This is a genomic window from Oceanobacillus saliphilus, from assembly GCF_023522835.1.
GTDB lineage: Bacteria > Bacillota > Bacilli > Bacillales > Amphibacillaceae > Oceanobacillus > Oceanobacillus saliphilus.
In genome coordinates this window covers 1-55,041 of sequence record NZ_JALCZU010000016.1, presented here as the reverse complement: position 1 = coordinate 55,041, position 55,041 = coordinate 1, and the positions used below count along the sequence as shown (strand labels likewise).

54 protein-coding genes, 11 tRNA genes and 1 pseudogene are annotated in these 55,041 nt (G+C 38.6%); 15 read left to right on the top strand and 51 right to left on the bottom strand.

Going from position 1 to position 55,041, the window contains the following annotated elements:
* Positions 1–239: 239 nt before the first annotated feature.
* From MN204_RS19415 to MN204_RS19360, 12 genes are all read right to left on the bottom strand, one after another.
* Positions 240–313, bottom strand: a tRNA-Ile gene (locus MN204_RS19415).
* Between the two features lie 10 nt (positions 314–323).
* Positions 324–397 (bottom strand) — tRNA-Gly (locus MN204_RS19410).
* A gap of 46 nt (positions 398–443) precedes the next feature.
* Positions 444–520, bottom strand: a tRNA-Pro gene (locus tag MN204_RS19405).
* Positions 521–526: 6 nt separating this feature from the next.
* Positions 527–603: transfer RNA gene (locus MN204_RS19400), tRNA-Arg, on the bottom strand.
* A gap of 65 nt (positions 604–668) precedes the next feature.
* Positions 669–752 (bottom strand) — tRNA-Leu (locus MN204_RS19395).
* A gap of 41 nt (positions 753–793) precedes the next feature.
* Positions 794–869, bottom strand: a tRNA-Lys gene (locus tag MN204_RS19390).
* A gap of 368 nt (positions 870–1,237) precedes the next feature.
* Positions 1,238–1,312: transfer RNA gene (locus tag MN204_RS19385), tRNA-Gln, on the bottom strand.
* Between the two features lie 5 nt (positions 1,313–1,317).
* Positions 1,318–1,394, bottom strand: a tRNA-Asp gene (locus MN204_RS19380).
* Between the two features lie 25 nt (positions 1,395–1,419).
* Positions 1,420–1,491, bottom strand: a tRNA-Glu gene (locus tag MN204_RS19375).
* Between the two features lie 10 nt (positions 1,492–1,501).
* Positions 1,502–1,592 (bottom strand) — tRNA-Ser (locus MN204_RS19370).
* A gap of 3 nt (positions 1,593–1,595) precedes the next feature.
* A tRNA-Asn gene (locus MN204_RS19365) sits at positions 1,596–1,670 on the bottom strand.
* Between the two features lie 218 nt (positions 1,671–1,888).
* Positions 1,889–2,347: a SprT family protein gene (locus MN204_RS19360; RefSeq protein WP_249872731.1), complete on the bottom strand. Its 459-nt coding sequence runs from the start codon at positions 2,345–2,347 to the stop codon at positions 1,889–1,891.
* Between the two features lie 472 nt (positions 2,348–2,819).
* Between MN204_RS19360 and MN204_RS19355 the strand changes: the two genes are divergently transcribed.
* On the top strand, positions 2,820–4,313 hold the full coding sequence (locus MN204_RS19355) for a catalase (RefSeq protein WP_249872730.1): 1,494 nt from the start codon (positions 2,820–2,822) through the stop codon (positions 4,311–4,313).
* A gap of 169 nt (positions 4,314–4,482) precedes the next feature.
* Here MN204_RS19355 and MN204_RS19350 read toward each other — a convergent pair whose 3' ends face one another.
* The 16 genes and pseudogenes from MN204_RS19350 to acpS form a co-directional block, all read right to left on the bottom strand.
* Positions 4,483–6,651: a Tex family protein gene (locus MN204_RS19350; protein WP_249872729.1), complete on the bottom strand. Its 2,169-nt coding sequence runs from the start codon at positions 6,649–6,651 to the stop codon at positions 4,483–4,485.
* 143 nt (positions 6,652–6,794) lie between these two features.
* Complete coding sequence (locus MN204_RS19345; protein ID WP_249872728.1) at positions 6,795–7,388, bottom strand: SpoIIE family protein phosphatase; 594 nt, start codon at positions 7,386–7,388, stop codon at positions 6,795–6,797.
* Positions 7,385–8,176 (bottom strand): RNA polymerase sigma factor SigB, encoded by a 792-nt coding sequence (gene sigB / locus MN204_RS19340; RefSeq protein ID WP_249872727.1) that lies wholly within the window; start codon positions 8,174–8,176, stop codon positions 7,385–7,387. The genes MN204_RS19345 and sigB overlap by 4 nt, the downstream gene beginning before the upstream one ends.
* Positions 8,148–8,624, bottom strand: coding sequence for an anti-sigma B factor RsbW (gene rsbW, locus MN204_RS19335; protein WP_249872726.1), 477 nt, complete (start codon positions 8,622–8,624; stop codon positions 8,148–8,150). The genes sigB and rsbW overlap by 29 nt, the downstream gene beginning before the upstream one ends.
* A complete protein-coding gene (locus tag MN204_RS19330; protein ID WP_249872725.1) occupies positions 8,624–8,956 on the bottom strand; it encodes an STAS domain-containing protein in 333 nt (110 codons plus the stop codon). The genes rsbW and MN204_RS19330 overlap by 1 nt, the downstream gene beginning before the upstream one ends.
* Before the next feature lie 132 nt (positions 8,957–9,088).
* A complete protein-coding gene (locus tag MN204_RS19325) occupies positions 9,089–10,102 on the bottom strand; it encodes a PP2C family protein-serine/threonine phosphatase (protein ID WP_249872724.1) in 1,014 nt (337 codons plus the stop codon).
* A gap of 79 nt (positions 10,103–10,181) precedes the next feature.
* A complete protein-coding gene (locus MN204_RS19320; RefSeq protein ID WP_249872723.1) occupies positions 10,182–10,583 on the bottom strand; it encodes an anti-sigma regulatory factor in 402 nt (133 codons plus the stop codon).
* A gap of 2 nt (positions 10,584–10,585) precedes the next feature.
* A complete protein-coding gene (locus MN204_RS19315) occupies positions 10,586–10,942 on the bottom strand; it encodes an STAS domain-containing protein (protein ID WP_067730256.1) in 357 nt (118 codons plus the stop codon).
* Between the two features lie 5 nt (positions 10,943–10,947).
* The gene (gene rsbRA, locus MN204_RS19310) at positions 10,948–11,817 is read right to left on the bottom strand and encodes an RsbT co-antagonist protein RsbRA (protein ID WP_249872721.1); all 870 of its coding nucleotides are present in this window, start codon (positions 11,815–11,817) and stop codon (positions 10,948–10,950) included.
* Between the two features lie 230 nt (positions 11,818–12,047).
* Entirely contained in the window at positions 12,048–12,410 is a 363-nt protein-coding gene (locus MN204_RS19305) for a type II toxin-antitoxin system PemK/MazF family toxin (RefSeq protein ID WP_067730258.1), read from the bottom strand.
* 4 nt (positions 12,411–12,414) lie between these two features.
* Positions 12,415–12,699, bottom strand: a complete 285-nt coding sequence (locus MN204_RS19300) for a CopG family ribbon-helix-helix protein (RefSeq protein WP_249872720.1) — start codon at positions 12,697–12,699, stop codon at positions 12,415–12,417.
* A gap of 433 nt (positions 12,700–13,132) precedes the next feature.
* Positions 13,133–14,164, bottom strand: a complete 1,032-nt coding sequence (locus MN204_RS19295) for a LolA family protein (protein WP_249872719.1) — start codon at positions 14,162–14,164, stop codon at positions 13,133–13,135.
* 131 nt (positions 14,165–14,295) lie between these two features.
* Positions 14,296–14,907, bottom strand: a pseudogene (locus MN204_RS19290) (ADP-dependent NAD(P)H-hydrate dehydratase).
* 272 nt (positions 14,908–15,179) lie between these two features.
* Positions 15,180–15,488 (bottom strand): NAD(P)H-hydrate epimerase, encoded by a 309-nt coding sequence (locus MN204_RS19285; protein ID WP_249872736.1) that lies wholly within the window; start codon positions 15,486–15,488, stop codon positions 15,180–15,182.
* Positions 15,489–15,551: 63 nt separating this feature from the next.
* Complete coding sequence (locus MN204_RS19280; protein ID WP_249872718.1) at positions 15,552–15,689, bottom strand: hypothetical protein; 138 nt, start codon at positions 15,687–15,689, stop codon at positions 15,552–15,554.
* A gap of 69 nt (positions 15,690–15,758) precedes the next feature.
* On the bottom strand, positions 15,759–16,115 hold the full coding sequence (gene acpS, locus MN204_RS19275) for a holo-ACP synthase (protein WP_249872717.1): 357 nt from the start codon (positions 16,113–16,115) through the stop codon (positions 15,759–15,761).
* 281 nt (positions 16,116–16,396) lie between these two features.
* On the opposite strand from acpS, the gene MN204_RS19270 reads away from it, so the two are divergent.
* Positions 16,397–17,158: a rhomboid family intramembrane serine protease gene (locus MN204_RS19270; protein WP_249872716.1), complete on the top strand. Its 762-nt coding sequence runs from the start codon at positions 16,397–16,399 to the stop codon at positions 17,156–17,158.
* A gap of 56 nt (positions 17,159–17,214) precedes the next feature.
* Here the strand turns inward: MN204_RS19270 and cshA are convergent, their stop codons facing one another.
* The gene (gene cshA, locus MN204_RS19265; RefSeq protein ID WP_249872715.1) at positions 17,215–18,678 is read right to left on the bottom strand and encodes a degradosome RNA helicase CshA; all 1,464 of its coding nucleotides are present in this window, start codon (positions 18,676–18,678) and stop codon (positions 17,215–17,217) included.
* A gap of 586 nt (positions 18,679–19,264) precedes the next feature.
* Between cshA and MN204_RS19260 the strand changes: the two genes are divergently transcribed.
* Together MN204_RS19260 and MN204_RS19255 are read left to right on the top strand one after the other, a co-directional pair.
* Positions 19,265–20,176 (top strand): DMT family transporter, encoded by a 912-nt coding sequence (locus MN204_RS19260; RefSeq protein WP_249872714.1) that lies wholly within the window; start codon positions 19,265–19,267, stop codon positions 20,174–20,176.
* A 73-nt stretch (positions 20,177–20,249) separates the two neighbouring features.
* Positions 20,250–21,104, top strand: coding sequence for a DegV family protein (locus tag MN204_RS19255; protein ID WP_249872713.1), 855 nt, complete (start codon positions 20,250–20,252; stop codon positions 21,102–21,104).
* A gap of 41 nt (positions 21,105–21,145) precedes the next feature.
* On the opposite strand, the gene MN204_RS19250 is transcribed toward MN204_RS19255, so the two are convergent.
* From MN204_RS19250 to MN204_RS19235, 4 genes are all read right to left on the bottom strand, one after another.
* On the bottom strand, positions 21,146–21,841 hold the full coding sequence (locus tag MN204_RS19250; RefSeq protein WP_249872712.1) for an alpha/beta hydrolase: 696 nt from the start codon (positions 21,839–21,841) through the stop codon (positions 21,146–21,148).
* 144 nt (positions 21,842–21,985) lie between these two features.
* Positions 21,986–22,429 carry a YppG family protein gene (locus tag MN204_RS19245; RefSeq protein WP_249872711.1) on the bottom strand — a complete coding sequence of 148 codons (444 nt, stop codon included), beginning with the start codon at positions 22,427–22,429 and terminating at the stop codon, positions 21,986–21,988.
* A gap of 77 nt (positions 22,430–22,506) precedes the next feature.
* On the bottom strand, positions 22,507–22,797 hold the full coding sequence (locus MN204_RS19240; protein ID WP_249872710.1) for a glutaredoxin domain-containing protein: 291 nt from the start codon (positions 22,795–22,797) through the stop codon (positions 22,507–22,509).
* A 376-nt stretch (positions 22,798–23,173) separates the two neighbouring features.
* Positions 23,174–24,085 (bottom strand): YegS/Rv2252/BmrU family lipid kinase, encoded by a 912-nt coding sequence (locus tag MN204_RS19235; protein WP_249872709.1) that lies wholly within the window; start codon positions 24,083–24,085, stop codon positions 23,174–23,176.
* 965 nt (positions 24,086–25,050) lie between these two features.
* Between MN204_RS19235 and MN204_RS19230 the strand changes: the two genes are divergently transcribed.
* From MN204_RS19230 to MN204_RS19210, 5 genes are all read left to right on the top strand, one after another.
* Positions 25,051–26,043 carry a phosphate/phosphite/phosphonate ABC transporter substrate-binding protein gene (locus MN204_RS19230; protein ID WP_249872708.1) on the top strand — a complete coding sequence of 331 codons (993 nt, stop codon included), beginning with the start codon at positions 25,051–25,053 and terminating at the stop codon, positions 26,041–26,043.
* Positions 26,044–26,160: 117 nt separating this feature from the next.
* A complete protein-coding gene (phnC, locus tag MN204_RS19225) occupies positions 26,161–26,937 on the top strand; it encodes a phosphonate ABC transporter ATP-binding protein (RefSeq protein ID WP_249872707.1) in 777 nt (258 codons plus the stop codon).
* On the top strand, positions 26,934–27,749 hold the full coding sequence (gene phnE / locus MN204_RS19220) for a phosphonate ABC transporter, permease protein PhnE (protein ID WP_249872706.1): 816 nt from the start codon (positions 26,934–26,936) through the stop codon (positions 27,747–27,749). Before phnC ends, phnE (MN204_RS19220) begins: the two co-directional genes overlap by 4 nt.
* Positions 27,749–28,549 (top strand): phosphonate ABC transporter, permease protein PhnE, encoded by an 801-nt coding sequence (gene phnE, locus MN204_RS19215; protein WP_249872705.1) that lies wholly within the window; start codon positions 27,749–27,751, stop codon positions 28,547–28,549. The genes phnE (MN204_RS19220) and phnE (MN204_RS19215) overlap by 1 nt, the downstream gene beginning before the upstream one ends.
* Positions 28,550–28,739: 190 nt before the next feature.
* Positions 28,740–30,254, top strand: a complete 1,515-nt coding sequence (locus MN204_RS19210) for a bifunctional metallophosphatase/5'-nucleotidase (RefSeq protein WP_249872735.1) — start codon at positions 28,740–28,742, stop codon at positions 30,252–30,254.
* Between the two features lie 65 nt (positions 30,255–30,319).
* Here MN204_RS19210 and MN204_RS19205 read toward each other — a convergent pair whose 3' ends face one another.
* The 4 genes from MN204_RS19205 to MN204_RS19190 all read right to left on the bottom strand — a co-directional run bounded on the left by MN204_RS19205 (position 30,320) and on the right by MN204_RS19190 (position 33,015).
* A complete protein-coding gene (locus MN204_RS19205) occupies positions 30,320–30,421 on the bottom strand; it encodes a PepSY domain-containing protein (protein WP_368858685.1) in 102 nt (33 codons plus the stop codon).
* Positions 30,422–30,527: 106 nt separating this feature from the next.
* A complete protein-coding gene (locus MN204_RS19200; RefSeq protein ID WP_249872704.1) occupies positions 30,528–30,848 on the bottom strand; it encodes a thioredoxin family protein in 321 nt (106 codons plus the stop codon).
* Between the two features lie 59 nt (positions 30,849–30,907).
* Positions 30,908–31,720: a DUF368 domain-containing protein gene (locus tag MN204_RS19195; RefSeq protein WP_249872703.1), complete on the bottom strand. Its 813-nt coding sequence runs from the start codon at positions 31,718–31,720 to the stop codon at positions 30,908–30,910.
* Between the two features lie 128 nt (positions 31,721–31,848).
* Positions 31,849–33,015: a CapA family protein gene (locus MN204_RS19190; protein WP_249872702.1), complete on the bottom strand. Its 1,167-nt coding sequence runs from the start codon at positions 33,013–33,015 to the stop codon at positions 31,849–31,851.
* Positions 33,016–33,282: 267 nt separating this feature from the next.
* On the opposite strand from MN204_RS19190, the gene MN204_RS19185 reads away from it, so the two are divergent.
* On the top strand, positions 33,283–33,459 hold the full coding sequence (locus MN204_RS19185; RefSeq protein ID WP_249872701.1) for a hypothetical protein: 177 nt from the start codon (positions 33,283–33,285) through the stop codon (positions 33,457–33,459).
* 52 nt (positions 33,460–33,511) lie between these two features.
* On the opposite strand, the gene MN204_RS19180 is transcribed toward MN204_RS19185, so the two are convergent.
* Entirely contained in the window at positions 33,512–34,243 is a 732-nt protein-coding gene (locus tag MN204_RS19180; RefSeq protein WP_249872700.1) for a YqcI/YcgG family protein, read from the bottom strand.
* 148 nt (positions 34,244–34,391) lie between these two features.
* On the opposite strand from MN204_RS19180, the gene MN204_RS19175 reads away from it, so the two are divergent.
* Positions 34,392–35,264, top strand: a complete 873-nt coding sequence (locus tag MN204_RS19175) for a dimethylarginine dimethylaminohydrolase family protein (RefSeq protein WP_249872699.1) — start codon at positions 34,392–34,394, stop codon at positions 35,262–35,264.
* Between the two features lie 95 nt (positions 35,265–35,359).
* On the opposite strand, the gene MN204_RS19170 is transcribed toward MN204_RS19175, so the two are convergent.
* From MN204_RS19170 to MN204_RS19135, 8 genes are all read right to left on the bottom strand, one after another.
* Positions 35,360–37,042 (bottom strand): glycoside hydrolase family 13 protein, encoded by a 1,683-nt coding sequence (locus tag MN204_RS19170; protein WP_249872698.1) that lies wholly within the window; start codon positions 37,040–37,042, stop codon positions 35,360–35,362.
* Between the two features lie 49 nt (positions 37,043–37,091).
* Positions 37,092–37,808 carry a trehalose operon repressor gene (treR, locus tag MN204_RS19165; protein WP_249872697.1) on the bottom strand — a complete coding sequence of 239 codons (717 nt, stop codon included), beginning with the start codon at positions 37,806–37,808 and terminating at the stop codon, positions 37,092–37,094.
* 9 nt (positions 37,809–37,817) lie between these two features.
* On the bottom strand, positions 37,818–39,482 hold the full coding sequence (gene treC / locus MN204_RS19160) for an alpha,alpha-phosphotrehalase (RefSeq protein WP_249872696.1): 1,665 nt from the start codon (positions 39,480–39,482) through the stop codon (positions 37,818–37,820).
* 30 nt (positions 39,483–39,512) lie between these two features.
* Positions 39,513–41,456 carry a PTS system trehalose-specific EIIBC component gene (gene treP, locus MN204_RS19155; protein ID WP_249872695.1) on the bottom strand — a complete coding sequence of 648 codons (1,944 nt, stop codon included), beginning with the start codon at positions 41,454–41,456 and terminating at the stop codon, positions 39,513–39,515.
* Positions 41,457–41,799: 343 nt separating this feature from the next.
* The gene (locus tag MN204_RS19150; RefSeq protein ID WP_249872694.1) at positions 41,800–42,945 is read right to left on the bottom strand and encodes a PQQ-dependent sugar dehydrogenase; all 1,146 of its coding nucleotides are present in this window, start codon (positions 42,943–42,945) and stop codon (positions 41,800–41,802) included.
* A gap of 144 nt (positions 42,946–43,089) precedes the next feature.
* Complete coding sequence (gene typA / locus MN204_RS19145) at positions 43,090–44,913, bottom strand: translational GTPase TypA (protein ID WP_249872693.1); 1,824 nt, start codon at positions 44,911–44,913, stop codon at positions 43,090–43,092.
* A 139-nt stretch (positions 44,914–45,052) separates the two neighbouring features.
* Entirely contained in the window at positions 45,053–46,387 is a 1,335-nt protein-coding gene (locus MN204_RS19140; RefSeq protein ID WP_249872692.1) for a sensor histidine kinase, read from the bottom strand.
* A gap of 2 nt (positions 46,388–46,389) precedes the next feature.
* Positions 46,390–47,076 (bottom strand): response regulator transcription factor, encoded by a 687-nt coding sequence (locus MN204_RS19135; protein WP_249872691.1) that lies wholly within the window; start codon positions 47,074–47,076, stop codon positions 46,390–46,392.
* Positions 47,077–47,280: 204 nt separating this feature from the next.
* Between MN204_RS19135 and MN204_RS19130 the strand changes: the two genes are divergently transcribed.
* On the top strand, positions 47,281–48,576 hold the full coding sequence (locus tag MN204_RS19130) for a S1C family serine protease (protein ID WP_306798792.1): 1,296 nt from the start codon (positions 47,281–47,283) through the stop codon (positions 48,574–48,576).
* A gap of 224 nt (positions 48,577–48,800) precedes the next feature.
* Here MN204_RS19130 and MN204_RS19125 read toward each other — a convergent pair whose 3' ends face one another.
* Positions 48,801–49,469 carry a TraR/DksA C4-type zinc finger protein gene (locus MN204_RS19125; protein ID WP_249872690.1) on the bottom strand — a complete coding sequence of 223 codons (669 nt, stop codon included), beginning with the start codon at positions 49,467–49,469 and terminating at the stop codon, positions 48,801–48,803.
* Between the two features lie 376 nt (positions 49,470–49,845).
* Between MN204_RS19125 and MN204_RS19120 the strand changes: the two genes are divergently transcribed.
* Positions 49,846–50,724, top strand: a complete 879-nt coding sequence (locus MN204_RS19120; protein WP_249872689.1) for an NAD(P)-dependent oxidoreductase — start codon at positions 49,846–49,848, stop codon at positions 50,722–50,724.
* Between the two features lie 18 nt (positions 50,725–50,742).
* Here the strand turns inward: MN204_RS19120 and yxiS are convergent, their stop codons facing one another.
* From yxiS to cspD, 3 genes are all read right to left on the bottom strand, one after another.
* A complete protein-coding gene (gene yxiS / locus MN204_RS19115) occupies positions 50,743–51,042 on the bottom strand; it encodes a protein YxiS (RefSeq protein ID WP_249872732.1) in 300 nt (99 codons plus the stop codon).
* 1 nt (position 51,043) lies between these two features.
* Positions 51,044–51,730, bottom strand: a complete 687-nt coding sequence (locus tag MN204_RS19110; protein WP_249872688.1) for a class I SAM-dependent methyltransferase — start codon at positions 51,728–51,730, stop codon at positions 51,044–51,046.
* Positions 51,731–52,066: 336 nt separating this feature from the next.
* Positions 52,067–52,264, bottom strand: coding sequence for a cold-shock protein CspD (cspD, locus tag MN204_RS19105; RefSeq protein ID WP_010651786.1), 198 nt, complete (start codon positions 52,262–52,264; stop codon positions 52,067–52,069).
* Between the two features lie 281 nt (positions 52,265–52,545).
* On the opposite strand from cspD, the gene dcuS reads away from it, so the two are divergent.
* Together dcuS and MN204_RS19095 are read left to right on the top strand one after the other, a co-directional pair.
* Positions 52,546–54,165 carry a DcuS/MalK family sensor histidine kinase gene (dcuS, locus tag MN204_RS19100; RefSeq protein ID WP_249872687.1) on the top strand — a complete coding sequence of 540 codons (1,620 nt, stop codon included), beginning with the start codon at positions 52,546–52,548 and terminating at the stop codon, positions 54,163–54,165.
* Complete coding sequence (locus tag MN204_RS19095; protein WP_249872686.1) at positions 54,158–54,868, top strand: response regulator; 711 nt, start codon at positions 54,158–54,160, stop codon at positions 54,866–54,868. The genes dcuS and MN204_RS19095 overlap by 8 nt, the downstream gene beginning before the upstream one ends.
* 49 nt (positions 54,869–54,917) lie before the next feature.
* Here MN204_RS19095 and MN204_RS19090 read toward each other — a convergent pair.
* Positions 54,918–55,041 (bottom strand): 2-oxo acid dehydrogenase subunit E2 (locus MN204_RS19090; protein WP_249870257.1); only part of this gene is annotated, 124 nt, incomplete at its 5' end.

Genomic DNA, 55,041 nt, shown 5'->3' with positions numbered 1-55,041 from the left:
AGCGTTCGTCCTGAGCCAAGATCAAACTCTCCATAAAAGTGTTTGAATTAGCTTAGTCAGAAGACTAGCTTCTATTTGTTACTTGTTTCGAAAGAAAACAGTGTTTTCTTTCTTGACATATTGGTTGTTTTGTTCAGTTTTCAAAGAGCAAAATTTCTTTATTGCTTTTTTATCAGCAACTTTTATAGTATAGCATTTCTTTAAAAGTAAGTCAACACTTTTTTAAAAAAGAAATGTGATGGGCCTGAGTGGACTCGAACCACCGACCTCACGCTTATCAGGCGTGCGCTCTAACCAGCTGAGCTACAGGCCCATTATTATAATGGAGCGGGTGAAGGGAATCGAACCCTCATCATCAGCTTGGAAGGCTGAGGTTTTACCACTAAACTACACCCGCATATTCAGTTAAATATATAATAGAAGAATTAATCCCTATTACATTCTGGTCGGGAAGACAGGATTCGAACCTGCGACCCCTTGGTCCCAAACCAAGTGCTCTACCAAGCTGAGCTACTTCCCGTTATAATGGTGCGCCCGAGAGGACTTGAACCTCTAACCGCTTGATTCGTAGTCAAGTACTCTATCCAATTGAGCTACGAGCGCCTAAAAGCCAACCTGTTAAGTGTAACACTTCCTAAAGAAAATCGCAAGCACTATTTAATTAACAATGCGGCCGAGAGGATTTGAACCTCCACGGGTTATTCACCCACTAGGCCCTCAACCTAGCGCGTCTGCCATTCCGCCACGACCGCGTATAATATATATCCCGTCATTTTATGACAGTTTTTTATAATGGTGAGCCATGAAGGATTCGAACCTTCGACCCTTTGATTAAAAGTCAAATGCTCTACCGACTGAGCTAATGGCTCATGTAAAATGAGATTTCCTTACTTTAACAACTGCGTACATTTTGTGCTCGTCGTGTTGTAAGATTTTTTCGGTGATGATGCACTCCTCGCAGGCCTACACATAGTAGTTTTTTACTGATGTCGGCGGCCAGCTAATGGCTCATGTAAAATGAGATTTCCTTACTTTAACAACTGCGTACATTTTGTGCTCGTCGTGTTGTAAGATTTTTCGGTGATGATGCACTTCTTATAGGTCTTCGCATAGAAGATGTTTCACTGACGTCACATACTAATGAATCATATATAACGAGTGTTTTATTTCGCAACTGAGAAAACAAGAATAAAAAAATACTATTCATTAAATAGTATCAATTTCTTTTATAAATAAATGGCTGGGCCACCAGGATTCGAACCTGGGGTACACGGGATCAAAACCCGATGCCTTACCGCTTGGCTATGGCCCAACTAATGGCGGTCCGGACGGGACTCGAACCCGCGACCTCCTGCGTGACAGGCAGGCATTCTAACCAACTGAACTACCGGACCTAACTATTTATATTTAAAAGAAAGATGACCCGTACGGGATTCGAACCCGTGTTACCGCCGTGAAAGGGCGGTGTCTTAACCGCTTGACCAACGGGCCATAATTAGAATGGCGGAGAAGGAGGGATTTGAACCCTCGCGCCGCTTACACGACCTACACCCTTAGCAGGGGCGCCTCTTCAGCCACTTGAGTACTTCTCCATATGGCTCCACAGGTAGGATTCGAACCTACGACCGATCGGTTAACAGCCGATTGCTCTACCACTGAGCTACTGTGGAATAATATAATATTAACCTATATTCCGATGTGAAAATCTATTATAGAATAATTATGGCAACGAAAAATATAATACAATATTTTAATACAGTTGTCAAATGTTTTTATTAAAAGTAAATCAACTGCGTATAACAGATATTTTGTCAGCTTATTTAATTTACCACGGATGACATTTTTCGTCAATGTATTATTATAATTATTTACTCTTTCATCTTTTTCATCATGATGAGTTGTAACCTAATTCGCCATGACATCTTCCACATCTATATTTTTTAACATCGATACGCCGCTTTCTTTTATAGATATGTTGACATTTTTCACAGGTATACACATGGTTATAACCTTTCTTTTCTGAAGGAAGCGGGCTGCAATGTCTTGGTGACCCGGTCTCTTTCAGCAGTTTTCTGAAGTCTTTATCGCGGTGTTTGTACCCTTTTCCTTCTATATGAAGATGATAATGACATAGTTCATGTTTGATAATACCGATAAACTCACTTCCATCCATTTCTGTTGCATATTTTGGATTCAGTTCAATTAACCTCTTAGCTGGAATATACCTTCCTCCAGTTGTTCTGAGTCGATGATTAAAACGCACGTCATGCTGAAAGGATTTATTAAAACATGTTTCCGAAAGATCATTTACTAACTGATACAATTCCTCGTCATCTAATAGTGTCATTTTTATAAAACTTCCTTATATATATTCATTTTTATCCATTTTATCATATTATGAATAGTACCTTCAATTAGTAATAGCGCATCATATCACACATACATAAACAGCTCTTTTCGATTCAATATTTATAAGACCTGCGAACCAATATAATCAAATAACCGCCCTCCCAACCTCCTTAAACCCTTACAATTACTGTATTTCATTCTTCCAAAGGCCCTCTTTATTCGAAGGTTTTTTCTCAATTAAATATCTCAATTGATAATGATTTTTGCTATTCATCTAGCAGACGAGACTTTCCTAACGAAGAAGAAAAACTATATGGTAATAGTCAATGATAAAATAGATATGCATTGTAAAAGGATTTTTACCTTTTTTGAGAGAAAATTATCATTATTAAGCAACTACATTTATAGTAATCTGGTAATGATTGTGTTATTATAATAATTGTATTTAATAACCAGGAGGGATACTATTTATGAGTGAAGAATTTAAAAATAAAAAGAAAATGACCACTGCATTTGGTGCTCCAGTACCGAACGATGATGACTCAAAAACTGCCGGTGCCAGAGGCCCATTATTAATGGAGGATTTCTGGTTTCTTGAAAAACTTGCGCACTTTGATAGAGAAGTAATTCCTGAACGCCGTATGCATGCAAAAGGTTCTGGTGCTTATGGTACGTTAACGGTAACAAATGACATTACTAAATATACAAAAGCAAAAATTTTCTCAGAAGTTGGAAAGAAAACGGATATGTTCCTTCGTTTCTCAACTGTTGCCGGTGAGCGTGGTGCAGCGGATGCAGAACGTGATATTCGCGGAGTTGCAATGAAATACTATACAGAAGAAGGTAACTGGGATCTTGTAGGTAACAATACTCCTGTATTCTTCTTCAGAGATCCTAAACGTTTCCCGGATCTTAACCACGTTGTTAAACGTGATCCAAAAACAAATATGCATAACCCGGAAGCTAACTGGGATTTCTGGTCAAATCTTCCTGAAGCTTTGCATCAGGTAACGATCGTTATGAGTGACCGTGGTATCCCTAAAACATATAGACATATGAATTTATTTGGAAGTCACACATATAGCATGTTTAATGCAGCTAATGAGCGTACTTGGGTTAAATTCCATTTCTATACAGAACAAGGAATTGAAAACTTAACGGATCAAGAAGCTGAAGCAGTAGTTGGTAAAGATCGTGAAAGCAGCCAAAAAGATCTATACGAATCTATCGAACAAGGTAAATTCCCTAAATGGAAAATGTATATTCAAGTAATGACAGATGAACAAGCAAAAAATATGCCTTATAATCCATTTGACTTAACGAAAGTATGGTATAAAGGTGACTTCCCTCTAATTGAAGTTGGAGAATTGGAGCTTAACCGTAATCCGGAAAACTATTTTGAAGAAGTAGAGCAAGCAGCATTTGCTCCAACAAATATTGTACCGGGAATTGGATTCTCACCAGATAAAATGCTACAAGGAAGATTGTTCTCTTACGGAGATGCACAGCGTTATCGTTTAGGTGTCAACCACTGGCAGATTCCTGTAAACTATCCGAAAAATGTGGAAAACTTCCATCCATACCATCGTGATGGCGCTATGCGTATTGAGAAATATCAAGGCGGTCAAATTTCATACAGCCCGAACAGCTATGGTGAGTGGAAGGACAGTAAAGAACATCAGGAGCCAGCTTTAGAGCTTGGTGGAGATGCAAACTACTGGGACTTCGATGAAGATGATAGTCTTTATTATGAGCAACCAGGGAAACTATTCAGACTGCAAAGCCCTGAAGCACAACAAAGATTGTTCGAAAACACTGCACGTAATATGCAAGGTACAACAAAAGCAACGCAGCTTCGCCATATTAGTAACTGCTACAAAGCGGATCCAGCATATGGTGAAGGTGTAGCAAATGCGTTGGGTATTTCACTTAGCGAAGTGGAAGCAGCAAGCGACAAAGATTAATTGTTTTTACAGCCAGCTCACTGAAATAGTGAGCTGGTTTTTTGTATTAAAAACTGTACACATATAGCTGGACGTGGACGTTTAGGTGTACATATTAATCAATTCCATTTTTTCCTATATCACAGAAAAAAAAGCTGCCCACGAATTAAATTGTGAGCAGCCTTTTCGATTATTTTTCTTTAATCATAGATAAAGCAATTCTGCCTTTCATAGCATCAATTTGTTCCACCCAGACAGTTACTACATCCCCGACTGACGCGATGTCCATCGGATGCTTTACAAATTTATCTGCCATTTTGGAAATATGAACAAGCCCATCCTGTTTAACTCCAATATCGACAAAAACGCCAAAATCAACAACATTTCTTACAGTTCCTTGCAACTCCATTCCTGGTTTTAAATCTTCCAATGTCAAGACGTTTTGTTTCAGCAATGGCTGCGGGAAATCATCACGAGGATCACGTTCTGGTCGGCTCAGAGCATTCATGATATCAATCAAAGTAGGTTCGCCAATTTCCAGACGGTCAGCAATATCCTTCTTATCCAATTTATTCATTTTATCTCTAAGTTTTTCCGTTCCAATATCGCCTAGTTCACAATCAAGCATTTTTAATAGCTTTTTTGTATGCGAATAGCTCTCCGGATGAATTGGTGTACGATCAAGAGGATTATCCCCATCAATAATTCTTAGGAAACCAATACCCTGTTCATACGTTTTTGCACCAAGTCTTGGTATTTTTTTCAATTGCTTTCTATCGGTAAATTTACCCTCTTCGTTTCGTTTATTTACAATGTTGTTAGCGACTGTCTTACTGAGACCCGCTACATATTGCAATAATGAAGGAGATGCAGTATTTACATTAACCCCAACCTGGTTAACAGCTGTCTCCACTACAAATGTCAAAGATTCATTTAAAGATTTTTGGGTTACATCATGCTGATATTGACCGACACCAATTGACTTCGGGTCTATTTTCACGAGTTCAGCCAATGGATCCTGTACTCTCCTTGCAATCGATGCAGCACTTCTTTGTTCCACTTGTAAATCGGGAAATTCCTCACGTGCCAGGGCGGATGCAGAATAGACACTTGCTCCAGCTTCGTTGACAATGATATATGGAATATCCAATTTGTTGTTAGTAATCACATCCGATATAAAGAGTTCCGTTTCCCTTGATGCTGTTCCATTTCCAATTGCAATTAGCTGGACTTGGTATTTTTCAATCATTTTCATGACAATTTTCTCTGAGCCTGCAATATCATTCTTGGGTGCTGTTGGATACATAACTCCAACTTCATGGACTTTCCCTGTCTCATCAACAATTGCCAGCTTACAACCTGTCCTGAAAGCAGGATCCACTCCAAGGACCGTTTTTCCTTTTAAAGGCGGTTGCAGCAACAGGTTTTTAAGGTTAACAGAGAAAACTTCAATAGCCTGCTCCTCAGCCTTCTCCGTTAAATGATTGCGAATTTCTCGTTCAATTGATGGCTGAATCAAACGCTTATAGCTATCTTCAATGGCTTCTTTTAAAATATCTGCAATCATTTTATCTGTAGCTCTTCTTATAACTTTTGATTTTATAAATTGCAAGATACGTTCTATTGGCGGTTCTATTGCCACTTTCAGAATCTCTTCTTTTTCACCGCGGTTCAATGCCAATATACGATGAGAAACTAATGAACGAACGGACTCACTGTACGCATAATACATTTCATAAACGCCTTTTTCATCTTTCTCTTTATCTTTAATTTCTGAGAAAATCATTCCACGCTTAAAGGTTTCTTCTCTAATATAATCCCGATACGCGGCATCATCAGAAATCCATTCTGCAATAATATCGTTGGCACCCGCCAGAACTTCTTCCATCGTATGTAATTGATGCTCTTCCGAGAAATATTTTTCGGCTTCCTTTTCCAAATCAAATGATTGCTGCTTCCAGATAAGCTCTGCGAATGGCTCTAAACCTTTTTCTTTGGCAATTGTTGCTTTCGTCCTGCGCTTTTGTTTATATGGTCTATATAAATCTTCGACACGTTGCAGTTGTGTCGCCTGTTTTATTTCCTTTTCTAAGTCCTCGGTTAATTTTCCTTGTTCATCAATGATACGGAGTACTTCCTGTTTTCTATCGGAAAGATTAACAGCATAGTTCCATTTATCCTGCACTGTTTTAATTTGTACTTCATCTAAACCACCGGTAACTTCCTTTCGATACCGAGCAATAAAAGGAACCGTATTCCCTTCATCCAGTAATTCGATTACCTTTTTAACTGTATTTGCATTTACTTGCGCTTCCTTGGAAACCCATTTAATAAGACTCTGATCTAATTGATCTTCCACGATTGTTCCTCCTTCATGTACCACTCTATTTTAACAAAAATAAGGATGATTTCCCAATCAGCATAAATGGAAACTTCACTTAGGAACGTGAGAAATTAAATGCCAAAAAAATGACCGACGTTTTGTCAGTCATTAACGTGAACTTATACGTACCTCATTGCAATTAATGTTGTATCATCCACTCGCACTTTTTCACTTGTCTGTTCATATGTTTTCGTAATGCTTTCCATACTTTTATTCGTAAAAAAATATTGAGATAACTCTTTATCCATTACTCCGTCCGAAAACATAATAAAATTTGTATTCGGTTCAAGTTGGTGTTTCATAACTTTAAAGGTCCGATGAAAACCAGCTAAATACCCAGAATTTGGAATATTTCGTTTTTTTTCTTGATTATCGGTTATAGACATAATACCGATATTGCCGATGGAAGAAAATGAGGATGTCTTCGCATTAAAATCTAGCTTTAGAATTCCCAGGACAGCTCCACGCTTTCCTTGAAGCTGTGAATTACAAACTTTAACGAGCTGTTCTACAGTTGCATGGATATTGCTTTTAATAATATCAATTACAATTTGAGAAGACTCTTTTGCAAATTCCCCACTGCCAAGACCATCTGCGATTGCACACACAAACTCATTATCGGTTTCCGTATAAAAATAACTGTCTCCACATTCATAATTTCCCTTTTTTGGCTTTTGGAAGACTGAAACCTCAACTCTTTTGCCGAAATTCAATCGAAGACCTCCGAACTTTCAGACTGAATTGCCTCGCGAAGTTTTCTTAGCGATCGTCGCTGTAGCCTTGAAACATGCATCTGGGATATTCCTAACAATTCGCCTGTTTCTTTTTGACTCATATTTTTGAAGTACGTACACTCCAGTATTTCTTGCTCTCGTTCCGAAAGAATAGGGAGAATTTTTTCCAGCATCATCTTCTGTTCAATATTATCGTATCCATTCTCATTATTTCCGACCAAATCAAGTATAGCAACCGTACTTCCATCTGAATCGGCCTCGATTTTGCGATCAACGGAAAGTGCTTTATAACTTTTACCCATTTCCATCGTTTCCAGAATTTCTTCTTCTGTCGCTTCGAGATAATTAGCAATTTCGCTTACCGTAGGAGACTTTTGATTCATCGTTGTTAATTCGTCGACTGCTTTTTTAATTTTTGGTCCCAATTCTTTTATACGACGCGGTACGTGAACACTCCATGTTTTATCACGAATAAATCGTTTAATTTCACCAATTATAGTTGGGATTGCAAAGGATTCGAATGATTTACCAAATGCGGAATCATACCTTCTGACTGCAGCTAATAATCCAATCATCCCTACTTGCACCAAATCTTCATGGATCGCACTGTTTTTGGAATACTTTCGAGCAATTGATCCGACCAAGTCTTTATAGGTAAGTACAATTTTTTCTTGTATTTCCTCATTCGTAGGCTCTTTTTGGAGAAATTCAATCCACTGGTAAACCTCATCTCCCCCTTTATTGTGTGGTTGAGACTTGGTCGTCATCGACATCCACCTCTTTTTCACTAACATACTTTGTCATTAACACAATAACTCCATGGGAATTATTTATTTTGACATCATCCATCAAAGCCTCGATTAAAAACAAGCCAAAACCGCCTTCTCTAAGAGTCTCGATAGGTTCATTGCTTTTATACGGACCTATACCGTTTTTCACCTCTATTAAGTTAAAACTGCCGCCATGATCGGCAATCATAATTTCGATGCGGTCAGCATATAGGCCAAAACCAACAGTAATCTCACCTTGTTCCGTTTCATGATAGGCGTGATTAACTGCATTCGTAATAGCCTCAGACACAGCAACCTTCAAGTCTTCAATATCTTCATAGGAAAACCCCATTCTATTGGCAATACCGGACATAGTCAGACGAACGACCCCCACATATTCAGCCTTTGCGGGAACCTTAACTTCTACAAAATCAAATCTTTCCATTACTCATTTCCACCTCGAATCGCAGCTTTTATATCCATAATCTCATCCAAACCTGTAATCTCAAAAATACGTAATACTCTTTCCTGTAAGTTGACCAACATGAGTTTACTATTACTTTCTTTCGTGGATTTCAGTGCACTTATAAACACTCCCAATCCAGTACTATCCATATAATTAACATTTTCCAGGTTTACTTCTATTATTTTTCCTTCTGCTCTAGTCAAAGGCAGTAATGTCTCTTTCAGTTTCGGAGCAGTATAAGCATCAATTTCACCGACGACATTTAAAATAGACTTTTCATTTTCTTCGACGACGTTCACTGTTAAGTTCATGGTTTACCTCCTATTACGACTATTAATTATGTAATACCTATCTAATTAGATAGGCTCTAAATTAATTCTAGATATGCTTCTTATTCCTCATGACTATCTGTTTACCCTTTTGAAAAATCTCTAAACGTATTTTTAACTATTTTTTCGAAGAACCATCAACGTAAAATCGTCTCTTAATTGGAAGTCCTGTAGTCTTTCAAAATGCTTGTAAACATTTTCGACCATTTCCTGAGCTGGTAAGTCCGAATACTTTTTAATAATATCCAATACTTCCTGACTTTCAATGAATCGATCACCATCACGGCATTCTGTTACCCCATCTGTAAGCAGGATTACCATATCATCTTTATTAATCGTCATTTCATATTCCTTATATTCCGTATCAGGTGAGACCCCCAATACAAGTCCTCTTGTTTCAAATTCTTTAAAGGTATCGGTCTCGGCATTATAATAATATCCTGGTTCATGACCAGCAGAAGAGAAACTGAGTTTACTTTCCTGTGGCTGATAATGCGCATAGCACATCGTTATAAACATACTTGGATCGACATTTCGCTCCACGACTCGATTCAGATTTTTAAGAATTGATTTCGGACTCATCGATTCTTCCGGGTAACTGTCCATCGAGTACTTAATCATCGACATACATAACGCTGCAGGTATTCCTTTCCCGATTACATCGGCAATCGCTATACCTAATGAACCATCTTTACCTTTTACAAAGTGATGATAGTCTCCATTCATCTGATGTGCCGGAACACTGATCACACCGATATCCATTCCATTAATTTCAGGCTTATTTGTCCCCAGTAATGTTTTCTGCATGCTGGCAGCAACAGATATTTCCGATTGGAGTATATGCTTTTCCTCTCTTAGCAATGGTATTTCTTGCATTGCCAAACCGTAGAAAATCATCGCCTCAAGTAAAAAATTCATAGAATTCTTATAGTCCTCGGTTAAATCATTGCATACTTCTGCCATCGCCTGAATATGCAGGTTTACAATTTCTTCCGGTAGTATGTTATTTTTTATGAAGGCTTTACTGACTTTCTCTACACCATACAAAGCCTGCTCATCTTGTGACTCCATATAGTTTCTTAGAAGTTCTTTATAATTGGTTGCATTTTTGCTGATAACTTCTTCCATTTATATCCCCCCCAGGATACTTTCTCGCTAAAAAGTTGTTTGTAAGCAAAGCCTTATAAACACCGCGCTTATTTATATATTAACGAACCCATTTTATAGCCTTGATCCTCGTACCATTTCCGATTTCAGAGTGAATATCGAATTCATCCATCAATCTCCTGACGCCTGGTAGTCCTGCACCCAACCCACCTGATGTAGTGTATCCATCTTGCATGGCCTGGCTTATATCAGAAATTCCTGGGCCTGTATCGACCGCAGTCATACATAATCCGCGATGTTCTATGTTATCTATAAATTCAAAGCAAATCTGACCTTTTTCAGCATATAAGTATATATTACGAGCTAATTCGGATACTGCTGTAGCTATTCTAGCCTGGTCTACAGTACCAAACCCTAACCTTTTGGCCATCTCACGACCAAGTTGTCTCGCTCCAACAATATCCCACTCTTTATGAATATTTACACAGGACTGTGGCTCCATTTTTATACCCCCAATTCCTGTTGCAATTTCAGTAGCCCTTGTTCAAGGTCTAATGCAGTTGGCACATTTTGAAGATGAATACCTAAGTCAATTAGAGTCATTGCAACAGCAGGTTGGATGCCGGTTAGAACTACTTTTGCCCCCATTAAGTCTGACATTGAAACTACGTCGCCTAACACTTTCGCAATAAATGAATCTATAATATCAACAGACGTCAAATCAATGACGACACCTGAAGCGCCGCTCTTATGAATCTTATCCAATAAATCTTCTTGAAACTGGATAGCGGTTTGATCATCTATTTCTGTTTGAATGGAAATAAGCAAATAATTATGGAGCTTAAGAATTGGTATTCGCATTAATCTCACTCCCCTTGTATAGATTTTATTATTTGTTCGATGTTGTTTTGTTTAACCTCTATATCAACCACGTGACGCCCTGTTATTTCAAGTGCTTTTGTGAAGCCTTTCTTTAAAGAACTTTTTGTAGGGAAATTACTCAAATCTATTCCGAGATTAACGATTGTTTGGGCAATCTCAGGGCGTATTCCAACGAGAATACAAGTTGAACCAATTAATCGAACTGCTTCGGCAGCTTGTATAATATGATGTGCAACCATCGTATCTACCACTGGTACTCCTGTAATATCGATTAACACGACCTCTGAATTATGTTTTATTGCACCTTCAAGGAGGTTTTCCATAATCAGCTTTGCCCGTTCCGTATCAATCGTACCGATAAGTGGCATGATTGTTATACCATCCATAACTGGGATGAGTGGTGCAGATAATTCCTGGAGCGCAACTCGCTGAAGGGATAGAATGTGTTCCCAGCTACCGGAGTATTCATTGACAAGTTCACGAATCAAAGGTTCTACCCACTCATCTACACTCGCTAAAACATTCGAGAAATAAGCGGAGTCCACTTCTTCAGATTGTGTGAGTAAATACTCTGTTGAAACTCTTCTGAAAACCTGTAAGCCATCTGTGATGTAGCTTAAAGGCCATCCGAGATTGATTATTTTTTCGGAAAAGTCTTCTACTGCCTTTGTAGATCCCTGATTTCTAATACTCGTGAATATTACATTTACAAATTCCCGATTTGTGTTCTCATATAGCTCGTCCGAAATTGTCGCCGTATAATTGCCCGCCTTTAATGAACCTATTTCTCCCATCCATTTTTGTACAATCGAATCGCTATTATCAATAACTAACTGTTTAAATTTAGAGTCCATCATTTTCCCCCCGTTGCTATTTAGGTAGTGAAATATTGTTGTATATTGCATATTAATTCATAATTATCTACCATATATTGTACCATACATCTAACCTACCAAGAAGTTTTACAGGCGATGTGCAGGCCTAGCAAATCGCCATTTTAAAACCGCCCTTTATGTTTACCCCTTTTATCAGTGCTCTAAACCACAAAAATAAAAATACCCATTCTCACTGGAGAAAGGGTATTTCAATTACCACTATATACGTCTTTAAGCCCAAGGCTGATTTCCACAGCCTGATTAATTTTATCCATCATTTCTTTATCTAACTTAGTGATTTTATCAGTTAAGCGCTGCTTATCCAATGTTCTGATCTGCTCAAGCAGAATTACAGAATTCCGGTCAAACCCATACCGTTTGGCATCGATTTCTACATGGGTAGGCAATTTAGCTTTTTGAATTTGTGCAGTGATAGCCGCAACAATAACCGTTGGACTAAAACGGTTACCTATATCATTCTGAAGGATCAATACCGGGCGTACGCCTCCTTGTTCTGATCCAACGACAGGGGATAAGTCAGCGAAATAAACCTCGCCTCTTTGAACGATCAAATTATTACACCCCGATCACAGAGCGCTCTAGGGTGTTTTCAGCCTCCTCTTCAGCTTGAAAGGCTTCTGAAGCAATCGTCAAATTAATTCGGCCCATTTCTTCATATCCACGTTGCATTGTTTCCTGAAAACGTTGGATATGCTCCTCTTTCTTGTGGTTTAGATAGTTTTGTGTTGCTTTACATATAAAATCGCTTAAATCGCTATTTTCATATTTCATTAACCCATCCACCTCATTCAGTAGGTTTTTTGGTAACTTAACCAAGATTTCTTGTAAGCTCTCTGACAAAACCATGCACCTCCGACAACTGTTAACGAACAATATAAAATTCTTCTTAATAATAGCATTGAATCGGTTTGTTTGCAAAGGGGTTCTGGCGATTTTATTAAAAAAATCCATGTTTTTGTCGTTTAATATTTATTTTTAGTGGTAAATAGCAATGTTAATGGTTAATTTATCCGTCACACCCCAGTTTATGGGTTACTGACTAAGTTTATGCACTCCTGTAAAATATATGCCTTTTCATCCAAAACATGCATATTGATTATAGAAATGGCTGTGTCCAGAAGATTGGACAAGTTAATCACGACATACTCAAAATGTTGCTTTTACCGTAAAATGTGTAAACTGCGAACTTAGAAAAGAAACAAAATTTACGATTAGAGCCAAAGAAATAAAAGGCAGGCTCATTAATGTGAGCCTACCGGATAACGACTGTGATTTACTTTGCGACCTGCCCCTGAACGGATTCTGCTACTTGAATCATTTCTTCTCTGGTCAATTCATCACTGGCAAGTGTGAAGTCTATGCCATTATAACTCCATTCTAGTGTATTTGAAGTAAGTGCTGCTATGGTGTGTCCCAGATTTATGATTTCACCATTCACTTCCTGCGGGGACGACAAAACCGGCCTTGTATGATTTCTTTCCTCTACTAAAGTGAAGTTCCTATCTCCCTCAAAAGTCAAAATAACTCTTTTTCCGTTTTCAAGTTCTACTTCTTTCTGCTCTATGATCTCTGCTCCAGCTGTATATAATGGATATAGTACCGCTAACTCTTCTGATTCAGAGGCTTGTGGCTGTGCAGAAGTTTCTGCATCGCCTTCCTCACTGCTTGTCATGTTTTTCTCCATTGTGAAGTCATCTTCGCTGAATGAAGGGTCCATTTCAAAGCTTGAGAAACGGACTTCAACCAATGCATTTTGGTCTTTATCCAAAACCTTTACCATAGCTGGAGTATATGCATTTTTATCAAAATAAATCTCCTGAAAAGGTAAATTATTGTTACTCTGATAATTTGTTTTCGTTTTAAACACATAATGGCTTTCGGTAGACTCAAATTGAGCTTCCGTATCTTTTAATACGTCTTTTATTAAAGACTGATATAGGTATGGCTGACTGCTGTTATCCGGCCATTCCGTCTGAAATTTGAAGCTTTTATCAAGGGCCGGAGTTAAAACAAATACACCATCTTCATTTTTGAGAATGATCTGGCTTTCTTTTTGATCAAGACTGTTTTCCAATGCCACGCGATAAAAATCTTCTTGCTTGTACCAGACATCAATATTGAATTTCTGCTCTTCCTGTCCCGTGTTCATGGACATTTCAGCCTGTGCTTTATAGCCTGTCATTTCTTCTAGATTTTCTTCCAGTTTAGCAATAACATCTTCCTGTGTTTTTTCGCCACAAGCTGCCAAAAACAATATCATGAGGGCTAAAATAAAAGCCACGCGATAAGCATAAAATTTTTTCATCGACATATCTCCCTTGTCTCAATTAACAAAGGGAACATCATCACGCAATATCAAGAAAATGTACGATACACTTTTGAAATACCATCAATTACATCTGCCCGCAAGTAAATCATAGAATGAATGCTCATGCTTCACCTGTAAATCCGCTGACTTTCCATGAGTGAAGCAGGCGTTGCAAGCACACTACCCGTCTGCACATCATCACTTCCTCCTTTGGCGAGCCCGGGATTTCCGCTTGCTTCTACAGTCTGAATTCCAAAGGGGGACGTAATGACTGTGTTCTTTTCTTTGAGTAAAACATATACTCCATATTCCTCCTGCAAATTCACGTGTAAAATGGAATAGCGCTGACAAAAGCTCCCGAATGGATATATCCAATAACATTGCATTTCTCCAGGATGCGGGGTAATTATCGTTAGATCGGTTCTGTCTTTTAGTGTATAAAGATATTTCTTTAAATGATATAATCCATCTGCATTTACAATGAGCGGACATTGTGCTTGTCGAATGACATGCTACACCAATTTTCCCGTTCCTTCTTTTCTGCCCATTCCAATGCCAAGAGCAACTGCGTCAAAGTTGTAAAGAGGCAGATTCTGCTCATTTGCTAAATTGCCATCTTTGTCTTCTAAATTCAAAAACATGGCTTCCTGACAAAATGGTGCAATGACTGAGATTACCTTCTCGGTGGTTCCGGCTGTAATTAACCCTGAACCTGCTCGAAGCGCTGCCTTTGTTGCCATCGCAATAGCACCTGCCATTTGTGCATTTCCTCCGATAATCAACCTTCTGTCATGATTACCTTTATGGGCATGTTTCTTCCGCAGTGGCAATGTCTTTAATATTCTCTTCTGTCCATAAAGAACGGTCAGTGTATTTTTGAATGACCTGCTTGGGAAATCCTATCACCAGTGTCTCCCAATTTCGATAATAGGATGCTGTTTCTTCAAGGAATGCACTCTCCTTCGCCGCACCGATTCAAACGTATAATCTGCAATAATGGAAGTAAAAGATGCTACACGTTCATCTGCAGGCAAGCCCGATAGCATGTCAACTCATAGTACACAGACATCTGATTGATTGATAACCGAAACAATCTCAGAAAACGGGACCTTAAATTCCCTTGCACACCAATTCCTAGCATTGCATCAATGACTACATCGGACAGCTCCACTATTTTCCGGACTGTGGATATCTCTCTTTCACAAAGTACATTCCCATCACATTTAAGAAATAGACTTTTATGATAAAGAGCATCTCCTGTAATTTTTTCACCATCAACAATCTGTATGACTTTTACGTGATACCCCTTATCAAGCAATATTCTTGCTATAACAAATCCATCTCCACCATTGTTCCCAGCTCCGACAAAGACACTTATACGATCTTAAGAATCCACAACCTCTACCACTTTATCACGAACCGCCCTGCCCGCATTTTCCATCAGCAACCTGCCATCCATTCCAATCTCATGCATCGTGTAATGATTGATATCGTACATTTCTTTTGCGGTGACAATATACATTTCGTTCCCTCCTACCCGCACTAAAATATATGAGACAACCTTACTGATTATGCAATAAACCGAAGTTCCCTAAGTTTCCAATATTACTTGTGCAGCGGCGTAGTCCTTGCTATGCGTGATTGAAACGAATATACGAAACTGTTCATATCCCCTAGCCGTTAAAACAGGTGCGCCACTTTCATCATGGAGTACCTCAATATCCTGGAAGCTTAACCGCCCAATACCTGTTCCGACAGCTTTCGAAAATGCCTCTTTAGCTGCAAATCTACCTGCAATATATTCGATTCTACGATTGTATGAAGGAAGCAGATCACATGCTTTTTTTTCGTTTTCTGTCAGAATACGGTCCACAAATTTTTCATTCCGATCCAAGCTAGCCTGGATCCTTTTCAATTCAATCAAGTCCATCCCTATTCCTTTTATCATGGTATTTACCCTTCATTTCAATTGGATTTATACTGCTGACATGTATGTTACATTGGTCATATCGATTAATATTACGTATTATAATACTAAAGGATGTTCAACATGTCACCAAATAATAAGTGTCGAACGCTTCGTTGACTTAATCTTTTATCTACGTCGCCTTGACCTTCTCACTTCTAATTTGGTACCTTTTGAGCACACGAATAGCAGTTTATTTAAATAAGATGTTCAACATGTCAACTAAATGGATCAAACATTTTGTGTAAAGGGGGTTCCCTTCATTGTTTATTAGAAATGAAAGAAGTATAAAAGAATTTATGCAACTCTACCCGATTGTATCTGCTTTGGTAATTATAAATTTATTCCTTTGGCTTATAAGAAATTTACTCGGATTGCCAATAGGTTGGGATATTTATCATTGGGGAATCGGCAGTAATTTTCTCATTGCAATGGGAGAATATTGGAGACTGGTGACACCTATTTTTCTTCATGCCGATTTAATTCATGTTTTATTCAATTCTTTTTCACTTGTACTGTTCGGGCCAGCGCTTGAACATATGCTTGGTAAGTTTAAATTCATATTTGCATATTTAGGGGCTGGGATTATTGCAAACATAGCCACTTACTTTCTCGGACCGATTAACTATCTTCATCTTGGTGCTTCAGGAGCAGTATTTGGTCTTTTCGGAATTTATGCCTTTATGGTTTCATTCAGAAAAAATATGATTGATCAAGGAAGTTCACAAATTGTCATGATTATTTTGTTCATTTCATTGGCAATGACCTTCCTCCGGAGTGGGATTAATGTTTATGCACATATATTCGGGTTTATCGGTGGATTTATCATAGCGCCATTGGTTCTCGCTAACGTACGACCCTACTCTCCATGGAGAAACAGGCGACGATACGAGGATGACGGTTCCATCCAGTTTGATCCAAATCGTTGGAACAAAAAGCGCCGCTTCCCGAAAGCAATTAGGAAAAACATATTTTGGATTATCTTAGGTGTACTCGTAATCTTCGGTTTGTTAAGCAGATTTTAAATAAGCATATAAAAAAAGCTCCTATTCTAGGAGCTTTTTCATATGCTTATTATTTTTTATTGATCGCGGCTTCTGCGTTGGAAATTACCTTTACGGTTGTTTCTTCCACCTTGCGAACGTCCACCTTGACTGCGTTGACCGTAAACACGTTTGTTGTTCTGACGGCGATTGTTATCTTTGGAACCATGCGCTTTTTTCACACTAATTGGTGCAACTGAAGATATTCTGACAGGAGTATCTCTGCGCTCTTTTGTCAGCATACTTAGAGCTGCCGCAACAACTGTGACGGAATCATGTTCTTCCAGTAATTCCTTTGCTGTTTCCTGATATGGTTTTAAGTCTTTTTGTTCGATTGTTTTAGTAATCTTGTCCATTGTTACTTGCTGCTGTCCTCTTTGGGCATCCTGATTGCTTGGTGGCACCAATCGTTTCATTTTGCTTTTTGTCGTTTTTTCGATTAAATGCAAATGCGCCACTTCTCGAGGTGTAATCAAGGAAATAGCTTCCCCTGTACGTCCAGCTCTACCTGTACGTCCAATTCTGTGGACATAACTTTCCGGATCCTGTGGAATGTCAAAATTATAGACATGGGTAACACCGGAAATATCAAGACCACGTGCAGCAACATCTGTAGCTACTAGCACATCAACACGACCGCTTTTGAACTTGTTTAAAACGGACATACGTTTACCTTGTGTTAAATCTCCGTGAATTCCTTCTGCACGGTATCCTCTGGCCTGTAAGCCTTCCGTTACTTCATCCACACGCTTCTTGGTACGCGCAAAGACGATTGCCAATTCAGGCGAATTGATATCCATATGATTATTCAATGTATCAAATTTGTATTTTTCCGGGATTTCAATAAAGGATTGATCGATATTCTCAACCGTCATTTCCTTTGCTTTTACTTTGACTTCTTTAGGATCTTTCATTAAAGTCGTAGCGATATTGCGAATTTCTTTTGGCATCGTTGCGGAAAATAGCAATGTTTGGCGTTCTTCCGGGATTCCTTTTAAAATGTCGCGAATGTCATCAATAAAGCCCATATTCAGCATTTCATCCGCTTCATCCAGTACAGCAGTTTGTACGTTATCGATGCGAATTGTTTTTCTGCGCATATGGTCCAATAATCTCCCTGGTGTTGCAACAACAATTTGGGGACCATCCTTTAATGCGCGGATTTGTCGGTCCATTGGAGACCCACCGTAAATCGCCAAGGCCCGAACTCCTTTAAATTTCGATAAACGATTTAATTCTTCTGCAACTTGGATTGCTAGCTCTCTTGTAGGGGCTACAACCAAACCTTGGATTTTTTTTAATTTCTGATCAATTTTATTAATCATTGGAATACCGAACGCTGCTGTTTTACCTGTTCCTGTCTGTGCTTGTCCAATAACATCGTTACCTTCTAGTGCTAGAGGTATTGTTTCCGTTTGAATTGGTGTTGCTTCCTCAAACCCCATTTTTTCTAATGCTTTCATAATTGGGGCTGATATACCCAGTTCGTTAAATTTTGTCACCTAATAGTCGACTCCTTTTTTTGTGAAAATTTATTCGCAAAAGAGGCCCTTTAATTTTTCTCATACTTTATTCTTTAAATAATTTCCCGCCTGAACATGCAGATAAATCCTTCTTCTGAATTAACAAATTCCGCATTTTTTTGCAGCATGGATGCTTTCTTTGCGGAAATGAAAATGCACTGATATGACAATTTACGCTTGATTGTATCAGCTATTTAAAAGGGAATATAAGACCTGACTCGTATCATTATATTTTATTCATACTAAAGTATTAGAAAACTTGGCATTCCACTAAACGGCAAATGCCTTCGGTGCACTTATGCAGGATGGTAAGTCTATACGCTTACCCGCCAAAAAAGACTTCACCTGTACGTGGTAAGAGGCCCCGAAACTAATGCTTCCATCATCATACCACATATGTTGCAGTTATATCTACTATGCGGCTTGATGAATTTTTTCTTCTAGCATGGTAGAATGAATGATATTATCGGGTTTCACCTCAAAGAAATTGCTAATATTAAATTTGATTCCTATTTTTCTTCGCTATCTTAAAAATATTTTACAAAAATTGCAAAGGATGTTTACCATGCGCCTCCCTCCATTTAATCCATATGCAGCTGTTGTCGTCGGTGTAATCGCCGTTTCGACTTCAGCTATCTTAGTAAAGCTTGCTGCTGGTACCCCTTCAGCCATCATTGCGAATTATAGATTATTATTCGCAGTTCTGCTTATGTTACCCATTGTTTTGTTGAAATACAGGCATGAATTTCGTTTGATAACAAAAAAGAACTGGATTCTTTCCATTCTAGCCGGTGTTTTTTTGGCATTACATTTCATTCTTTGGTTTGAATCATTGAATTATACATCCGTAGCCAGCTCGGTTGTTCTTGTCACCATGCAGCCGATCTTCGCATTTATTGGTACGTATCTGCTTTTCCAGGAAAAGTTTTCATATGGTACGATCATCAGTATGGTAATTGCATTATTCGGTAGCATCATTATCGGAATTGGCGATTTCCAAATCGGAGGTATGGCACTATTTGGAGATATTTTGGCATTGCTTGGAGCTGTAGCTGTCACTTTCTATTTTTTATCGGGGCAAAGTGTAAGAAAACACTTATCGCTGATGACTTATACATTTATCGTCTATGCGGTTAGCTCCGTTACATTAATACTATATAATCTCGTTCTGCAAAATCCATTCTTTGGCTATCCAGCTGATCATTGGTGGATATTCCTGGCACTGGCAATTTTCCCTACATTCCTGGGTCATACTTTATTTAATTGGGCACTGAAGTGGTTAAGTACATCCACCATTTCGATGGGAATTGTCTTTGAACCGATTGGCGCAAGTATACTTGCTTACTTTATACTGGGTGAAGTCCTGACCTGGTCGCAATTTTTGGGCGGTACCATCGTTATATTTGGCCTGTTCTTATTTATCGTGAGTACATCAAGGAAAAAGAGGGTAACTATTTCAAGAAAAAGTCTGAAGTAGCCCTCATATCCTTATAAAGTTTTTTGCAAAACTGATATACTTGTTTATAAATAATTTTAAAGCAGGTGAAGTCATGTATATACAACTAATGACTGACAGTGGAGCGGATATCCCGAAGCGTTTAAATGAAAAACTGAATATAAAAGTTGTTCCGCTTTACTTACACTTCAGTGACGGAGAATATAAGAGTGGAGTAACATTGGATTTGGTTGGTTATCACGAAAAAGTGAAAGAACTTAACGAGTTACCAAGATCCGCGGCACCAAGCCCGAACGATTTTTACGATGCATATAAAGAAGTTGATTCAAATATCCCAATCATCATGCTGAGTCTTTCAAAGAAATTAAGCAGCACCTATGAAAATGCTGTTATTGGTAAAAAGATGCTTCTTGAAGAAGAACCTAATCGAAAAATTGAAGTTATTGATACCAAAACGGCTTCTTGCGGAATGTCTCTTTTATTGCATGAGGCGGGTGAAAAGATGGATGAAAACAGTTCTTTTGAAACGCTTGTTGATCATTTACATGAACGCGTTCAAAAGACCTCTACTTTGTTCGTGTTAAAAACATTGGAAAACCTTATTCTCGGCGGACGCCTTGATAAAGTAAAAGGAAAAATAGCAAAGACGTTAAATATAAAGTTACTGATGCACGGGAGTGACGAAGGAGCCATTGAGGTATCCGAAAAAATCCGTGGTGACAAAAAATCCATTAGACGATTTATTGACCAAATCGGCGAGCACACTAAAAATATGGAAGATAAGATCATTTCCATGACGCACTGTAATGATGCAGAAAGAGCCAAGAATGTTCTTTCGGAAATACGCAGCAACTATTCATTCAAAGACGCCTACCTAACGGAAACAGGACCTCTTATTTCCACATATGGCGGTGAAGGTGCACTGGTAATAGCCTTTTTCAGAGATTAAAAATATTGAAAGCCTGCTCCCATCATATAAGGAGCAGGCTTTTATTCCGTTTCTTCTACAAGGAAATGATATACCATTCCATTTAGCGTATCTTTATCATCACCGAGACAAATAAGATGTCTGGAGCGATCAAAGAATACGACTTCTTTTTTCTTGGAATGAATTTCCTTTTCTAAATAATAAGCACTTTTATAAGGAACCATACCGTCCTGATGTCCTTGAGCTATCAATACAGGCGATTCCACCTTATCCAGGTAGCGACGGGTAAATCTGACTAATTTCATAAATTCAATATTGGCCTTAAGTGGTACTGCCCCAAGTTTGTTCTTGTAATGGGTATACAATTTATTTTCTCCGAGAGTACCTTTAATTCCATCACCGATTACCTCCGCAATATCAAACCCTATTTGCTTAAAGTTTAAATACTTCCCTGAAGTTGCTAGTAACACAAGCTTGTCGATCTTATATTTCGCAGCGAGATAAGCAGCAATCATTCCGCCCATTGAAAAACCAATTACGTAGACCTCTTCATAATACCGTTGAAGTTTCTTTAATTCATTTTCCGCTGCTTTTATCCAATTTTTATAGGAAGCATTTTCCAAATGGAGTTCTTCACCATGACCTGGTAATGTCGGAACTTCAATGTGCCAATCCGTATTTTCTTTCAAAAATTCAGCTAGAGGGTCCACTTCATAAGGCCCGCCTGTATATCCGTGTATCACTAAACATGCAATCATAGAATATTCTCCTCTACTTCTGCTTCCTTCCCCACCTTTATCTTCTTCCGTAATGCTTTTTCCTATTAACAAATGCTTATCTTTTCGTTTCCTGTTTTGACAAAATTAAGTAAGTCATTTCTTGAAGGACTCAGGTAAGTGATGTTACCTGAAATTTTTAATGAGTGAACCGAATTGTTTTACTATAGGAGTAACTTGATGATAAGTACTTGCTAATTGCCCGACTGTAGACAATACTTTATCAAAATCAATCTGCCCATTGCCATTATAAAAGTAAGATGTCGCTCCTCCTGCATTTGGCCCTCCAACCGGCCCACCTGATTGTCCACCTAATGGTCCACCTGTATGGATACCCGCTGCGCCTCCCGGACCACCGTAATTCTGAGCCGTTTGAGAACCATTCATTGGGGGTTCACTCAGCCATTGTGCAGGTAGTTCCGGCTTTGCAAATACATCATATGGCGTCTGCTGTACATTCGGAATATTCCAGTTTTGGCTAGGTTGTGATGTGTGATATGAGTAAGAATTATGGTTAAAATTAACCGGCGGATGATAATTATGAGGTTGGTTATATGGTCGATATTGCATTCCTACACACCTCTTTTCCAATTACCTGTTTATAAATAGTTTATGCATTCCTATTTTAAGTGTGTGTAGTAGGAGTATCACTTTCTATCGAATCCATCAAAAAGAGATGTGTAGTGGGATGCATTATTATCCAGTCCTAAGGCATACTTGATTTTGTTTTTTTGATAACCTAGTATGACCTGCTCATCATCAATGAAAGTCGCTGGTGTCCCGTAGATTTCTATAGAATGAAGTTCTTTCATATAATTTTCATTCTTCGTCACATTCTTTTCTATATATGGAATATTGTGCTCTTCCAGTAATCGAATTACTTTGTGAGCCTCACCTTCGTTTTCACTAACGTAGATTGTTACCTGTGAGTCGCCCATCTTTTTTCCTCCTGATCGTTTTCTGGCTTAACTACTTCTATAGTTTTGATACCCGCTTCCTCAATCAATTAAACCGAAAGATGTGCTTATTTTTACAAAGAGATTACAGGAAATAGGTTTTTAGTACTGGTTTTAGAGATGGTTCAGAAAACTTGTTGGGACCAATCCATTTGGTGACAGTCTTGGTTGCACTTATGCCAATAGCGATTTTTTTATTTTACTAATGGCCAATAAAAAACATAGCGTATCTGTTATGTTCAAAAATGTATGATGAATATGGTTGATTTTAATATCTACATATTTCTGCGGGAACTATAGCCCTAAACCACCTACAATCTTCATAAATTCCGCCAACCAAAAAATGGCTTCTTCCATTTTAAGTTTTTGTATTTCCTACTGATGATTCAATCATTTTCATGTGGTTATGAAGGACCGTAATCGTTGCAGGTGTTTGCGTTAGAATTTCACCATCCATATCAATATTCTTGTTTTGGGATGTTGATAATGAGAGACGCTTTGTCTGAAAATGGGTTATTTCTTCCATCTCATCATACGCTGAAATGTTCTTGTTCATGGCTAGCAATTCGCGAAATGAGGCTAAATTGGAATTTTTTATAATCAATACATCCAACTTTCCATCTTTCGGACTAATTGTGGAAATGGGTATTTCTCTCGTTCCAATATATTTTCCATTTAAGACAGCTATTAAAACAGCCTCCCCTTTAAATATGTCATCATCACTCTTCATTTCATATGAAAAGGAACGTGCATTGTTCACGGTTCTAATTGCACTCATTATATAACTGAGCGCCCCAAAGTTTTTCTTCTCCGTTTCATTTATATTCTCAGATGTATCTGTTACTAAACCAATTCCCCAGAAATTAAGGAAATAGCGATCATCTGACTTCCCAACATCGATATCTACAACGTTCCCATGTATGATTGCTTCAGCAGCATCCGGAAGGTTTTGCGGAATCTGCAACATTCGGCTGAAATCATTTGATGTTCCACCTGGTAATATGGCAACAATCGGTCTTTTCTCCAATTCCACAATACTATTCAGACATGCATGCAACGTGCCATCTCCCCCGAGAATGATAAGCAGGTCAATGTTTTCCCCATACGTTTTACAGGCATTGTGGGTCTCTTCCAATGTCTCTGTCTGCAAAACGATTAGTTCCTTAATATGCTTGCTCAGTATTGGTAACGTTTGTGTAAGCTTCTGCTCAATGTTGGTTTTTCCTGCATGTATGTGATATAAAAATAATGCTCTGTTGTATTTAGCCATCATGTTCCTCCTTGCACTTATAACTATTACTGGATATAGCCTTTTTCAGGTGAAAGAAAACCTTTAGAAATGAAACTCCCACTGCTCGTCTCACCGGAAAAATGCTCTTTTTGGTTTTGGCGCAAAATCTGTAAACTGCGTCATAACTTCTATTGGGTTAGAACTATGGCACTAATAATGGAAGCGAGTTACTTCGGCTACCGCTCGGGGAAATACACTACGCTTTCCACGGGCGGCTGCTGAGCCCCTTCATGCTTACGCATTTCAGTGTCTCACCGATGCCTCTCTTCCCGTAGGAGTCTCCGTGTATTTCCCCGAGCTGGTCTAGCGCTTGCTTACAACTAACTCCATTCATAATAGCGATAAAAACCCCTCATACAGCTTCAGTAGTCTAGGATCGCTCCGGATTTGTAAATCTGATGTTTACGGTAGGGCTCTTAATCACCTGTTATAAAAATACCGGATAAGTCGAAATCCGATCCAAAAGCCTTAATCGTAATTGTTCTTACTGAGAGTTTCGCTATAGAAAAAACATCATACTAGCAGCCCGTATACACGTAGACTCCAGCGGGAGGAAAGGCATCGGTGAGACACCGCAGTGCGAAGCGCAAGGTGGCTCACCAGCCGCCCGCGGAAAGCGGAGTGTATACGGGCTGCGGTTGCCGGAGAACCATTCCATTATCAGTGCTTTAGATTTAACATGAAAAGAAGTTACGTCGCACTTTATATCTACTGCGATGGTTATAAACTAACAAGGATTAGAAATTAATTGGTTCGAAAAATCTATACTCCCCTAGCTGCCAAGTAGACAAATTAAGTAAAATGACCTAGTTTTTTGTCATTTTATAGAAATAATTATGTAAATTTACTGTAAATATTAGTCAAATTAGGTAGATTTTTTCAGATAAGTATTATTTAATAGAATAGTAAGCTTAGTTTAGTATACATAAAACAGGAGGGTCAAAATGAAAAAACTTTATAGTCTATTGCTTGTGTTAGCATTGGCACTAGTATTAGCAGCTTGTGGTGGATCTGATGATGCGGATTCTAGCAACGGTAGTGAGGGATCGGACAATAATAGTTCTGAAGAAACTGAAGATACAGGATCTGACAGTGAAGGTGAAGAATCAAGTGAAGGAATGATTCCAGAAACAATCGTTATGGGATTCGTTCCATCACAAGATTCAGACACAATTGCTGACACGGTTGAACCGTTAGCTCAACGTTTAAGCGAGGAATTAGGTGTTGAAGTACAAGGTCAAGTTATGACGAACTACAACGCACTTGTAGAGGCTATGGGAGCTAACCAAGTACACATTGGTTTTATTGCAGCATTTGGTTATGTACTAGCTAATGAGCAATATGATGTAGAAGTAATCTTAAAATCTATTCGTAACGGTTCTGGTTCATATAAAGCACAATATATTGTACATGCTGATTCAGGTATTGAATCCTTAGCTGACTTAGAAGGTAAAGTATGGGCTTATGGTGACCAAGGTTCAACTTCAGGATATCTTTTCCCAGCTAGTCAATTAATGGAAGAATTTGGTTACGATACTGCTGCGGAATTAGAAAGTAATTTCTTCTCAGGAACTGTTCCAACAGGTGGACATGATAACTCTGCCATCGCAGTCCTAGAAGGTGATGCAGATGTTGCAACTACTTTTGATGATGCTCGTACTGTAATTGAAGAAGACTATCCATCAGCTATGGAAGATCTTGTCGTATTAGGCTATACAGACGAGATTCCTAATGATACGATTTCTGTAACAAAAGAGCTTGACGCTGAATTGGTTCAAAAAATTAAAGATACTTTCTTATCCTTCAATGATGATGAAGAAATGATAGAAATTATGAATGAAGTTTACAACTGGGATGCAATCGATGAAGCAACGGATGAAGAGTACGAGGTTGTAAAAGAGACTTACGCCAAATTTAAAGACAATATTGAACTTTAATTGCAACGGAAGATATTAAATAAATATTTACCAATAAAAAGGGGAGGGATTACTCCCCTTTTTTCCTAATGTTTCAGACATATGACTTAAGCTTATTAATGGAGGAAAATACATAATATGATTGAATTTAAAAATGTTGGATTAGTATATCCAAATGGTACAGAAGGCTTAAAAAATATCAATGTAACGATTAATGATGGTGAATTTGTAGTGATAGTAGGATTATCAGGTGCGGGTAAATCAACTTTCATTCGCAGTATTAACCGCTTAGTAACCCCAACCTCAGGGTCTCTTCTAGTAGATAATCAAGACATTCTTAAATATCGAAGTTCCAATTTGAGAAAACTCCGTACGAAAACGGGAATGGTCTTTCAAAGCTACAATCTTGTAAAACGTTCCAACGTATTAAAAAATGTATTGGCAGGTCGCCTTGGTCATACAGGAACATTACGCTCCATCTTTAATGCCTATAAAAAAGAAGATATTGGCTTGGCATATGAAAGCCTGAAACGTGTAAATATTGAAGAAAAAATTTATAATCGTGCGGACGAATTGAGTGGTGGCCAGCAACAGCGTGTTAGTATTGCACGTGTACTGACACAGCAGCCTAAATACATCCTTGCAGATGAACCTGTTGCATCACTGGATCCACCTACTTCCCATCAGGTAATGACTTATCTGAAGAAAATAAATAAAGAGGATAACATTACAACGATTGTTAACCTCCACTTCATTGATATGGCTATGGAATATGCTGACCGTATCATTGGAATGCGGGCCGGTGAAGTGGTTTTTGATGGACCTGTTTCCGAGGTTACCGAAAGCACGTTTGAAGAAATTTACGGCCGCTCGATACGTGAGGATGACTTGCGTGGGGGGGCAGATGAATCGTGACAACTGATAACAATTCATTGACACCTGAGAAAGTGCCACCTATTTATCCTGTTAAAACAAAAATGCAGGTAACGATCATATTTTTTGTTGTTCTCGGAATTTATTTACTCAGTATGTTCTGGACCCAACGCCAAATGGCCGGGGGCTTCAGTGGCGCTATTGGTAACATGTTTACAGTAATTGAAAAATTCTTTCCGCCAAATACAGCAGTAATATCCGCGATTTGGGGTCCGATGGTAGAAACCATTCAAATGGCAATTATTGCAACAACAATCGCTGCAATACTTACTGTCCCATTGGCTATTTTAGCAGCGGAAAACATTACAACGTTCAGACCTTTATATATACTGACACGCACATTTTTAAATATATTACGTACAATCCCCGACCTCGTACTGGCAGTAATTTTTGTAGGTTTATTTGGTATCGGACTATTTCCGGGAATACTTGCACTTGTTATTTTCTCACTGGGGATTCTTGCCAAACTGATCAGTGAAACAATTGAATCCGTAGATATGAATCCGTTGGAAGCAATGCGTGCATCGGGAGGAAATGTATTTCAAGTAATTTGGTATGCGTTAATTCCACAAGTATTACCACAATTCACATCTCTTGTACTCTATGTATTTGAGATTAATATTCGCGCTTCCGTCGTATTAGGTTTGGTTGGTGCGGGTGGTATTGGATTGATATTGAATCAGCAATTAGGGTTCTACAACTACCCGAATGCCATGATGATTATTATACTTATCTTTATCGTAGTTATTGTTATTGAATATATTAGTACGAAAATAAGGGAGGCATTGTTATAATGGAAAATTATTCCTTACCTCCAAAACCAAAGAACTCCGTATATAAAAAAATTAGAAATATTATCATATCTTTACTGGTAATAGCGATGTATGTATGGACTTTTGTCAGTATAAATATTGATTGGGGCCGGGCAATCGAACGGGCAATCAATAACTTTAATCGAGTGATCCCAAGGCTATTCAACCCTGACTGGTCTGCAACGGGCGATGTTGCAATGAGTATGCTGGAAACAGTGTTCATAGCGTTTGCTGGATCATTAATGGCAGCAGTGATAGCTGTACCTTTATCCTTTCTTGCAGCCCGTAATATGATGGGTGGAGTCATTGTTTCCACGATTGGTAAGTGGATTCTTTCAGCTGTACGTGCTTTTCCGGATATTATCCTGGCAATTCTTTTCGTTGTTGCAGTTGGTCCGAATGCATTTGCCGGTGTACTTGCAATTGCTATTGGTTCAACAGGTATGTTAGGAAAAATGTTTGCTGAAATTATTGAGTCCATAGATATGAATGTAGTGGAAGCAATGGAAGCAAGTGGTGCAAACAAAATACAGATTTTGTTTTATGGTGTTATCCCACAAATCACTCCTGAATTTCTTTCTTACGCAATTTACCGTTTTGAAGTGGATATACGTGCCTCTTCAATCCTTGGTATTGTTGGTGCAGGCGGTATCGGTACGATGATCATATTCGCTTCGAATAACCGTAACTGGAACGAAATGGGTACGATTCTATTAGCTATCATTATAGTCGTCACAATTATCGACTTCGCATCAGCGAAAATAAGAAGAAAAATCGTTTAAAAGGAAAAGGTTGAGATTTCATTTCTAAACGATTAGGATGTCCCTAAGGAAGTTTTCAGCGCCCTTAGGGATATTTTTACTTTACATTATGCTCAACGATTATACTTATACATAGAAAGGATGCAGCCTATTGCATAGTCAAACAGCAAAAATCACGCTTCTTTATACAAGTGATATACACGGTAATGCAATGCCTATACTATATGGGACAAATGAAAAAAAAGATATTGGATTAGTCAAATATGCCTCCATCGTAAAACAAATGAGGCAAAATAACGAAAACCTGATTGTGATTGATAATGGGGATTTGATTCAGGGAACTCCTTTGATGACACATTACGTCAAAGCGTATAGTAATAGAGAGAACCCCATGGTTGGCATTATGAACCGTATTAAAATTGATGCTGGAGTAATTGGCAATCATGAGTTTAATTTTGGGGAAAAGATTCTGTCTGATGCAGTCAATCAATCTGATTTCCCCTGGCTGTCAGCGAATATTTTGGACAGCGTAACGAATGAGCCAAAATTCGGACCTCCATATATCACGAAAACATTCCATAATGGTATAAAAGTTGCGATTGTCGGTGTCACGACACATTACATACCGAATTGGGAATCTGCGGATCATATTAAAGGAATCACTTTCGCAGATGCTTTTGCTTCACTGAAAAAATGGGTGAATCATATTCACGAGTTGGAAAAACCTGATGTGCTCATTGCTTCCTATCATGGTGGGTTTGAACGCGATATTAACTCCGGAACACCTACAGAAACACTAACAGGCGAAAACCAGGGTTACCAGATGTGCCAGGAAATTGAAGGGATTGATATATTGCTGACCGGTCATCAGCATCGCAGATTAACTGGTCGTGTTAATGATGTCCTAATCCTGCAGCCTGGAAATAATGGTCAGGCATATGGAAAAGTTGAAATAGAGATGCAAAAAGATAATGATACATGGAGCATCGCCCATCGTTACGGAAGTCTTCATGAGTTGGAAAACACGGAATCTGATCGTGAAGTGATGGATTATATGAAAGATTTAGAGGGTTCGACCCAAAAATGGCTGGATCAGCCAATCGGATATATAGAAGGGGATATGACCATTGAGGACCCGATGATGGCAAGAGTTAAAAAGCACCCTTTTATTCAGTTCATACAAGAAGTCCAAATGGAGGCAAGCGGAGCGGATATTTCTGTCACATCACTTCTGAATAATACTTCCACTGGTTTTGAATCTATTGTAACGATGAGGGATATCGTATCAAATTATATGTACCCGAATACACTCGTTGTTCTGGAGTTAACGGGAAAGGACATTAAAGCCGCATTGGAGAAAAGTGCCGCGTATTTTACCGTTGTAGATGGTGAGATTGCTGTAAACCCTCAATATGTGGAACCAAAACCCCAGCATTACAACTATGATATATGGGAAGGGATAGCATATACCATCCATGTATCTAATTCGGTAGGTTCAAGGGTTACGGATATTACTTATCATGGGAAACCTCTGGATTTTACGCAAATGTATCATGTTGTTTTAAATAATTACCGGGCCTCCGGTGGTGGAAATTATGAGATGTTCAAAAATAAACCGGTAGTGAAAGAAATTCAAAAAGATGCAGTTGAGATAATCCGTGAATATTTTGAGAAAAAGAAAACTGTCTATGCTACTGTGAAGAATAACTATACCGTTCAGATATAATCAGTAGAATTTAGACTGGCTGCTCGTCAAAACCCCGGTTGTCAATGTATGACAGCCGGGTTTTATCAATCGTCCTTATCAATTTCAATAACCAGCACTTCACCAGTGTAAGCGTCGATTTCAATTTCAGCCTCTTTATTTCCATTTTCTATTTCAACTTCGTAAATTAGATCGTTTTACATACAGATATTTTGAGAGCACTGGATATTAGACCTACCTATCTAGATTCAAAAAAACACGATCATCCAAATTTAGGAATGATCGTGTTTTTAATTAACCCAGTTGCTGATGCAAGAATTCTTTTACAGACTCTGGCGATTTTGTATAGGCACTATGCTGATGTGCGAGTTTCTCTCCATTTTGGAAAATTAAAACGCTTGGAATACCCATTACTTCATATTTTTCAGCGAGTCCGGCTACTTCATCACTGTTAACTTCATACCATTTATAATTCTTGAATTCTTCAAGAACGTCACCAATAAACATGTCCATTCTTTTGCAGTCCGGACACCAATCAGCAAAAAATTTAACGATAACTGGCTCTTCGCTTTCGATAACTTCGTTGAATTTCTCAACCGTTTGAATTGATTCCAATACACTCACTCCTTTTTTTTCATTGTAACGATATTACGTTTTCATGTCCTCATTTTTGCTTAGTTGTATTCCACTCTTCCAAGAATATACGCAACAAGAAGTCCAGATCCAAATGTAACAACGCTTAGCAGCACGATAGATGTGGCAGCAGGGAAACCTGGATAAACTACAAATATAGAACCAATTACAAGTCCGATAATTACAGCAAATGTACTACTGTAATGATTCTTAAGGAAGAAGGCAATTATTTTACTCATTACAATAAAACCAATAGCTATCCCAAGTCCTGTTACTGCGATAATATCAAGTTGAAGATTGCTGATTGCAGATATGATCGTTGTATAAACACCAAGCAGCAGCAACATGAATGAACCACTGATACCTGGGATGATCATCGCACTGCTTGCAATAAACCCGGAAAAGAAAAGTAAAATATACGTAGATCCGGTAATAGTTTCTATTACATTTCCATCATTCGGATTAAAGAAGGCCATGGATGCAACGGCAACAACCCCAATTAGCATTAAGATATAATGTTTTGTCCTGAAATTGTTTTTTGCCTCTGCTTTATGGAATAAATAAGGCAGTACACCAAGGATTAACCCAAGGAAAAAAAACTGTGTCGGTGCAGGGTAATGTTTGAATAGCCATTCAATCACATTCGCAAGTAAAAAAATGGCGGTAAGCATACCAATACCCAATGGAATAAGGAAGCCTACATGCTTTTTCCAATCCTTGCTGAACAATCCATTTATCGAAACAATAAGCCGATCATATATTCCAAGTAAAACAGCTATCGTGCCTCCACTGACACCAGGTATAACATCACTTGTCCCCATCATTAAACCACGATATAAATTCTTCCATTCCATTTATAGTTTTCTCCTCTATGTATCTAAAATTAACTACAATGCTTATCATATCAAAAAAAGCTTCTATTTTATAGATAATGCGCGCAAAATCGATTTAGAACAAACAAGTTACCAAAAGCATTGTGAACCTATCCCTCTACAAACTCCAATTCCGGTAGCCATTGTGACATATGGGATTTAATCTCTTCATAATGCGCTTCGGCTTCATTTAAGACATTATTTGTAAGCTTATACATTGGTATGACTTTATAATCCGTCCAGTCAGATTGGAATGTTACAAATGTCGGCATAAACTTTGGAGAATGAATTTCGATGATTTCATCTGTTCCCGATACTGTTTTCTTGATTGAAAATGTGAGAATTCCGCCAATTCGCTGATACAAATCCTGCTGGTTTGAAAGGAAGTTACCTAATGAATAAATTACGAATGTATTATTCCCACCCTTGCCCGTCACCCATTCCATTGGCTGCAATACATGTGGATGGTGGCCTAATACGGCATGTACACCCTGATCTGCTGCAAACTGAACCAATTCTTTCTGTGCATCATTCGGCAAGCGTTCGTACTCATTTCCAAAGTGAAGGCTTAAAACAATCATATCCGCCTGTTCCTTGGCATGGGCAATTTCTCCAGCAATAATCTTTTTATCAATTAAGTTTACTAAATAATCCTTGCCTTCAGGTACTGGAATCCCGTTTGTTCCATAGGTATAGGACAGGAATGCAACCGATATCCCCTCATCCGTTTCAAAGATACGGAGAATATCCCTATCCAACTCATCTTTATATGCCCCAGTATACATCATATCGATTGTCTCCCAATGTTCAATGGCACTTTGGATTGCCGCTTCTCCCCGGTCGAGCGTATGGTTATTTGCAAGTGTTACTACATCTACCCCTACCTCTTTCAACGCATCCCCCACTTCATAAGGACTATTGAAAGATGGATAGGAAGATAATCCTAAAGCAGCTCCACCAATCATCGTCTCCTGATTTGCTACTGTAACCGTTGCATTAGTCAAATAATCCTTCATGTCTCCAAGCATAGGTGTAAAGTCGTAGCCATTTTCCACTTTCGCATCCTTATATACAGGACGATGAATCAGTATATCCCCAATTGCAGATAATGTAATTTCCTGTTCCATTATTCTATGATCTTTCATTTGAATGCTTACCTGTTTAGATGAGACACTTGCCATGCTCGCGTTCAGTACGCCGTTTCCACTTCCACAAGCAGCAAAGAATGCAAAACTAAAAAGTAAAAAGAATAAACAGACTCTTTTCCCCAATAACATTCCTATTTCTCCTTCATCTCTTTTTATTACATCATATCATTAACAAAGTAGGTATCGACAAAAACTTCAAATTTTTTACAAATCTATTTAATGATTGCCGTTTTTCATGGCTATTCTTATTAATACGTTATACATGTGCTTCTGAATGGAGTTTGTTATAATAAATTGTAACAAAACCAGTGGGGGATAAATGTGTATATAAGGCACATCCTATTTTTATATGAAAGCATACAACAATCTCTATACCTATCGTAATGGGGGAATTATGTGAAACGTTATTTAACAGCGATATTAATTGCGTCAAGCGGGGTTATCATATTCATCGGGACTAGTCTGAATCTGTATTGGAGCGGCATTGTTGCCTGGGGACTTGCAATCGTATTACTGTTGCTTGCTGCTTACTACACAAAATATATCCCTAATGAAAAGAAGGGCAAAGAGTAAAACGGAGAAACTGCATGATACAGCTTTTCCGTTTTTTGTTGATGAATTGTCTTTATCTTGGTTGAAATGGGCATTTACCTGTGATTGGTTCGATATCATCACCGATAAAGAATTGCTTCCATTCGCGATGATCTTTATCTCCATAATGACTGATATTCGGGTGTTTCGGCAGACCATCCCACATTTCTACTCTTTCTCTCACTTTTTCTCTGGACATTACGCCACTTTTCTCTGTTCCTTTAAGACCTTCAAAAATCCTCCTCGGTTGAAAACCTATTACCAAGCTGTTTCCCAAGTCTCTTGTTTTTCTCTGTTTATATGCTGGAGCATTTCCAAAAGCAAAATACGGCTCTTTCGCAAAGCAGAAATTCCATAAATAATGATCAGGGTCTTTCGGATAATCTGCGGGCCACTCATCGTGATCAAAATCATGAAGATATTGTAGGACATTCCAGAAATATTGTCGGTAATATTCCAACGATTTTTCTTCCTTTTCCGGCTCGACAAACAAAAAGAATCCATGACGAATCAGTTTTTCCTGGTTATCAAACAATCGATTGAATTCTTCTAGCATCCTTGGAAGTCGGCTCCAGTCATGATGTGAAATATAGCCATACCTTAACTCCCCTCTTTTTTGTCCAGACATTCCAAAATAGCATGGAAAGGTTTTATTGGTTACGACACTCACAAAATTTGTATATTCTTTCTTTACCCAATCCGGAAACGAGTCAGCGTTATTTTTCATATCTTCTTTTGTAAGTAAGTAAGCAGCTGTTTTGTCCATTAATATACCCTCCTGGAATGCTTTTGTTTATATCATACGTTACCATAGAAAATACCCGCAGTAGATTTTTTCAAACTATTGCATGATAATGTTTATATACTATAGATTAGGGAAAACTCATTTAGATTATGTATTGGAGGATTAAAAAATGAATAATGCCACACCTAGGGAAACTACTCCAGGAGTTAAGTGCAGAAATGAATATGACCCACTGAAACAAGTCATTGTAGTTCCCCCGAATCATATGAAAATAAAAGAAGTAATCAATGTGACCCAAAGACATTATTTAAATGAAAATATCAATATAGAAAAAGCAATGGAACAGCATAGGAATTTTATCCATACGCTTCAATCGCAAGGGGCACATGTCATCGCATTGGAAGCTAAGAAACAACTAAACGAACAGGTGTTTACGAGAGATATCGGATTTACAATCGGCAACCGTTTTTTTGTATCATCGATGAAAAAGGATATACGAAAGCATGAAGAAAGTGTATTAATCGATTGGTTAACACAAAATAATATTCCCTATTACCGGTTTGATACACCTTCTATTGAAGGTGGAGATGTCTTGGTCGATAACTCGAAAGTATGGGTTGGTCAAAGCGACCGTACCACTCCTCATGCAATTGAAACACTAGATAAGCAGTTGCCCGATCACAAGGTAACTCCTATTTTCATGAGGAAGGATATCCTTCATCTTGATTGCATATTCAATGTGATAAGTGAAGACACTGCTTTGATATATTCCCCGGCAATGGTTGAGGATTCTTATAACATCGTGAAGGCTTCCTATAAGCTGATTGAAGTTACAGAAGATGAACAATTTCACTTGGGGCCAAATGTACTTCCAATTGGCAATAAAAAACTGATTAGTTTGCCGGAAAATAAACGGTTAAATGAGGAATTGACTCAAGCTGGTTTTGAAGTAATTGAAGTTCCTTTCTCAGAAATTATAAAGTCTGGTGGTTCGTACCGCTGCTGCACACTGCCATTGATTAGAAAACAGGAAACAGAGTAAGATCGTGCGCTGTTTATGTGTGAGATGTTTATCCTTTTCTAGCTGTAAAAAAAAGCATTCGCCGATTATTTTCATCGGAAATGCTTTTCTTTGAATTATTTTCCTTTATATACTCTTGCTTCATATGGCTTTAATGTAAACGAAACTGGATTTTTTGTTTCTGTAACATGATAATTGCCTATCAGAATTTCCTCTGCTTCAAATTCAACATTCTTCGGTAGATCGAAAGAAACATGATCCGCACTGAAATTTGTAATAACAAGTAATTTTTCATGTTCCAATGTACGTAAGTAGGAATATATCTTATCATGGTCAGGCAAAATCAGTTGATAATCACCATAAACAATTATGGTATGCTTTTTCCTTAACTGAATCAAATTTCGGTAGTAATGGTAAATTGAATTTGGATCGTCAACAGCTTTTTCGGCATTGATTTCCCTGTAGTTTGGATTTAAACGCATCCAAGGTTCTCCCGTTGTAAAGCCCCCAGCAGGCTGATCATTCCATTGAAATGGTGTTCTTGCATTATCTCTTCCTTTTACATAGATTGCTTCCATAACTTCATGATGATCTGCATTACCATCCACTACCTTTTCACGATACATATTACGTATTTCAATATCCTGATAATCTTCGATGGATTCGAACTGAACATTAGTCATTCCAATTTCTTCACCTTGGTAGATATATGGTGTACCTTGTAACATATGGAGAAAGGTTCCAAGCATTTTCGCTGATTCCACCCGGAAATCCTTATCATCTCCAAACCTGGATACAATTCGAGGCTGATCATGATTGTTCCAGTATAGGCTATTCCAGCCAGTACCATGTAAGCCAGTTTGCCATTTTGAAATATTTTCTTTGAGATCACTTAATTCTAATGGCTTCAGATCCCACTTCCCATTCTCTCCGGAATCCAAATTCATATGTTCAAATGTAAAGACCATCTGCAATTCCTGTCTTCTATGGTCTGTGTATCTTTTGGCTTCTTCCACATTGACACCTGGCATTTCACCAACGGTCATCACATCATATTTTGATAGTACTTCCCTGTTCATTTCCTGCAGAAATTCGTGAATTCGTGGACCATTTCTGTATAATTTACCACCAGATGCATATCTTTCTCCAGCTTTTTCCGGTCCGTCAGGTAAACCTGGTACCTTTGATATGAAATTAATGACATCCATACGGAAACCGTCAATTCCCTTGTCCAGCCACCATCTCATCATCTTATATATTTCTTCCCGAAGTTTCGGGTTTTCCCAGTTTAAGTCAGGTTGCTTTTTACTGAATAAATGTAAATAATATTCTCCAGTTTTCTCATCGAATTCCCAGGCAGAACCGCTAAAAGAGGACTTCCAATTATTTGGCTCTTTTCCGTTCTTGCCTTCTCTCCAAATATAATAATCGCGATAGGCATTATCCTTGGATTTCCTCGCTTCCCGGAACCATTCATGCTCATCAGAGGAATGGTTCACAACAAGGTCCATAATCAATTTCATTCCTCTAAGGTGGATTTCCTCGAGCAGTTCTTCCCAATCATCCATCGTTCCGAACTCGTCCATGATGGCATAATAATCGGCAATATCGTAGCCATTATCGTCATTGGGAGATTCATATACCGGTGACAGCCAAATGACATCAACACCTAAATGTTTTAAGTAATCAAGCTTTTCGGTAATCCCTTTAATATCCCCAATTCCATCTCCATTACTGTCATGGAAACTTCTTGGATAAATCTGGTATACAATACTTTCCTTCCACCAGTCCTTTTTCACTAAAAACCCCTCCAATAAGAAGAACACCGCTCACTAAAGCGGCGGTGTTTTAATTTTTAACCCTTCTAGCGAAGTCAACAAAACGGAATTTATCAGGTCTGTGCCTCGATTCGGTGAATTGAAATAAACTCGCATTATCTAAATATACTTGACTTCTAATTACCACGACATTCGAAAACCCTTCAAGATCCAATAACTTCCGATCTTCTTCCGTTGGTTCTTCCACAACTATCTCTTTTTGCGCAAAACTAATTACAAGTCCCAAGTTGTTCTCAAGATGATCATAAATGGATTGCTCGCAAATTTCTTTCGATAGTAATGGCACATACTTTTCATTGAAATAATCTTTATCGAATATTATTTTTTCACCGGAAATTTCCCTAATCCGTTCAACATCCCATATATTATCGGATGGGTCTGATCGGAGAAGTTTTGCGATATCATGATTAGTGTCCAAATAGCCAAGTGAATGGACGATTGTTCTTGTTTCGAGCTGCAATTTGTCTGCCAGTTCTGTATAGCTTTCAATCCCAGATACCGGAAACGAAAACTTATGGCTATCGATTACAACCGACCCTTTGCCGCGAATCTTTTGTATATAACCATTTTGCGACAAAAGGTTCAGTGCTTTTCTAATTGTTTCCCTTGACGTATTATAGTGAGATGTCAGGTCATTCTCTGAAGGTAGCAAGCTAGATACTGGCCACACGTTGGACTCTATTTGCTTTACTAAGTCTTCATATATATTCAAATATTTCTTTTGCATGTTTATACCTCATTCGTTTACATAATAGACAATGGATTCATAAGGTCTTAGGTGTAATTGCTCCAACGTTTCAGATGAATCCGGGTAATTAGACAGCAGGATTTCTGGATTTGTGATATTTTTTTCCAACTGTAAATCAACTGTCACTTCTTCCCCATAGAAATTATTGATAACAATTAACTTTTCCGCCTTCCAGTTTCTTGTGTATGCAAATATTTGAGGATCTTCTTCAAACAGTAATTGATAGTCCCCGTAGGTAATAATATCATACTTTTTGCGTAATTCAATCAACTGCTGATAATGGTAAAAAATTGATTCCGAATCATTTATCATGTTTTCCGCATTAATATCAGGATAGTTATCTGCAGCAGCAATCCATGGTGTGCCGGTTGTAAATCCAGCATGTTCCTTGTTTGACCATTGCATCGGTGTACGCGCATTATCACGTGATTTTTGCTGCAGGATACCGATGATTTCTTCATTTGTCTTTCCTTCACGCTGTAGTTCTTTATATGCATTCAACGATTCCACGTCACGATATTCCTCGATTGAACTGAAGTTTGGATTTGTCATTCCAATCTCTTCACCTTGATAAATATATGGTGTACCCTTCATCATATGAATCGTCGTTGCGAGCATTTTCGCTGATTCGGAATGATATTCTTGGTCATCGCCGAAACGGGATACTGCACGAGGTTGATCATGATTACACCAAAACAGTGCATTCCAGCCGTCCCCTTCATGCATGCCTACCTGCCAGTGAGAAAGGATCTTCTTCAATTCAACAAAGTCAAACGGGGCTTTTGTCCATTTCTCACCATTTGGATAATCGACTTTCAGATGATGGAACTGGAATGTCATCGCAAGTTCCTGACGTTCCGGTTTTGTATATAAAACACAATTTTCCAAGGTAGTGGAGGACATTTCACCGACTGTAAGCATGTCTTGTTTTGAAAAAACTTCTTGATTCATATCATGTAAATATTCATGGATACGCGGACCATCTGTGTAAAACTTGCGTCCGTCCCCACTGTCATCATTTGGGAAATCCTGATTTTTGGAAATTAGGTTGATGACATCCAGTCTAAAACCATCAATTCCTTTTTCGGCCCAGAAACGCATCATTTCAAAGAGTTTTTCACGCAGTTCTTCATTTTCCCAGTTCAAATCTGCCTGGGTCCGATCAAATAGATGAAGATAATATTGATCTGTTTTCTCATCGAATTGCCACGCTGAACCACCAAATTTCGATTGCCAGTTATTTGGCTCTTCCCCTCCAACAGCATCTTTCCAAATATAAAAATCACGGAAGTCATTATCTCTTGATGATGCCGCCTGTTTGAACCATTCATGCTCCGTGGAAGTGTGGTTAATAACGAGATCCATAATGAGTTTCATATTACGTTTGTGTGTTTCATCCAATAATTCCTGGAAATCTTCCATCGTCCCATAAGCCGGTTCGATGGAATAATAGTCGCTGATATCATAGCCATTATCTTTTTGTGGGGACTGGTATACCGGCGTCAACCATATAACGTCGACACCGAGTTTTTTAATATAATCCAATTTAGAAATGATTCCTTGGATATCGCCTGTTCCACTACCCGTTGTATCGTGAAAACTTTTTGGGTAAATTTGATATACTACTGATTTTTTCCACCATGCTTCACTCATGTTTTCACTCCTTGTTCAAATTTTTGTCTATTATTTTATTTTGCGTTTTGCAATAATAAACGTAATGATAAATGGTACTACGATAACGATTAACATTCCTAGGAAGAAGGATACCATGCCGCTATCGATGGATAAGAATGCCGGAATACCGCCAACTCCGATGGATGAAGCCTGTACGTTAGCTACAGTAATGAAGGCACCCGCAATGGCAGTACCGATCAGCGCTGCAAAGAATGGATATCTATATTGTAAGTTGACACCGAACATTGCCGGCTCAGTGACGCCCAACCAAGCGGAAATACCCGATGTGCCAGCTAAACCTTTTAGCTTTTCATCTTTGGCAGCCAGGAACATGGCAAATACTGCAGAACCTTGCGCGATATTAGATAATGCGACAATAGGCCATAAGAATGTAGTTCCAGTACTTCCAATTAGTTGTAAATCAACAGCAAGGAATGTGTGGTGCATACCTGTTATAACCAACGGCGCATAAAGGGAACCATAGATTAGTCCACCAAGGATTGGAGCTGCTTCGAAAATGGATACCAAACCATCTGTTATCCAGTTACCGATTGTAAATGTAACAGGTCCAATTAGAATAAATGCAAGGAATCCTGTGACTAATAATGCGATTGGTGCAACTACCAATAGCTGCAGGGAATCTATCACGCGTTTTTTCAGCCAAATTTCAATTTTTGCTAATACCCATGCGGCTACTAATACCGGTAATACTTGTCCTTGATAACCCATCATATTTACTTCAAGTCCAAATAAATTCCAAGTAGGTGCATTGCCTTCAACTGCAGCCAAAGCAAATTCACTAGCTGGCATTAATGCAGGGTGAACGAGTATCAAACCTAGAACAATTCCAAGTAACGGATTACCACCAAACCGCTTTACTGCCGACCAGCCGATTAATGCCGGGAGGAAGGTAAAGGCTGTACTGGCGATAACGTTAATCATGTCGGCTACGCCAGCCCATGATGGATACATTTCAATAATCGGTTCATCTGAAAATATTGGATTGACCAATATATTATTAAGTCCTAACAGTAAACCGGCTGTAACAATCGCCGGGAGAATCGGAATAAAAATATCTGCAAGCGTCTTAATCGCCCGCTGAAGCCAATTTTGTTTTTTGCCGCCTGCAGCTTTTACATCATCTTTGGAAGCTTCTTCAATACCTGTTTCGTGAACCATTGCTTGATAGACTTTATCAACAGTACCTTGTCCGATAACGACTTGATATTGACCATTTGCCGAGAAAGTTCCTTTGACAACGTTTACGTTTTCCAATGCATCTTTATCGACAATGTCTTCATCGACAAGTGCAAAACGAAGTCTCGTTACACAGTGGGTTGCGGCATCAATGTTTTCCAGACCACCAACCGCTGCAACAATCTGCTCAGCTTCCTCGCTGTATTCCAAGCCTTGACGTTTTCCTTTAGTGCCTTTATCTTTTTTTGTCTGATTTTGAGCTTTTTTCTCTTCCTTCAGCGCTAATCGTAACAAATTTGATTCGCCTGCGATGACCGTATCATCACTTGTTTTCTCAAGGGAACTTAGTATATCTCCGTTTGTAATAATGATAGGAGTAATATGGCTTGTAGCCTTCTCTTTGATTAGTTGTAAATCAAACGTTACTAAGCGATCACCAACTTTTACCTGATCTCCTTGTTTAACATGTACTTTAAAACCTTCCCCCTCCATATTCACCGTTTCGAGGCCAATATGAATCAATACTTCCACACCAGTATCGCTTTTAAGGCCAACTGCATGTTTGGTTGGGAAGGTCAATGTAACCTCTCCATCAATTGGGGAAACTACTTCCCCATCTGTAGGTTCTATTGCAATGCCGTCTCCCATCATTTTTCCTGAGAATGTTGGATCTGGAACATTTTCAAGTGGTGTGACTTTACCTGTGAGTGGTGCGTAGAGTAGTACTTCATTTTTTCCTGCATCTTGATTTGCCATCGGTAAACCTCCCCATTCATTTTTTAGTTCTCTATTCAATTCTTTAACTTGTATATACATGTTATATTATTTAGTATAACTTGTATATACAAGTTTTGCAAGTGCTTACATCAAAAATCTATGGATATTTTTATCTCGTGTCGCTGTTATACACTTTGGACCTTTCCCTTAACTACCTTATTACTAAACCTTCTCCAGTCCTTAGAAAACGTTGCAACTGTCTAAACCTTTTGAGCGAATGCCTTAGTTGCACTTATGCAAGTAAGAAAGTTTATCCTTTCTTACTTGCCATGAACAGAAGCCTTTTATCAGTTTGCTGACAAAAGGCTTCTAATATGACATTTTACTGTATTTCATTATTCGGTATAGGAATAAAAATAAGCTGGTCATCTTCATTAGATGGATTACCGCGTCCATCCGTGTTGTTCGTAATGATGTATACCCCATTCTCTGCAGCCATTACATCCCGTACTCTTCCGACATCAGAGACAATCCGTTCCTGCGTTTTGTTTATTGGGTCAAACTTGCGCAATGCTTCCCCGCGCAAAGAAGCAAAGTAAATATTTCCTTCATAAAACGCCATGCCAGAAGGTGCCCACGTCTCTTCACCCGAATGGATGAGTGGAGACTCCATTCCTTCAGCCGTTTCATCTCCTTCAATAATAGGCCATCCGTAATTACTCCCGGCAGTAATGTGATTCATTTCATCGAGTGCCTGACTCCCATGCTCTGTTGCGTACAATTTATCATCCGGTCCCCATGAAAGGCCCTGTGGATTACGATGTCCATAGGAATATACATAGGAACCTTCAAATGGATTATCCTCGGGAATCGACCCATCTAGATTCATACGTAGTATTTTACCAGCTAAGTTTTCCAAATCCTGAGCTAAATCTGGTTCTGAGGCATCTCCAATCGTGATGAATAATTTCTCATCCGGACTGATTTTAATTCTTCCACCATGATGATATGTACCACCAGGAATTTCATCAAGAAGAATACTCGTTTCCTCCCATTGATCATCCGTTTCCTCCATTGTAACTACTCGTTGGTAATTTTCATTATCCCGCTGAAAGGAATAGTATGCATATGCTCTATTAGACGCTTTGAAATCATCAGGAAAGGCAATTCCAAGGAGTCCTGATTCAGGTTGTTCTGCTAGACTTTCATCAAATTGAACAGGCTTTCTCGTTTTATTCTCTCCTTCAATAGTAACGATAAATCCAGTTCGCTCACTAATATAGAAAATATCATCAACTTTTGCAATCTCCCACGGTTCTTCCAGGTTTTGAGCAATTACCTTTCTTTCCTCACTAGGCACAGGCTGTTTAATCTCTTCAGCATCTTGATTCACTTCATTCTTATCTCCTGTATATTCTGGATTAGAAGTTGGAGAGTCCGATGTTTGCTCATTCTCTTCACAGGCTACTGAAAAAATCAAAAAAATCCCGGTTATCACTATAAATATGCTATTTCGATTAGTAATCATAATTACCTCCCTACTAGACTATAGTTTGTTTACCCGATAGAAGGTATGTTCAAAATTAAAAATGAGAACTTTATTGATAAACAAAAAAAACAGCAAAGGCACATTTCATATGCCCCTTTGCTGTTTATTGTTTTGTTATGCAAATTATACTTTCTTTTTCGCTGCTCTTTCACGTTCATTTTTGTTCAAGATGTTTTTACGTAAACGAATGGATTCCGGCGTTACTTCACAGTATTCATCATCACTCAAATACTCAAGTGCCTCTTCCAATGACATATCACGCGTTTTACGGATTGTCGATGTCTGGTCTTTGTTAGCTGAACGAACATTCGTTAAATGTTTTTCTTTTGTAATATTAACGGTTAGGTCATTATCACGATTGTGCTCACCAACAATCATTCCTTCATAAACCTCTGTACCTGGTGTTACGAAGATTGTACCACGATCTTCAAGCCCCATAATTCCGTATGTGGAAGCTTTTCCTTTTTCCTGGGCAACCAATACACCGGCACGGCGTCCACCAACTTGTCCTTTAATAAGAGGCTCATACGTATCGAAAGTATGGTTAAGAATACCATAGCCACGTGTTTGTGACATGAATTCTGTCGTATATCCAAGTAAGCCACGTGAAGGGACCTTAAATTCGATACGGACCTGACCATTGCCATGATTGACCATGTCAAGCATTTCCCCTTTACGCTCTCCAAGGGATTCCATAACTGCACCAGTATATTCTTCCGGAACGTCAACTTGCACTCGCTCAATCGGCTCACATCTCACACCATCAACTTCTTTAATGATTACTTGTGGTTTTGAAAGTTGCAATTCATATCCTTCACGGCGCATATTTTCAATCAGGATGGATAAATGAAGTTCTCCACGTCCCGATACTGTCCAAGCATCCGGTGAATCAGTTGGATCTACGCGTAAACTTACGTCGGTTTCCAATTGTTTCAGCAAACGCTCTTCGATTTTACGGGAAGTGATATATTTTCCTTCACGCCCTGCAAAAGGACTGTTGTTTACAAGGAAAGTCATTTGCAGTGTTGGTTCATCGATTCTTAACCATGGTAATGCTTCCGGATGATCAACCGGGCAGATGGTATCACCCACATTAATATCTTCCATACCAGAAATAGCTACAATATCACCGGTTCCTGCTTCTTCAATTTCAATTCGTTTCAAACCAATGAAACCGAATAATTTTGAAACACGGAATTGTTTTTGTGTACCGTCTTCCTTTAAAAGAACTACTTGTTGTCCAACCTTAATGGAACCTCTGACAACACGTCCTACACCAATACGGCCAACATAGTCGTTATAGTCAAGCAATGTCACCTGAAACTGGAGTGGCTCTGCACTTGTGTCTACAGGTGCAGGGATATGCTCCATAATGGTTGAGAATACCGGATCCATTGTTTCCTGCTGATCTTGCGGCTCAAGACCTGATGTTCCATTTAATGCAGATGCATAAACAACAGGGAATTCCAGCTGTTCATCATCTGCACCAAGCTCGATGAACAGATCAAGTACTTCATCAATAACTTCGGATGGTCTTGCATTTGGACGATCAATTTTATTCACTACAACAATTGGTGTTATTTTTTGTTCCAAGGCCTTTTTCAAAACAAAACGGGTTTGGGGCATTGTCCCCTCATAGGCATCCACAACTAGTGCAACACCATCAACCATTTTCATGATACGTTCCACTTCACCACCGAAATCGGCGTGTCCTGGTGTATCCAGAATATTGATTGTAGTATCTTGATATTTAACAGCAGTGTTCTTAGCCAGTATTGTAATTCCACGTTCACGTTCAATGTCGCCTGAGTCCATTGCACGCTCATCAACTTGTTCATTCTCACGGAAAGTTCCGGAATATCTTAAAAGCTGATCCACAAGTGTTGTTTTACCATGGTCAACGTGAGCTATTATTGCGATATTACGAATATCTTCTCTTAATTGCATAAAAAATACGCTCCTCTATTATTTACAGGATGATTAACTTGCCAATTATACCATAATTATTTCCCTTTGAAAGAAATTTACTAAAATTTATTATAGAATTATAAAAAAACTCGACATGGACGTTTCCCGTTACTGTTCTTTAATCCGTCCTAAATAGGATAATAAATTTCGCTCCGCCAAGTTCCGACTTTCCAACAGAAATGGTGCCATTTGATTGCTCAATAATTGCCCTAGCAATGGCAAGTCCCAACCCCGTTTCTCCATCCTTCCCCTTTACAAAGCGATGGAATATGCGTGTAGCTTCTTCAGGATCTATCCCATCCCCATCATCTTCCACAAGCATTTCTACCATATTCTTTTTCCTGCCTACTTCAATTTTCACAATCGAGTTCGCATGTCTAATCCCATTGAAGACGACGTTCAGAACCGCTCTTAATAACTTTTCCTCATCAGCAACTATTTTTATATTATCTTTCACACTATGCTGCAAGTTAATTCCTTTTTCATTAATTAAAGGAATCGCACGGTCCACTACTTGACCTATGAGCTTATTTACGTCTATCTCAACGGGTTCAGAAATCGCAGGTTCGCTGTCCAACTTAGCCAGTAAAATCATTTCATTGATAATGCCTTTTAACCGTTTCACTTCTGTCACCATTACTTCAAGACCTTTTTCATTTTCCTTTTCATCAAAAATTCCATCCTTAATACCTTCTGCATATCCTTGGATTGTCATCAATGGTGTCTTCAGTTCGTGACTGGCATTTTGGAAAAAAGTCTGCTGTGTATTCATATAACGCTGCAGTTCCTGGGCCATGTCGTAAACCCCCTGTTCCACCTCTTTAATTTCTCCAGTAGCTTTAACACGTTGCATTTCATTAAACTTTCTTTTTTCCACTTTCTTTAATTGACTTTTTAATTGTGTAAGCGGGGTAACGAGCTTTTTCGTCATAAAGTGACTAAGCAGTACTGCAGCTGCCGCTCCAATTAGAAAAACGAGAAACAATCTTATGAAGAAGTTCTGCTGTACAACTTCCAGGTCTCCCATGGGCGTCAGCAGAATTAATTCCAGTCCGGATATTTCTGGGAAAAACAGAATTCTGGATGTGACAAACCTATCATTCCCTAAATGCCATAGGGTTTCATTTGTAGCGGAAAAGTCATTCTGTCGAAAGAATTCATCTACAACCGACATCGACATCGTGGAGAATAGAACCGCATCCTGGTTTCTGTCATACATAAATAGTTGTAAATCCTGTTCCTGTAAGAACTCATTGAACTGTCTTAAATCACTCGGTGTTCCGTACTGTTCGTTCAAAAAGCTGACAATAAGTTCACCGGTTTCCCTTAGTTGCCGTTGTTCATCCTTAATTAGCAAGTCCAGTATGAGAGAATAGATAACAAAACTGGCAGCAGTCAAAATGATAAGCAGTAATGTTGTAAATGCTGCGTTCAGCTGTGACTGAAGTTTCATATTTAATCCTCATCTTTTCGCAGACGATATCCGAATCCCCATACGGTTTCGAGTGGGATATTGCCCATTTTTTTTCGTATCCTTTTGATTAAATCATCTACTGCACGATCACTTCCAAAATAATCATTTCCCCAAATTTTCATTAATAATTCTTCTCTCGAAAAAGCCCGGTTTGGATTTTCAGCTAAAAGAAGCAACATATCGTATTCCTTTGTCGTCGCCTCATACTCCTTACCCTCAAAAAAGATGCGCCGGTCATTTTTATAAATCAAAAGATGATCGACCTTTAATCTGTCATCACCGACTTCACTCGTCTGTTTAACTGGAAGCGTCCTTTTGAACAATCGTTTCACACGTGCAGTTAACTCTCTAGGACTGAAGGGTTTCGTAAGATAATCATCCCCGCCAAGTTCAAGTCCGAGAATTTTATCAATTTCATCGTCTTTAGCGGAAATGATAATAATCGGCACATCGCTTTCATTGCGTAGTTTTCTGCAGAATTCGTAGCCATCCATGCCAGGAAGCATGATGTCGAGAATCCACATATCCGGCGGGTTGTTCTCCCACAGTTCCCACCCTTTTTCAGCAGAGTCCATAATGGTTACTTCATAGCCTTCTTTTCTTAAATAAGCAGATACTATATTTTGGATATTTCCATCATCTTCAACCAAACCGATATGATAATTCATATTACCGTCACCTTTTTCACGTATTTATATCTATATCTTGTGTTATATCCTTTAACTCTGTATATATCCATTTTTACATATCTTATCAAAACTTTACACCAATACGTATAATGACACATTTACACATTTTTTCCACATTTATCCCAAACGTATTCCTATGCACCTTATTATAATTGACTTATACATTAAAAATAGAGGTGATTGATGATGGATAATCATGATCAAGAAAACAGATTACATGAAGATTCTGAGCATTTAAGTGATACAGATCCTGTAGATCATGAGGCACTTGAGGAAAATGCGCACACACAGGAAACCGAAAAGTCGGAACAAAGAAGGAACATAAAAAACAGGAAGAACTGGACAGCTGCCGTATTCGGAGGAATGATTGGAGGGGTTATTGCAAGCATCATTGTTGCATTGCTGTTTAGCTATAATGTTATTCCGTTGAATGAAACTTCCCAAAACAGTGATGATACAGGTAGTGATACTACTGCTACTGAGGTTGTTACGACACTCGCAGCAGAAGAAGCTGATGTTTCCACAAATATCAGCGAGGTTGCTGAAACTGTAGTCGGGGTCGTAAACCTTCAACAACAGAGCGTCTGGACAGGCAGCCAGGAAGCTGGCACTGGATCAGGGATTATTTATAAGAAGGAAGATGGAAATGCATACGTCGTTACGAATCAACATGTTGTTGACGGAGCCCAGGAAGTGGAAATCGTTCTGAATGATGAGGAACGCATTCCTGCAACAGTTCTGGGAGGGGATGCATTGACAGATTTAGCAGTTTTGCAAATTGATGGTGAAAAAGTAGATCGCGTAGCAAATCTTGGTTCATCCGACGAATTGCAGGTTGGTGAAACCGTCCTTGCCATCGGGAATCCATTGGGTTTGGATTTTGCCAATACCGTCACAAAAGGAATTATCAGTGGGTTGAACCGCTCCGTTAATGTGGATACCAACAGTGATGGTCAAGCTGACTGGGTTACAGAGGTTCTCCAGACGGATGCTGCCATTAATCCAGGTAATAGTGGTGGTGCGCTCGTAAACGCAGACGGGGAAGTGATTGGGATTAATTCCATGAAGATAGCCCAAAGTTCAGTAGAAGGTATCGGTTTTGCGATTCCAATTGATGCAGCACTTCCTTTAATGGAACAACTCGAAACAGAAGGGGAAGTGGCACGTCCATTGATAGGTATCAGTACTGCTTCCCTGAATCAGGTACCTCCCCAGTTCCGTTATGAAATCCAGCTTCCAAATGATATAGAAGGTGGAATGGTCATCGCCAATGTCCAGCAAGGTTCACCTGCAGATGATGCAGGATTACAGCAATTTGATGTAATTACTAAAATCAATGGCCAGGAAGTAACTACTATACTCGAGCTTAGAAAATATCTATATTCCGAAACCAAAATTGGCGATAATATCGAAGTAGAGTACATTCGTGATGGTGAACGTCACACAACTACATTGGTTCTGGAGAAATTAAACCGGTAGTCACACACCATCATCACTATTTAGAAGGAGGGGAATTCCCCCTTCTTTTTTTGGTAACTAAGGCATTCGCCCAAAAGTTTGACGCTTGCCAAGTTTTCTCAGTTTATAGAATATACTGTTAAAGCTTTATTTGGTAACTAGTTTATGTTGAATATATTGGGGAGAGATTAGAATAGGCACGGCAAGCAGACATAAAGACTCCTTTTCTTGAAGGAGTCTTTCATTTATTCCAGATCTTCTTCGTATTTTTTGTGATTTGGAGTTACTCCACTGAACTTCCCGTGAATATCTGCAGCCAGGAAATTTTCCACATCCTCGACCGCTCCGACGCGATCATCACTATTTGCAAACATATCATTATAATGATCCTTGTCACCATAAAGATCTGATTGCGTTTCGGAGGTTCCATATCTGCTGACTTCCTGCCATGTGTCCTCAGCGTCATAGCCAACCTGCTCTTCATCTGTGACTTCATTCGGATTGATGTTTGGGCTAAATACTTCCTCCTCCATTGTTCGAGGATTATCAAACGTATTATTTTTAGCATGTTCCAGACACTTATCTGTGGCAGGGATTGCAACTAATCGTTCAAACGGTATATCAGCTCCACATGTACTGCATATTCCATACGTCCCTTCCTCAATCGCATGCAATGCTTCATTTATTTCTTCCAATTCTTTCTCGGCATGTTCATTTAGAGCGAGATCCTTTTCTCTTTCAAAAAGCTCCGTACCTGTGTCACCGGGATGATTATCGTAATTAGATAATTCACTCACAGTTTCTTTAGCAAATTCATATTTCATGCCAAAATGATCCTTCATATGCACAATTAGTTCCGCTTGCCTCTCCATTAAAACAGCTTTACATTCTGTAAGTTGCTCTTCTGTAATCACTGGATATCCTCCTCCATTATTACCGATAGTTATGTGCTATCTATACTATGTGTAAAAGCTTTGTAATGATTCCCGATTACCGCTCCCAAATCATGTCAATATATGAAATGTCATCCTCGATATGTTCATACATCTGAGCTCTTCCTGAAACCTAAACATGAACAAAACCTTCTAAATAAATCTGTGCCTAAGCTTTATTTTATTCTCTTACGAATCGCTCTTATAATCGTTTCATTTTATACACCCGTTGCGTTTAAGTTATCCGTTAAATCTTGGTATTATTTCTTTCGACTAAATTTTACGTTATAAAAGCAGGATTTTAATGTGTTTTTGTAGAATTAGAATATATATTAACGATAAAAGGAGAATTAAATTTATGCTTTCGACAGATGCCACTATTGGATTTATCGGTACAGGCGTGATGGGCAAGAGTATGGCTAGGAACTTGATGAATGCAGGGTATCCGGTGAATGTCTATACACGTACAAAGGAAAAATCACAGGAATTATTAGATAATGGAGCTAAATGGATGGAATCCGTTGCAGAGCTTGCATCCAACTCAACTGTAATTATCACGATGGTAGGTTATCCTTCTGATGTTGAAGAAGTTTATTATGGGGAAGACGGAATTTTGGAGCATGCAAAAGCCGGATCGTACACTGTCGATATGACAACTTCCAAGCCATCATTAGCAAAAGAAATTTATAAAAAAGCGAAAGAGAAAGAGATAAATGCCTTGGATGCTCCTGTTTCCGGAGGTGATATTGGTGCCAAAACCGGGAAGCTAGCCATTATGGTCGGCGGCAACGAGGAAGCGTTCGCAAACCTCCTTCCTCTGTTTGAAGTAATCGGGGAGAATATTATCCTCCAAGGAGAAGCCGGCGCTGGTCAGCATACAAAAATGGCTAATCAAATTACCATTGCCTCCAACATGATAGGTGTTTGTGAGTCTATCGTTTACGCGAAAAAGGCTGGCCTTAACCCTGAAAGCGTTCTGAAGAGCATTACGACTGGCGCTGCTGCAAGCTTCTCGCTTTCAAAGCTTGGGCCCCGCATGCTCCAGCGCGACTTTGCCCCTGGTTTCTATGTGAAACATTTTATTAAGGATATGACAATTGCAATTGAATCGGCTGAAGAATTAGGCTTGTCCACCCCAGGTCTATCCCTTTCTCTAAAATTATACAAAGAGCTGGCTGAAAAAGGGGAGCAGGATAGTGGTACACAGGCACTGATCAAGCTTTTTGAACAAGGATGACAGCACTTAAGCGGGAAGTTATTTTTCCCGCTTTTCTATGTATTTCTGGACAATAAAAGCTAAATCGTCATTACCAAATAGTTGCAGCACATTCAATACCGTCTGATTAGGAATTTCTTCTGACTCATTAGCAGGTACCGTCGTTTCAAGCACCTCTGCCATGGTTTCATTCTTCACCTGATTCGGATATGCCTCTTCATAAAGCTTAATTGGTTCTAACCCATTATTGATGCACCACTGGGAGTATATTAAAATCATCATTCTTTCATCATTTTGGTAGTTTTCAATAACTTGTTTTTCCATTTCTTTTTTATCGATTTCATTCACCCTCCTTCTGTAACATCGACACCCACATGAATGTTAGCGCCTGTTTTAATTTTATAGGGAGATTTTCATAATGTTGATCTTGAACGCCATCTTTATAGACTCCAAAACCATCTGCATATTTCAAGTTTAAATCTGCAGCCATTTTGTTGAACTCCCAGGGCATCATTGTATTGCAGATCGCCTTTTCGCCTAAAAGACGAGGATAACTATTTTCCCGAGGACCAGCCGTTGGTCCTAGTATTCCTACACAAAGCATGCCATTATTTTTTACAACACGATTTAATTCACCCAACGCCCGTAATGGATCTTCTACCCATTCAAGCACATTAATTGCCAGGATTGCATCAAAATAATTGTCCTCAAAAGGAATATCATTAACATCCCCGTGCATGAAGGTAATATTTTCTTCCTTCACTCCGGATTTTGCTAATTGAATCATTTCTTTGGATAAATCGATTCCGGTAACATCAAAACCGTATCCATATAATTTATAGGAGCCGTAACCATCGCCACATCCGATATCGAGAACTTTACTTCCCTTTTTCAAATGGTTGGACACCAAAGGCACAATATCTTTTCTGCTTCCGTTATCCCACATGTTCCTGCTTTTTTTATTCCAAAAGGACGCCCTGTTATCCCATTGAGCTTCAGCTTCTGATTTCCAGTCAAATGAAGACATTCAATCCCCCATCTCCGTATAAGATGTGCAAAACTGCCGTTAAAAATGACACTTTGAATTTCGCACGAATGCTTGATTTTCCGCTCCTCATGTACCTTTTAATGTACACTCCGGTGCGGGGAGAGCTACGCCGCCTTGAACTTCCGACGCACAGGACGTGCTAGTGTCGGCGTCGCAACAGGACGTTGCGACGCCGACCGGTCCTTTTTATCCTCCTTTTTGAACACACATTACAGCCTTAATTGCACTTATGCAATTAGGAAAGTTTTATACTTTTTTAATTGCCAAAAAAAGACTTATCCCATAAAAGAGACAAGTCTTTATAATTATTATATATTACAGGCGAGTTACGTTAGCAGCCTGTGGTCCACGGTTACCTTCAACGATTTCAAATTCAACTTCTTGACCTTCTTCAAGCGTTTTGAAACCATCAGCTTGGATTGCTGAGAAATGAACGAATACGTCATCTCCATCTTCGCGCTCGATAAAACCGAAACCTTTTTCTGCGTTAAACCATTTTACTTTACCAGTCATTTAAATGACCTCCTTATACAATATCGTGCAAAGTAATTGAATCATAAATACTTTTACACCTCTTGAACAAGAATCGTAAAGTATTATTCAAACTTCAATTTCCTTTTGCTATTTTAACTTTAACTTTTTTCAAAATAAAATGCAAGCGTTTATATAATAATTTATGGTAAAAACTAATTCGCCACTATTGCGCTTACATTTTGCACAACTATCACTTTTGCATCATAATTAGGATGAATACAAACCCACGGTATATATACCATTTGAAGGGGATGCATGTAATGAGGACTCCTTTTCAGCCAGATAAAAAAAGATCCCTAAAATTACAGACTTTGATTTTATTACTCGTTTTTTTGATTGTACTTATATCCGTTATTGTTACCAATGTATTTCTTAGTAATTATATCGAAAACCGGACACAAGAACACCTTTCACAAAAAGTTCAGGATATTGCGAGAATGGTTGCGCATTCTGACGTTGTTATAGACGGTTTGCAAGGTGATCAGCCACCGGAAAGAATTCAGAATTATGCCAATGAAATGAGAGAACTGACTGATACAGGATTCATTGTAGTCCTGGATATGAATTTGATTAGACTATCCCATCCTTTGGCTGAAGAGGTTGGAAAATCCTTTTATAATCGTGAGGACGCACAGGATTCCTTAAATATGGAGGAATATTTTTCTATTGAACAGGGCCCGTTAGGTCTCGGTATGAGAGTATTTACACCAGTTACAAATGAAATAGATGAGCAGATTGGTGTCGTGGTTGTTGGTATCTCTCTCGATACTGTTCAGGAGCAAATTAGTCAAAGTCAGCGGATTATCAACAATGGAATTATTATACAATTAGTTATCGGATCAATCGGTGCTTTTTTCTTAAGCAAATATATTAAAAAAATATTGTTCGGTCTGGAGCCAAAAGAAATAGCTCAATTACTGGAAGAAAGAAGCATCATGCTTGAATCGGTTAAAGAAGGAATTATTGCTGTCAACAAAGATGCAGAAATATCGCTAGTGAATAAAGAGGCATTAAAGCTGATGAATGTCAGTGATTCAAAAGATATAACTGGAGAACCTATTGAAAATTATATGCCTATTTTCGCTCAAGTGGTACGGACAGGAAAACCCGAAGAAAACCACGAGCAGGATTTTTATGGAAATACTGTCTTAATTAATAGCGCCCCTATCTATATCGATCATGGAATTGTTGGTGGAATTGCAACATTCCGTGATAAAACCGAAATTAACCAGCTATCGGAACAACTGACAGGTGTTAAGAATTACTCGGAAGCATTAAGAGCACATTCCCATGAGTTTAAAAATAAACTGCATGTTATATTAGGTATGTTGCATATGAAAAAATACGAAGAATTGGAAAAATTCATTCCTAGCATGGTTGATAATTATCAGACAGAGATTGGCTATATCGTCCAACGAATAAAACATCCAGTATTTGCAGGCTTTCTTCTTGGAAAAATGAGTAAAGCAAGGGAGTTGGGCATCACTTTTTCTATTGATGGACAGACCAGTTTAACCAATGAAGTAAATGATTCCAATATACACGAACTTATAACAATTACGGGAAGTATAATTGAAAATGCTTTTGAAGCAGTCCAGTTATCAGACATAAAAGAAGTTTCCTTTTTAATCTATCCACAAGATGATACGATTAATATAGAAGTTAATGATACTGGACTAGGTATTCCAGATAACCTATTGAATAAGATTTTTGAAAAAGGTTTTTCCACTAAAGGGACAAACCGTGGCTATGGATTGTTTTTGTTAAAGCAAGCTGTCGAAAAATTCCATGGAGAATTAGAGATTGAATCAGGTAACAAACAAGGAACTGCTATGAAAGTATTATTGGAAATTCCACCTGAGGAGAATAAAGATGATTAATGTGCTGATTGTTGAGGATGACCCTATGGTTTCCCAAGTAAATAGGATGTATCTGAATGAAATCGACGGTTTTAATCTGCAAGGGGCTGCTTCATCTGTTAAAGAGGCTATGAAGTTCATTAAAGATATGGATGTAGACCTCATTCTTCTGGACATTTATATGCCTGAAGGAGATGGGTTTACGCTTCTCACTTATATAAGACAAAAGCAAATTGATATTGATGTCATTGTGATCTCAGCAGCGTCAGATACCAAGAGCATTCATCGCGCCCTGCAAAATGGGGCAACTGACTATATTATAAAGCCGTTTCAGTTTGATCGGTTTAAAAATGCACTAGTCACATTCAGAGAAAGAAAAAAAGTTGTCAGTCAACGAGAATCATTAAGTCAAGAACAACTTGATCAACTCCTTCTTGATTTAAGAGAAACTACTTCAGAATCTGTTTTACCTAAGGGATTAACAAAAAATACCCTTGAACAGATTATCAATTACATCGGTTCTTTGGACACAGACGGATTTTCAACAGAAGTACTCGCTGACGGGGTAGGTATTTCGAGAATATCTATCCGGAAATATCTTGCCTTTCTTGAAAAGATTGATGTACTCACTACCTATATATCGTATGGAAATATCGGAAGACCGCTTACGATGTATAAATATGTAGCCAAAAACGAGAGAAATGTGGAACCCTATTTAAAATAAAAATGGAAATCTCCTTCGAGGCTGATTTCCATTTTTTCTGTTTATATTTTTACCCTTCCAATAATAGATCATATGGATCTTCAAGCATTTCTTTAATACGTACAAGGAATTGGACTGCTTCCTTACCGTCAACGATACGGTGATCATAAGAAAGTGCCAAGTACATCATCGGG

Coding starts and splice junctions, on each gene's coding strand:
- MN204_RS19360 (WP_249872731.1), bottom strand. CDS start 2,347: ATGACACTATTAGATGACGAGGAATTGTATCAGTTAGTAAATGATCTT.
- MN204_RS19355 (WP_249872730.1), top strand. CDS start 2,820: ATGAGTGAAGAATTTAAAAATAAAAAGAAAATGACCACTGCATTTGGT.
- sigB (WP_249872727.1), bottom strand. CDS start 8,176: ATGACGACCAAGTCTCAACCACACAATAAAGGGGGAGATGAGGTTTAC.
- rsbW (WP_249872726.1), bottom strand. CDS start 8,624: ATGGAAAGATTTGATTTTGTAGAAGTTAAGGTTCCCGCAAAGGCTGAA.
- MN204_RS19330 (WP_249872725.1), bottom strand. CDS start 8,956: ATGAACTTAACAGTGAACGTCGTCGAAGAAAATGAAAAGTCTATTTTA.
- MN204_RS19325 (WP_249872724.1), bottom strand. CDS start 10,102: ATGGAAGAAGTTATCAGCAAAAATGCAACCAATTATAAAGAACTTCTA.
- MN204_RS19320 (WP_249872723.1), bottom strand. CDS start 10,583: ATGGAGCCACAGTCCTGTGTAAATATTCATAAAGAGTGGGATATTGTT.
- MN204_RS19315 (WP_067730256.1), bottom strand. CDS start 10,942: ATGCGAATACCAATTCTTAAGCTCCATAATTATTTGCTTATTTCCATT.
- rsbRA (WP_249872721.1), bottom strand. CDS start 11,817: ATGGACTCTAAATTTAAACAGTTAGTTATTGATAATAGCGATTCGATT.
- MN204_RS19295 (WP_249872719.1), bottom strand. CDS start 14,164: ATGAAAAAATTTTATGCTTATCGCGTGGCTTTTATTTTAGCCCTCATG.
- MN204_RS19280 (WP_249872718.1), bottom strand. CDS start 15,689: ATGTATATTGTCACCGCAAAAGAAATGTACGATATCAATCATTACACG.
- acpS (WP_249872717.1), bottom strand. CDS start 16,115: ATGATAAAAGGAATAGGGATGGACTTGATTGAATTGAAAAGGATCCAG.
- MN204_RS19260 (WP_249872714.1), top strand. CDS start 19,265: ATGCGCCTCCCTCCATTTAATCCATATGCAGCTGTTGTCGTCGGTGTA.
- MN204_RS19255 (WP_249872713.1), top strand. CDS start 20,250: ATGTATATACAACTAATGACTGACAGTGGAGCGGATATCCCGAAGCGT.
- MN204_RS19250 (WP_249872712.1), bottom strand. CDS start 21,841: ATGATTGCATGTTTAGTGATACACGGATATACAGGCGGGCCTTATGAA.
- MN204_RS19245 (WP_249872711.1), bottom strand. CDS start 22,429: ATGCAATATCGACCATATAACCAACCTCATAATTATCATCCGCCGGTT.
- MN204_RS19240 (WP_249872710.1), bottom strand. CDS start 22,797: ATGGGCGACTCACAGGTAACAATCTACGTTAGTGAAAACGAAGGTGAG.
- MN204_RS19235 (WP_249872709.1), bottom strand. CDS start 24,085: ATGGCTAAATACAACAGAGCATTATTTTTATATCACATACATGCAGGA.
- MN204_RS19230 (WP_249872708.1), top strand. CDS start 25,051: ATGAAAAAACTTTATAGTCTATTGCTTGTGTTAGCATTGGCACTAGTA.
- phnC (WP_249872707.1), top strand. CDS start 26,161: ATGATTGAATTTAAAAATGTTGGATTAGTATATCCAAATGGTACAGAA.
- phnE (WP_249872705.1), top strand. CDS start 27,749: ATGGAAAATTATTCCTTACCTCCAAAACCAAAGAACTCCGTATATAAA.
- MN204_RS19210 (WP_249872735.1), top strand. CDS start 28,740: ATGCCTATACTATATGGGACAAATGAAAAAAAAGATATTGGATTAGTC.
- MN204_RS19195 (WP_249872703.1), bottom strand. CDS start 31,720: ATGGAATGGAAGAATTTATATCGTGGTTTAATGATGGGGACAAGTGAT.
- MN204_RS19190 (WP_249872702.1), bottom strand. CDS start 33,015: ATGTTATTGGGGAAAAGAGTCTGTTTATTCTTTTTACTTTTTAGTTTT.
- MN204_RS19180 (WP_249872700.1), bottom strand. CDS start 34,243: ATGGACAAAACAGCTGCTTACTTACTTACAAAAGAAGATATGAAAAAT.
- MN204_RS19175 (WP_249872699.1), top strand. CDS start 34,392: ATGAATAATGCCACACCTAGGGAAACTACTCCAGGAGTTAAGTGCAGA.
- treR (WP_249872697.1), bottom strand. CDS start 37,808: ATGCAAAAGAAATATTTGAATATATATGAAGACTTAGTAAAGCAAATA.
- treC (WP_249872696.1), bottom strand. CDS start 39,482: ATGAGTGAAGCATGGTGGAAAAAATCAGTAGTATATCAAATTTACCCA.
- treP (WP_249872695.1), bottom strand. CDS start 41,456: ATGGCAAATCAAGATGCAGGAAAAAATGAAGTACTACTCTACGCACCA.
- MN204_RS19150 (WP_249872694.1), bottom strand. CDS start 42,945: ATGATTACTAATCGAAATAGCATATTTATAGTGATAACCGGGATTTTT.
- typA (WP_249872693.1), bottom strand. CDS start 44,913: ATGCAATTAAGAGAAGATATTCGTAATATCGCAATAATAGCTCACGTT.
- MN204_RS19140 (WP_249872692.1), bottom strand. CDS start 46,387: ATGAAACTTCAGTCACAGCTGAACGCAGCATTTACAACATTACTGCTT.
- MN204_RS19135 (WP_249872691.1), bottom strand. CDS start 47,076: ATGAATTATCATATCGGTTTGGTTGAAGATGATGGAAATATCCAAAAT.
- MN204_RS19130 (WP_306798792.1), top strand. CDS start 47,281: ATGATGGATAATCATGATCAAGAAAACAGATTACATGAAGATTCTGAG.
- MN204_RS19120 (WP_249872689.1), top strand. CDS start 49,846: ATGCTTTCGACAGATGCCACTATTGGATTTATCGGTACAGGCGTGATG.
- MN204_RS19110 (WP_249872688.1), bottom strand. CDS start 51,730: ATGTCTTCATTTGACTGGAAATCAGAAGCTGAAGCTCAATGGGATAAC.
- cspD (WP_010651786.1), bottom strand. CDS start 52,264: ATGACTGGTAAAGTAAAATGGTTTAACGCAGAAAAAGGTTTCGGTTTT.
- dcuS (WP_249872687.1), top strand. CDS start 52,546: ATGAGGACTCCTTTTCAGCCAGATAAAAAAAGATCCCTAAAATTACAG.
- MN204_RS19095 (WP_249872686.1), top strand. CDS start 54,158: ATGATTAATGTGCTGATTGTTGAGGATGACCCTATGGTTTCCCAAGTA.